Below are 57,525 nucleotides of genomic sequence, written 5' to 3'. Positions count from 1 at the left end.
ATGACCCCAAAGGCGATCATGGCGATAATGAAAAGGCGCGCTATAGAGTAGTCATACTCCGCGACCTCCCCCCTTGCTACCCCAACAGATTTGGCGTAGCCTTGTTGCATGCCAACATCCATGCACACTCCTCAATCTAGTTTAAAAGGCTTGAGTATAGCATAGTTTCTAGCGAAGTCGGCTAATGAAATGGACTAAAATAGCGCGCTTGCTTGGGTGATGAGGGCTTGATCGGCGCTCAAATCTAAATAGCTAAAATGCGCCCCGCTCTGTTGTGTGCCCTGCAATAAATCCCCCGAATCGCGGTATTTGAGATCTAAATTAGCAATCTCAAACCCATCTAGGGTTTTGCTAAATTCCTGTAAACGGGGGTTATCAGTGTTATGCGTGAATAAAAAACAATAGCCTTTACCGCCCAAGCGCGCGACCCTGCCCCTGAGTTGGTGCAGGGTGGCTAACCCCAAGCGTTCCGCTCCCACAATCACGATGCTAGAGAGTTTAGGCAGGCTGATCCCCACTTCTATAAGGGTGGTGGTGAGTAAAATATTGCCCGCTTTGGCAAACTCTTCCAACACTTCCTCTTTATCCGTGTCTTTTCCGCTGGTGATATAGACTTTTTCAAAGTGTTTTTGCCAATAAAGCGCACCCTGTTTGAGGGGCATATAAGTGGCGCGCGTGCTCTCTTCTACAAGGGGATAGATGATGACGACTTGTTTATCTTGGGCGATCTCTTGGTGGATATGGTTTAATAGGGCGTTGAAGTGGGTTTTATCAATCAAGTGAGTGGCGATGTCTTTGTGGTAAGGTTTGTCTTTAATGAGAGTGGTTTTGACAAATTTTGCGCCCATCATCGCTAGGGTTCTGGGGATGGGGGTAGCAGAGAATTGCAGATAATGGGGCTTGTGCACAAAACCATCTGCAAACCCCATACGCGCGCGCTGTTCTAGATCATGGCGTTGTTTAGTCCCAAAGCGGTGTTGTTCATCACTGAGCACTAGAGCGACTTGAGACATGTCCAAGGGCGCGTATAAAAGGGTGGTTGTGCCGATGATAAAGGTCGCTTCTTGCAGGGTTTGCAAGGCTTTCTTGGGGGTATACCCCCCCAAGAGTAATGCCACTTTGATATAGGGAGGTAAGAATTTGCGCGCCTCTTCATAGAGTTGTTTAGCTAAGATGCTAGTGGGTGCCATTAAAAGGCTTTTATAGGGCGCAGCTAAAGCCACACTGGCTAGAATCACCATCGTTTTACCACAACCCACATCACCCATCACTAGACGCTTGCTAGCTAATTCCCCTTGCATGTCCTCTTGGATACTAGCGATCGCGCGTTCTTGATCGCAGGTGAGATCGAAGGGTAGGGTTTGGATAAACTCTTGAAGAGCTTGGGTATTGGCATGCCCGGCAAATTTACTAGGAAACTCCCATTTTTTGCCACTCAAGCGCAACATATAAACCAGCGCCTCGATAAATTTGAGCGCCTCTAGGTATTTGCCAAAAATGCCTTTATGGGCATCAAAGGCGCGCACAAATTCTAAAGTGGGATGGAAGAGTAGACTGATGTCTTGGATCATCTCTTGGGATACGCCCACTAGGGCTAATTTGGCAAGATTGTCTACACTCAAGACTTGGCGCACAAAATTAGAATAATTTTTAATGGCTTTTTGGGCTTTGAAAGCGCGGGTGTATTTGGCTTCTTGTTTGAAGTACAAGGCGATGCTTTGGGGGTTTTGGATCACTTGGGGCTGGGTGATTTGGAGCGCGCCGGTGTAGTTGTTGTGGCTAATCTTGCCATAGACGAAGTAACGCTTTTGGGAGAGGACTTGGGTGTGGTAAGCAGAGTAATTAAAGCAGACTAATTCAATCTCGCGCTGGAAGGCTAGGGCTAGGGCGCGCACTTTGAGCACTTTAGCCGCACTCATGCCCAAATACTGCACTTCTAGGCAACCTTGTTGGTTTGGCTGGAGATTTTCTAAAAGCATGTAAATGCTATACCCCTTGGGGGGGTGCAACACGAGTTCTAAAAAATCTACCAAGCAAAGCCCTACGCCTAAATCCAGTTTGCTATCTAATCTAGCCACCAACACACCTAGTTAGTCTTTTCTTACCTCAAGCATGCTATTATAGCCCAAAAATGAAGGATATGCGATGTTAAACTTGTTGCAATCTTGTGCCCTCATCTTAGGTTGTTTGGGCTTATTGGTGGGGTGCAAGGATACCCCAAGGTCTAGCAAGTCCCACCCCCAAAACGCGCCCCAAACCGGAGTCGCCCAAAAACTCAAGCCCCAAAATGTGGTGAAGCAAGATAGTGCCATAGAGGGCTTAGAACACCGCATTGACGATGCCAAAACCACCCAAAAGGTGGATCGAATTATCAGCGTGGAAGACGCGATTCAAAATGCTGAACAGCCCACAGGTCCTATGTATACCCCGCAGAATAATAATGTTTTGCAAAATTGGAACAACCACGAAGACAATTTGAGCTCACCGCTCAACCACAATTACTAGGAGCGGGTATTTTCGCGCGTCTTCTGTGCTTTATGGGAGTGTGGGGGCTTTTTGCTCTCCATTTGCATGCTGCTAAGAGTCGCACTTTCCTGCTTAGCCAATACCAGGTGGGGCAGATGCACTTTTATACCCTGAGTGCTAATGGCACTTTACAAAGGCATTACCGCACCATTGAGGGGGCGAGTATCCTTTTTGGTTACGAATACAACCCCCTAGATCGTTGGTTTTACACCCGCTATTATGGCTTTTTAGATTATGGTTTTGTGATGTTGGATAAAAATAGCAATATAGAAACCAATATGTTTACTTACGGAGTGGGGGGGGATTTGGTGGTGGAATACCATAAAAACCCCTTGAATGTGTGGGGGCTATTCTATGGCATGATGGTAGGGGGTAACACTTGGACGACTTCGCGTTTTTCGCGCAATTTTTTGATCGAAAACTACCGCTCCTTTACCAGTTTGCGCTTTAGGCATACCTTTTTTAGAATCTTCGCCCAAGTGGGTGTGCGTTTCCAAACGGTTATTCTCTACCATGATGTTTCTGTGGAGTTTGGGTTTAAGGTCCCACTTGATGGCGAGATCGGTTCTAAATTTGTGCGCGATTATAGTATCTTTCTCTCCCACACTTGGTATTTTTAGGCTACAATTTCTTCTAAAAAAGGATCACAATGGCAGTGGCGTTATTTGGCGGGCAAGGCGCGCAACAAGTGGGGATGGGCAAGGATTTTTGCGCGCATTTTAGTTTGGCTAGGGAGATGTTTGAAGAAGCTAGCGATGTCTTGCAAACGGACATGCAGGCATTGCTATGGGAGCAAGATGCGCGACTCAACCAAAGCCCCTACACCCAAAGCGCGCTGTTTTTGGTTTCTATGGTGGCTTTTAGAGTCTTTAAAGCAGAGGTGGGAGCGTTGCCAATTAGTGCTGGGTTGGGGCATTCTTTGGGCGAAATTAGCGCTAATGGGGCTAGTGGGGCACTCAGTCTAGCCAAGGGGTTAAAACTCGTGTTTGAGCGGGGGCGTTTGATGGAGCGCGTGTGCGCGCAAAACCCCCAAGAATTAGGCATGTTGGCTGTCTTGGGCGCGTCTAAAGAGCCTCTATTGGATTTTTGTGCCCAAGCTAGATCGCAGGGGCGCGTGCTGTATGCGGCTAATTTTAATGGCTCTCAAATCGTGTTGGCTGGAGCTAAAGAAGTGCTATGCGCCCTGCAAGCTAAGGATTTAGGGGCTAAAAAGTTGGTCTTATTGCCCATGAGCGTGGTGAGTCATTGTGAAATTTTAGCCCCCATGCTAGAGGATTTTAGCGCGCTCCTAGCCCAAAGTTTGGAGGATAACTATGACTTTGGCGTGGTTTCTAACGCTAACGCCTTGTTATACCGCTCTAAAGCAGAGGCACTCAAGTGTCTAGGGGTGCAGTTGGTGCAACCCGTGCGCTATGACGCGTGTTTGCAACTCTGTGAGGAACATGCCCGCTATTATTTAGAGTTTGGCACAAGCGTGCTACAGAGTCTCAACAAACGCCTGAGCTCCAAACCTACTTTGAGTATCACCAACCAAGCCAGCCTACAAGAAGCCCTAGAGTTTACACGCGCTCAAGGACTCAAATAGCCCATAAGAGCCCGCCAATTGTTGCTTTATGTAGCATTTGGTCTATTTTTATCGCTGAAAATGCGAAGCATACGCACAAATAAAGGCTATCCTACAATTTTTTAGTTACATTAAGGTAAACCATTTGTAATCAAATGGGTTTTAATGCAATATTTTTTAAATCTCAATTGTAGGAGGCGACATGCCACAGGGATCGCGTTTTTTCAAACAACCCCCCCCTAGGACTTCTCTTCTAGTCCTCTTGGGTTCTTTGGCGTTGGCGACAGGCTCTTTACAGGGCTTTAGCTATAAAATCGGAGGCTTTGCCGATCAATCTGCCACCATTGGTTTTAACAACAACAAAATGGATCGAGCAAAGGGAATCTACCCCACTCCTACCTACGCCACGATCACAGGTTATTTGAATCTCAAGCTGGATTTGACTCCTAAAAATTCCCCCCACCAGACCTTGATCCAAGTAGGGGGGATGGTGGGGGGCGTGCTCTACGATGGCACGAGGTTTCTCCCCGGAGGCTCTGTGGTGCATGACTACTTTGGGTATTACAATGGTTTTATGGGGGGCTATGTCAATATCTTGGATGATGATGATCTGCCCACCAAGAACGCCAAATTTGCTAAAGCCGTGCGCAACTATGTCTTTAGCGAGGCTTTCATCGAGTATAAATACAAAGATTACTTTGGGTTCAAGGGGGGGCGTTATAAATCCCGCATGTCCTATCGTAGCGCACAAACTCAGGGTTTTGAGGTCTATGGAGGGACTAAGGATTTCCGCTTAATGTGGTTTAGCTCTTTTGGGCGGGCGTTTGCGTACGGCTCTTTTATCATGGACTGGTATGCCGCGCGCCCTACCTACACGGGCAATTACACCAAAAACGCCCAAGGGGGCTGGGATAAACATGGCGCGCCCGTGCTCTTAGGGACGCATGCCGTGCAGGTCAACTACCAATGGAATAAACTCTTAATGGAGGGTTTCTTTTACTTTTCGCCTAAGATCTTCAACGCTCCGGGGGTGAAGCTAACTTGGGACACTAACCCCAACTTCTCTAGAAGAGGTTTTCGCTCCCAAACCGAATTGCTCTTATTCTTCCCCACCTACTACCCTTGGGTGGTGTTCAATAGCAAGGGCGCGCGCAACTACTCCTATGACACCCCAGCCACCCAATCCGGGCAAAGTCTAGCCATCAAACAACGCTTTGATTTCAACGAATTTTTCATCGCGGGCACTTTCTACAAGAACTTCCAAAACCCCAATTTCAAAGTGGGCAACATGGGTAACCCTGTTGGGGTGTTACTGGGGGGCAATAGCTTGTATGCGGGCGGATCGGGCACGGCGATGAAGGCGGATGCGGTTACGGGCAACTTTGGGTATGGGGGCAGGCATTTTAAAGACACTTTCAGCTGGGAGATGCAATGGCAATGGAGTAGCGCGCCGGTGTCCTATGAGGGGCGCGTTACCCTGCGCTTGGGTTACACCTTTAATAAAATCCTCAGTGGGGCGATCACCCTTGCCTACTATGGAATCCACACCAACAAGGGTTATCAAGCGGGCTTGAATGGACTTTGCACCACCGGCTGTCAGGGTGGGTATCAAGATCGCAGCGACTTGACCACCAACTTGATTGCCACTTTCTAGGGCTTTTAGGGGTGTCTTTTCTTGAAAAACGCAAACTAAGAGAAAATTCACGCCTAGCATGTTAAAATCAATGTAAGGTAAGCGCACTTAAAGCGCGCGCCCAAACATTCCCTACATCATACAAGGGGCAAGCATTGAAGAAGATCGCTTTGCTATCCAAGAGTTTGGTAGCCGCATTGGGGTTATTGGGCGAAGTGGACGCGCTGGATTGGCGCAATTTAGAGTCTTTTGCCAAGTTTAAGGCAGGGGCGGAATCCTTTTCCAAAGTGGGTTTCAATAACAAACCTATCAACACTAACAAAGGGCTTTATCCTACAGAAACCTTTGTAACCGTGGTGGCGTATTTACAACTAGATTTCCCAGAATTGCTCTCTAAAAGCGCGACTGCGGCCGGGCATCACCTCTCGGGGAGTTTGGGGGGTATGGGAGGGGGGTTGATCTATGATGGCACGCGCGGGCTCATCAACCAAGCCACCGGTAAACCCTATGGGGATATGGCTTGGAACTACTTTGGCTACTGGGGTGGGCTGGTGGGGCAAAAGCCTTGGGCACAGTGCAGTTTGAGCAATGGGGTGAGTAGTTATGCCCAAGGGCAGAGCATGACCCAAGCCCAGCTCACCGCCCTTTCCGATCAAACCCATGAGAGTTGCGCGCAGGGTTATGCCGACAACTCTAGACATTATGTCATCTACAACGCTTATCTCGACTACTCCTATAAGGACATTTTCCGCTTTAGGGGGGGACGCTATGAATCCCCGGCAGACTACATGAGTGGTTACACCCAAGGGCTTGATATGACCCTTAAGGTTAAGAATTTTAAATTTTGGTGGTTTAGCTCCTTTGGGCGGGGCTTTGCCTATAATGAGTGGCTTTATAATTTCTACTCACCTAAAACCTACACTTTGGCTAATGGCAAGCAGATCAACCCGGGGGTGCATGCCTTCTATATCACTTGGCAGTATAAGGGGCTTAGTATTGTGCCCTTTGTCTACTTCTCACCCAATAATGAATACGACCCTAACTTCACAATCCTCTATGATAGCAAGCCAGACTTCAAAGGCTTGGGCTGGCGATCCCAAACCGACATCACGGTTTTAAACCCCTTTTATGCCAAGCGTTTTTGGGACACTTACCAGTTTGGCATGCTCTCTAAAAAGAACGCGCATAGCTTGATGATCAAACAACGCTTTGACTACAATAACTACAACTTTGGGGGCGGGATTTACAAGAGTTTTGGGAACGCCAACTGGATGATTGGCTACCACGGGAGCCGTTTGGGTTTTGACTTTTGGACCAATAGCGTATATGCCAACACCATTAACTCCCTCTCTTACATGATGGACGCGGACGCTTTTACCGCCTTTCTCTTTGGGGGGGGTGTGCATGGGCGTTTCTTATGGGGTTGTTTGGGGCGACTCACCTATGGACCCAGAGCTGACGAACAGGTGTTTTCTTTCAACTTGGGTTATGAGTTTTCTAAACACTTCTACGCGGACATCAAAGTAGAGTATTACAATGTGGGGATGCACCAAGGCTATAAAATGGGTTGGAATGGTCCCCGCTTGGATAGCCAGCCAGCCACCGATCAAGACAGAAGCCATATCTTTACAGAAATTAAGGTAAGTCTGTAGTGCGATGCGCCAGCTTGCCCGCGCGCTAGTTTTGGTGTCCATGCTAAAGGGGGGATTCTTATGGGGGTTTGATTATAAATTGAGTGGGATGATGGAGTCTTTTTCCAAAGTGGGTTTTAACCACTCTGCTATCAACTCCCAAAAAGGAATCTACCCCACAGAAACCTTTGTGGCTATGACTTTAAAAACCCAAGTGGACGCGACCTTGTTTAACAAAAGCATGCACAAAATTAGTAGCGGTTTGGGGGGGGCTTTGGGGGGGGTGGCTTACGATAGCACGCGCTATTTGGTGGATCAAAGCACCGGGCAGGTTTATGGCTCTAAGGTGTTTTATTACATAGGCAGGTGGTGGGGGTATTTGGGCGATGCCCCATGGAAGAGTTCCAATGTGGAGTCAGATCGGCGTGTGCGCCCCTATGTGCTCTATAGCGCGTATTTGCGCTACGACTATGGCAAAACCCTCACAATTCTAGCGGGCAGGTATTTAGCCAAAGCAACCTTTATGAGTGGTTATACAGAGGGTTTTGAAATCTCTTACCAGCTTTTGAAACACCTGCGGACTAGGTGGTTTAGCTCCTTTGGGCGTTCTTTGGCGGTGGGGGAATTTGTGCGCGATTGGTATGCCCCAGTAACCACCACCACTAAAGAGGGCAAACCCATTAACCTAGGCATCCACGCCTTTGGGCTGACTTATGAGAACCCCTATGTGTTCTTTGATCCCTTTGTGTATTTCTCCCCTAACACCTATGTAACTCCCGGTTTTAAATTCCACTACAATAGCAACCCCAAATTCGAGGGGGTGGGGTTTAAATCCTTGAGCGAATTTGTGGCGATCTTTCCGGTTTATAGTCCCCATCTTTACAACGACTACTTTAGGGGTTCTGCTTTGGGGTCTTGGGGGGCGAGTTTGTATTTCCAACAACGCTTTGACTACAACCAGTTCAACTTTGGAGTGGGTTATTTCCAAAATATCGGCAACGCGAACGCTAAAATTAACTGGTATGGAAGCCCCATTGCCATAGATTACCGGGATAATAGCGTCTATGGGGGGTTAATGGACAATATGCTTGCACCCAATGCGATCACCATTTACGCCTTTGGGGGAGGGGTGTATAGGCGACTCTCTTGGGGGATGTTGGGTAAGCTCACCTATTCCCCTAGAGCCAACGAACAAACTCTATCCTTTAATATTGGGATCAAATGGAGTCGTTACTTCACCAGCGATATACGCTTGGTTTACCATGAAGTGAGCACGCATAGGGGCTATAAGGTGGGCTACAATGGGGCTTATAACCCAAATAACCCCAACTTTGCTCCTAACACTCAAGATCGCAGTTATATCATGACCTCTTTAAAAGCACAATTCTAAGTATTTTGGTAACACAATGGAGTGGCATGCCTGTAAAATTTTTGACTAAAAAAACCTTCTATGGTAACAAGATATTAAAGGAGTTACTATGATAAACCAACTAACCAAGGGAACACAAATGGCGTTGATGCGCCTTTTTAGTCTATGGGGGCTGTTATGTGTGTATTTTTTACACGCATTTGATTATAGTTTTAGCGGGCACCTAGACACTTTCTCTAAGATCGGCTTTAACCACTCCCGCCTCAATTCAGCTAAGGGCATTTACCCCACAGAGAGCTTTGTAGATGTAGCCGGGATCGCCCAAGTGCGCGTAGGTCTACTGCCCAAGCACACGGCTAACCACAAACTCAATTTTTACTTAGGTGGGGAGATGGCTGGAGTGCCCTATAACTCAACTAAGTATCTCATAGACGAGTCTAATGGCAAACTCTTTGGCTCTGATGTCTACAACTTCATTGGGGGCTGGCATGGCTACTTCTTCAATAAGTATTTTGGACCGGATTATGAAGGACCTAGCAAATCCGGGGCTTACAACGCGCGCCCCTATGTGCTAGACACGGCGTATTTAGATTACGAGTATAAAAACATCTTTGGGGTGAAGTTGGGGCGTTACGCAGCCAATATTGACCTGATGAGCGGGTCTAACCAAGGCTGGGAGCTTTACTACAGACCCATGAAGAATCTCAAATTGTGGTGGTGGAGCTCTTTTGGGCGGGGTTTGGCGTTTAACTCTTGGATTTACCAATTCTATGCCGTTGTGCCTTATTTGCAAAAAAATGGCAAATTCATCAACTACGGCTGGCATGGGATTAGCGCAACCTACGATCATGGAGGCTTGAGCGCGGAAGTTTACTACTACTTTGCGCCCAAAACCTACAACGCACCGGGTTTTAAGCTCGTTTATGACACCAATAGGAATTTCCAGCAAGTGGGGTTTCGCTCCCAAACCTTGCTGATGGTAACAATCCCGGTTTATAACTCGGGCTGGTATGATCCCCAAACCGGGCTCTATAGCATTTGGGACAGCGCGCACTTTGGATCACGCATGGGCAAATACGGGGTAACTTTGAATATCCGCCAAATTTTTCGCTGGAACAAATTCACCTACATTTTAGGATTCTATAACACCTTTGGCAACTCAGATGCGATCATCGGTTACCATACCATGCCCATGGGGAATAACACCTCTTATGTCAATGATATTTATGGGATCGTGGCTTATGATTTCTGGGATAATACCGGGTTTGACGGGTTGGCTGACGCGATGATTAACGCCAACACCACAACCATTTATGGCTCTGTGGGGAGTGTGTATAAAAAATTCGCTTGGCATATCTTTGGGCGCGTGAGCAATGCCAATAAAGATGCCCAAGGGCACCGCGGGCGGGCTAATGAATACTCCGCCGCCCTGAGTTTAGACTACGCCTTTAGCCCCTCTGTGTTTTTGCACTTTAAAATTGAGTATTATGGGGTGCAAATCCATCAAGGCTACCGCGTGGGTTACTTTGGTCTGCCCCATTTCAACGACCCCGCCTACCAAGCCAACTACCAAGATCGAAGCCACCTGATGACTAACATCACTTTGAAGTTCTAGGTGGGGCAATGGGTGAAAAAGATCACATAATGTTCTCAAGCAGGGAGAAAAAGGTAGAAACTAGGGTATCTTTAAGAAAAAAAATATTACAATGCGCGCACAAGGACGCGTGTTTTAAACAGGTCTTTTAAACAAGGCAATCTTTATTAAGCTATTTGAAAGGGAGTGTAACATGGAAGTAACAATCAATCATCAACAAAAGGGGCAGAGGGACGGGTGGCTCCGCGCTTTGGGGCTGAGTAGAGTTGTCCCGGCTCTTGTCGCGTCCTCGTCCTTAGGGGTGTGCGCTTTAGACGCTTTGAGCTACGAGGTGCATGGGGATCTCATCAACTTCTCTAAAGTGGGCTTTAACACTTCTCCCATCAATCCTATCAAGGGAATCTACCCCACGGGCACTTTTGTGGAGCTCACCGGTAAGCTAGAGGGCACCTTGCACTTGGGCAAGGGTTGGAGTGCCACTGTGGGAGGCGCGCTAGGGGGTATGCCCTACGATGGCACGCGCTACGATCGTTATGCGACAGATGTCAAGTCTTCCGATCCAGCGTTGTGGAAGCAATGGGAACAATACGCAAACCAATGTAGCACTGCAGGCGGTCAATTCTGTTCGTCCATCGTTACGGGCGGTCCTTATGCCAACCAATACCAGCCCGGGGGCATCGCCGATCCTAGGGGGATTGGCTATATGTTTATGGGCGAGTGGAATGGCTTGTTCCCCAACTACTACCCAGCTAGCGCTTATACCCCGGGGCAGTCGCGCCGCTATGAAATCTACAAGGCTAATATCCAGTATAAAAGCGATAGGGTGTGGATGATCTTTGGGCGTTATGACACCACCCAAATACAAATGGTCGACTGGTTCTACCAACTCACACAGGGCTTTTATGGGATGTTCAAGCTGACCAACAAACTGACTTTCCAAGTGTTTAGCTCCTGGGGCCGTGGTATCGCTGATGGGCAATGGATGTTCCCTATCTACCGCGAAAAGCCTTGGGGTCAGCACAAGATCGGGTTTATCTACCAAGTGAACAAACATTTCTATGTCCACCCCCATGTGTGGTTCTCCCCGCAGGTGTTCACCGCACCCGAAGTGAAGATCTATTATGACACCAACCCGGATTTTGATGGGCGGGGCTTTAGATCGCAAACCACTTTCTATGGCATGTATGTCTACCAATGGGATAACGCTAGTTTTGGGCGTTATGCTCCCGCGCGTTATAACACTTGGGACCCTTTCTTAGATCAAGGGCAATGGCGCGGGTTGCAAGGACCCGGTGGGGCGGTCTTGCTCTTCAAACAACGCTTTGACTTCAATAACCACAACGCCTCCTTTGGTGTCTACTACGCCCTAGGTAACCCCAACCCAAATATCGGGACCTATGGTAACCCCGTTGCCATCGATGGTGTGGAACAATGGACGGGTGGTATCTACTCGCTAGGGTTTGCCAGCATCAACAACATCACCGCTGCGGACGCTCTAACGCTTTACGCAAAAGTCGGGGGTGTTTATGGAAAATTTGACTGGGAGCTAGCGGAGCGTTACACCACATCTCCGCGCGCAGATGGTCAAGCCCTAGCCTTGTATCTAGACTACCAATTTGGCAAACACATCAAAGCGGGGATCAAACTCGAATGGTTCTTGCAAGTCATCCGCGCGGGCTATAACCCGGGCGTGGGCTACTTGAGTAAATACGGTCAGCCCCTAGACATCAACACCGGGCTTTTCTCCTCTAGCGCGTTCGCACAAGGACCTGCCAATGTGGGCTATATCAGAAACACCGTTGCTCAAGATCGCAGCCACTTGATGACCCATATCAGCTACAGCTTCTAAGGGATGTCTGCCTGCGCTTTTTAAGCGGGGCGGAATCTGCTATAATCGCCTTTTGATCGCAAAAACAGCTTAAAGGCGGATTGTCGTGCACAAAACACTCTTTCTTTTGGGGTTTTTATTCGCATTTCTAGGGCGTTTATCCGCCTTTGACATGAGTTTGACGGGCAAGTTAAGCACCTACACCAAATTTGGTTTCAATAACCAAAAATACAACCCTGCGCGTTTGATCTACCCCACCGGAAGTTACACCTCTCTTTTAGCCGAGATGAATTTGAGTTTAGACCTTTACAAGGGTTTGCGCGCCGAAGTGGGAGCCATGGCTTCAGCCCTGCCTTACGACTCCACAGCTTATCAAGGCAATAATATCCCCCCGGGTCAACCCGGAGGACCCGGGCAGTATTACCAGCATGACGGGGGGATATTTTGGGAATACATCGGTTGGTTTGCCGGGCACAGTGGCTTGCATGTGCAAAAACCGCGTTATTTTATGGTGCATAACGCTTATTTGAGTTATGACTACAAGGGTATTTTTGGGATCAAGGGAGGGCGTTATGAACTCTCTGACTACGATTGGTTCACTTCTTTTAGTCAGGGCGTGGAGGGCTATGTCAAATACAAGGACACCAAATTACGCGTGCTTTACTCCGATGCGCGCGCCTCTGCCTCTAGCGACTGGTTTTGGCCCTTTGGGCGTTACTACACCAGCGGCAAACCCTTGATGATCGCTGAAGTGCGCTACCAAAAGAAGGGCTGGAAAGTCAACCCCTATTTTTACTCCATCTTTGGGCGCATGAACGCCCCCGGGATCAATATCACCTACGACACTAATCCCAATTTCAAGGACAAGGGTTTTAGATGGGTGGGCACTTTCGTGGGCTTTTTCCCCTTCTTCCCCCCCTCAGGGCGTGGACCTGACATCATTCTCTTCCAGCAAGAAAACATGGGTAAGGACGGGCAAACTCTATTCTTCCGCTCACGCTTTTATTACAATAAATGGAGTTTTGGGGGCAGTATCTATAAGAATATTGGCAACGCCAATGGGGACATTGGGATTTATGGCGACCCTCTGGGTTACAACATCTGGACTAATAGCATTTATGACGCTGAGATTAATAACATCGTAGGCAAGGACGCGCTCAATGGCTTTTTGTATTTTGGATCGCACTACCGGGGATTCACTTGGAAGATCTTAGGGCGTTTGACAGGTTCTCCGCGCGCCAACGAACAAAGCCTAGCCCTATTCCTCAACTACTTTTGGAGCAAATACAATTTAGAATTCGATCTCAAAATAGAGTATTACAACAACATCACCAAAAAGGGCTACTGCATTGGCTATTGTAGCTCATGGGGAGCCTTCCCCCTGCCCCGCAATGTGGACTCGGATCGTAGCCATTTGATGTTCACCCTCACTTATGGGTTTCAAATCTTATAAAGTGAAGCACCGCGCCTTTATCCGGGAGTAGGGTTTCAGCCCCCCACGATCTGCCCAAACACCCCCCTTTCCAAATCATAAATAGCCTGCTTGATCTCTGCTTGGCTATTCATCACAAAGGGACCATACCCGATCACACTCTCATTTAAAGGTTCGCCACTTAAAATCAACAATTTAGCTTCACTCCTAGCCTTTATCTCTACCCCAGATCCCCCTCTTTGAAAACTCACCAAATGCCCCTGTGAAACCTCCTGCTCCCCTATAAGCACGCTCCCCTCCAATACCAAGATCACCAAATTATAGGTTTCTGGCACGCCAAAGACATAGCTCTTGTTGGCATGCATACACACATCCCACATACCAATAGGGCTAAAGGTGCGCGCGATCCCTTCTACCCCCTCTAATTCCCCAGCGATCACGCGCGCGCGCCCACTCTGCTTGAGCTTTACCACCGGAATATCCTTAGCTTGGATGGCTTGGTATTTGGGGGGAATCATCTTATGGACTTTGGGTAAATTCACCCAAATTTGCACCGCCTCAAACACCCCGCCCCTTTTGGCAAACGCCTCTGAGTGGAATTCTTGGTGCATCACCCCTAACCCCGCGCTCATCCATTGCACATCGCCAGCCCCAATCACGCCCCCGCCTCCATGCGAATCTCGATGCGCCACCTCCCCTTGGTAGACAAGCGTAACCGTTTCAAAACCCCTATGGGGTGCTCGCCCACCCCATGCACTCCCCCTGCTTGAAAGTAATAAGGCTGGTTGTAGTCTAAAAGCAAAAAGGGATCGTGAAGATCGTGCTGGTGGTTATAACTGAGCATGGTGCTGACATAAAAACCATCGCCCACCCAATGTTTACGCGAAGCACCGCGCACGCTAGCTATTTGTTTCATTCCAATCCTTTTGCCCATTATAAAACACGATGGCTAATCGATCCCAAAGGGGTTTTAACCCGAATTTTGCTATACTACGCCTATCTACTTTGATTAAATCCCCACATTTTAAGGACATAGATGGAAAAAATCTTGGACATCGTAGAATTGATCGCCTATGAAAAGGGCTTGGGTTTAGAGATGGTAAAAGAAGTTGTCAAAAATAGCATTTTGAAAGTGGCAAAAAACACCATCGACACACAGGCTAATTTTATCATTGATGATAACAATAAGGACTTTACCCTATTGCATGCCGTAGAAGTGTGCGCCGATGACGATCCCAAGCTAGAATCAGACCCCACAAACACGCTACCCTTGAGCAAAGCCCTGCAAGATGACCCCTCTTTGAAGCCTAGCGATCTAGTGTATTATGAGATCAGTTTAAAGGACATGAAACGCGGTGCGGTGAACGCGCTTTTTAAGGACTTGGAATACAATATCCAAAGAAGCCTAGAAGACCAATATTTCCAAAAATACAAGGGCATGCTTAACACCATTGTGCGTGGCGTGGTTTTAGATGTGGATAAGCACCAAAACACCTTTGTGGAGATCGAGGGCGTGCAGGCGGTATTAGCTCTGCGCAACCGTATCAAGGGAGAGAGTTTCAAGGCGGGCGACACCTTGCGCGCGATTTTAAAGAGTGTGCGCTTTAGCAAGCAAGGCTTGATCTTAGAACTCTCTAGGACCACGCCCAAGTTTTTAGAAGCTCTCTTGCATTTAGAAGTGCCTGAGATCGCCGATAAAGAGATTGAAATTATGGGGATCGCGCGCATCCCGGGCGATCGCGCTAAACTTGCCTTGCGCTCACACAATGCCCAGATTGACCCCATTGGCGCGACTGTGGGGGTTAAAGGGACGCGCATTAACGCCATCAGCAAAGAACTCTGTAATGAGAGCATCGACTGCGTGCACTACCACGAAGTGCCAGAAATTTACATCGCCAACGCCCTATCCCCCGCCCAAATCATCAAGATCGAACTGAGCCAAACCCCCTTAGAAGACAAGGTGCAAAAAAACGCTTTGGTAACTTTGCATGGGGATCAAAAGAGTAAAGCCATTGGCAAAAGCGGAGTCAATGTGCGCCTAGCGTGCATGCTCACAGGTTACGATATTGATTTTGATGTCCTAGCCACCACCCCCACCACCCCCACCAAAAGCGGTTTAAGCATGCTCGAATCGCTCTTTAAACCCTCCCCTAAACCCTCTTTAAATGAGTAAAGGGGCTAGCCCAAAGCCCAACCCCACAGACAAACTCACCACACATAAACCGGGCAAAAAGAACGGGTGATCAAAGATGTATTTACCAATGCGCGTGCTCCCCGTGTCATCCATCTGCACAGCCCCTAGCAAGGTAGGGTAAGTGGGCAAAACAAAGAGCGCAGAAACAGCTACAAAGGAAGCCACCACGATATAGACATGCTGGGTGTGCTCAGGGGTGATCCCCAAAGCTATGATCACGCTAGGGATAATGGCTTTGGTGGTGGCAGCTTGGGAATACAGCAACATGCTAGTCAAAAACAAGCCTACGGCGAGTAAAAAGGGGTAGTGGGTGAGCCAAGTAGAGGCGATGGCTTTGATGGGTTCAATATAACCCCTCACAAAGGTATCCCCCAGCCACGCCACGCCCAGCACGCACACGCACGCGCTCAAGCCCGCCTTAAAGGTGCTGGTATGCACTAACTCATTGGCATCAATTTTGCACGCTAACACAATGCTAGCCGCTATGGTGAGCATGAAGGCGATGATCGCATCGTTGCGCGGCAAAATTACGGGCTTGATCCAGCCCACATTTTTAGAGATCGCGCTGGCGTAAAACACCACCGCCACAATCCCCAAAGCAAAGATCAGCACAGAGAGTTTTGCACCCCTGCGCATCTCTTTGGGCGCGCGCTCGGGCATGTTTGTAATTGGAAGAGGGTTTTCTAGCTGGTTGGGCAAAAACGCGCTCACCAAAAAGGCGGTGATCAAACACGCGCACAGAGTTGTGGGGATACAAATGGCTAACAAGGTGGGGTAAGACACCCCCAAGGGTTCTAAAAACCCACTCATCGCCACCACAGCCGCCGACACCGGGCTAGCTGTGATCGCCACTTGGGAAGCCACTGCGGCTAGGGATAGGGGGCGACAGGGGCGGATACCTTGTCCCTTAGCCACCTCTACAATCACGGGGAAGACACAAAAAGCGGTGTGCCCCGTGCCGGCTAATAAAGTCAGGGTGTAGGTAACTAGGGGGGCTAGGTAGTTGATGTATTTGGGCTTGCCCCGCAAGATTTTTTCAGCCAAACCCACTAAATAATCTAACCCGCCAGCAAGTTGCATGCTAGAGATCGCCCCGATGACAGCCATGATGATGAGAATCACATCCCAAGGGATATGACCCGGGCGCATGCCTAAAAACAAGCTCAACACCACCACCCCCAAGCCCCCCGCAAAGCCAATCCCCATACCCCCCAAGCGCACGCCTAGATAAATCGCCCCCAATAAGCCCAAAATCTGTAAAGTGAGTAGCATTCCTAAGCCCCTTGTGTGAGAAGTTTGGCGCGCCAATCACGCGGGTGGGCGCGCATGAGTTGTTCTAAATGCTGGGCATGGGTGGCATTGGAGCTAAAGATTTGCAAATGGGGACCTAGTGCTTTAAGACTAATATCCACGATATTAGAACTCCCATCGCCCATGTTTTTGATGAGCACTTGGTGGGCGTGGGTGGGGGTGTTTTCTAGGAAATGCGCTTCCATGTGGCTTAGTTGGATGCCTAGCTGGGTGCTGAGTAAAGCGCTATCCATGTGCTTTTGGGGGTAGAAAATCAAAGTGCCCATGTTGTTGATAAAGCTCTTGGCATGCTTTAAGTCGTAGAGTTGGTGGACATCCTGCAAGGCTAGCACCACCACCCCATTAGCCTTACGCCCCTGGGTAATAAGGGTATTGATGTGATCGTTGAGCACGCTATTTTGGGCGTAACTCTTAAACTCATCGACAAAGAGTAAAAAGCCCTGCTTGGTTTTGAGCGCGCGCGATAAGACCTTGTAAAAGATGTAGTAGGCTAGTAAGCCCAAATCTTTAGTGTTGAGGGTGATCGCGTCCATGTTGATGGTTGTCCACGGGGTTTTAAACTCTAAGCTATCTTGCATGGCGTTAAAAAGGGGGTGGTTGCAATAGGGTTCTAGGGCAAGAGAAAGTCTTGGGTTGTGCACAAGCGCGTCCTTGAAGTCTTGCAAGCAAAAGGCTTGGGGGTAGAGGGTAGCATACAAGCTCTCTAGGGCTTTGTGGATCGCATTGCGTTCTATTATGTCCTGTGTGCCCACCTCCAGCATCGCCGCGTAAAAAGAGTGCAAAAAATCGTGGTTTTCTTGGGTGCGCTCTAAGGATAGGGGGTTGATTTGGAAATGCGCCCCGCTATTATACACCCCCCCAAAGTAATGCGTGCAAGAAAAAAGCCCATAGGCGCGATCCAAGGCGAGAATATTGAGGTGGTCGTATTTGAGCGCGCTCATCATCAAAAAGCCCATTAAAGTCGTCTTGCCCGCCCCTGTCGCCCCGATGATCATCGTGTGCCCATTGACTTTAGCGACACTATGGGCGGCTACCCCCTTATGGCGCACTTCTTGGTTGTGGAAATTGAAAAGATAGGGGGAGTGATCCAAATTTTTGAAGACACTCAAGGGCATATCCCCCCAAGAATTGCTTTTAAAGCCCCGGTTAGCCCGCTCAAAAACCACCAAACACGCCAACGCCTGCGCGCTCAACAGACGCAAACGGGGATTAAGCTGGATACGCCCCGGAAAAAGCGAAAAATAAGCGGGTTTGAGCCCCAGAGTTTCTACCACGCCCACCAAGTGCTGGTTAGAAAGCAGGCTTAAGACCTCTTGGGTGTGCTGGTTAAGCGCGTCTAAACTAGGGCTTTTAAGAATGATATTCAAAGCGCATTGTTGCAAAACAAGCTGTTTGGATTTGAGGAGTTCATAGTAATGTTCTAATTGGGCGCGCACCAATTTGCTTAAACTCAAACGAATCTTCTCTTGGATAAAGGCTAGGGCTTCTTGCAAACCCAAGGGCTTGATAGAAAAGACAATGTCTAATTCTTTGGGCTGGTGGAGCAAAGAAGACAGGGCTATGGAGGTGATGCTCTGACTCTCATAGGCTTTGATCCCTAAAATGCGCTTATAAACGCGCATGCCATAGCGTTCTTGCAGAAAATAATCCTTGTGGAAGAACACATTAGTGGCGATGTAACTATCGCTTAAAAAACCCCAATGGGGTTGCAAGGGCAATTCTATGCCATTGATGATCGCGGCGTAAAACTCTAGGACTTCGTGCGCGTTGAGGATTTGGGGGTGGAAATCTTGCAGGGCATGGGTGATTTTTGCGATGGCATCGTTGAGCAAAGAGAGTTTGTGCGCGTAGGGGTCTTTGGCATCAGAGGCGATCAAGGCGCGCTTTTTGGTTTCAAAAAAGCCCTTAAGCGGGGTGGTGGTGGTTTCTAAAATGAGGTAATAGCTATTCTCATAAATGGATTTGCTCTCAAAATTGTAGATGATCTCTTGGGCGTGCGGGTTTTGCACGCGGGGATTTTGCTTGAGGGTGATTTCTTGGCGTTTGGTGTAAATGCGCAAGACAATGCCACAGAGTTGGCTCAAGGCGTTGTGTTTGCACTCAAAGTAATTTTCTAAATCCTGTTGGGCTAGGGCACTCAGACTCAAGCCCTCAATTTGCACCGCTCCCACGAGCTGTTCTTGTTTGGTGAGTAAAAAACGCGTGTCATAAAGCCCCAAAATATTATTTTCTTCTACCATAGAATAGACTTTAGGACTCACTCCCACGAGCAAATCCCAAGCCTTAGCGCGCAAAAAACTCCCAAACTTCTCCCACATGGGGCTATTATAGTGGTCTTTGCGTTAAGTTAGGATTAACTATAATGGTCCCAATGGATAAAGACCCCTTACAAGAAGCCTTGTTTGCAGAATTGCTAGAACGACTCACGCGCCAACAACAAGCCTTTGAAACCGAGATGCGCCGGCAAATGGAGAGTTTGGCAAGCCAGAAACTGGACTTGAACAGCGTTTTTAGATTGGAACGCCAACGCGTGGCTATCGCCTATAAACTTGTGGGCGTGTTGAGTGTGGTGAGTTTAGCCCTAGCCATCGCCTTGGTGGTGCTCTTGCCCCTCAAGCGCACAGAACACCATTTTGTGGACTTCGCCAATCAAGACAAGCATTACGCCATTATCCAGCGTGCTGATGAGAGTATCTCCAGCAATGAGGCGTTGGTGCGATCGCTCATAGGCACTTATATCCTCAATCGCGAGAGCGTTAACCACATTGACGATCAAGAACGCTACGAGGTGGTGCGCCTGCAAAGCGATCACAAGGTGTGGGCGATCTTTGAGAGTTTAGTCGCCTCTAAAAACAGCATTTACACCGACACACACATGGAACGCGACATCAAGGTCATCAATGTCGCCATTTTACAAAGGGCTAAGGGGGCTAATCTTGCCAACGCCCAGATCAGCGCAAAACTCTTCCGCGCGGGCAAATTGCTTTATGAGAAACGCTACAATGTAACTCTTAGCTACACCTTTCTACCCCAACCCCAATTTGACTACGCCCCCATGCCCAAAAACCCAACCGGCTTTCAGGTTACCCGTTACAGTGTTACAGAAATTTCGCACCTCAAAGACTAACTGACAAACTCTGTGAGTTTTTCTAACACCACCTCAGGCACGGCATCTTGGTGGATTTCGGTGAAAAAAACGCGATTCACACACGCCCCCCCCGCGCATGCCCCCCCCTGACTTTGATCGATCCAAAAATCGCTGTCTAAAACCGGGATACTCTTGGACTCGCTTAAAAATTCTAGGGATTGTTCTTTTCTAAAGCCCACCAGCCATGCGTAATTCTGTGCGGTGTTGGTGATGGGTTGGTATAAGCTTGTGTTGAGATCGTGGGGGCGCGCATCAAAGAGCAAGCCACGCACCTTAGAATCCTTGTAAGATCGCAACCAATCGGCGTAATACACCCCCGCGTTTTCTATATGTTCGTCCTCAAAATCTTGGCTAGCCCCCACAGCCTTAGCTGTCATTTGTAAAAGTGTGAGTGGAGAGGGGAGCTGGGTTAGGATATGCACATGCAAAATTTGGGTGGCGGTGTTGATGAGCGAAGTTGTGATAGCACGCAATGTCTCATCGCCTAAAAACACCTTGAGGGCGTATCCGCTACGCTTTTTCTCCCCCATCTTAGCCACCAGCGCGCTATTGTTTTGCAATTCTTCTTCTAAGAGTTTATCAAAACGCAACACCAACGCGTCCGCCTTTAGTAAAGAGGCGACTTGTTTCATGTAATTGCTATAGAGCGTGGGATCATGCCATGGGTAGGGTTTGTGTTGCATTAACACTCTATGCGCGTAGGCGCGCGCGTCTAAGATCAAACGCTTTTGGGAGTCATGGAGGATCGCCTGCAGAGGATTCATGGTAAACCTTTGATCAAAATTTGCCAAGCATTATACTTTAGGATCGTCTTAATTTGGGCTTTATTTGCCAAATGAGATTAAAAGGTTGTTATGGCGCATTTGGTGTTGATCTGTCTTATTGCTATGGTGTTGGAGGCGGACACCTCTTTGCAACACCTACAAGAAAATTTTAAGCGTTATTTGCTAGAGCCTAGCCAAAGCGCTCTTTATCTCAAAAGGGGGCGCAGGGCTTTAGAGCAGTGGGACTTGTCCTCTAGTCATGTCTTTAGCTCCTATCTTGATCTAAGCTCAGGCAAGCCATTACAAGCCACACTAGCAGGCATTGAAGATTTGCTCAAATTAGAACAAACCCCTAAGAATCCCTATTACCACAGCCCAACACTCCAACTACAAATCGTGCAAGCCCTAGAGGTGGTTGCGCGTTACTATGTCGTGGGGGGGCTTGAAAGAGGTAATTGGTGGCATTATGAAATTGGGATTCCCAAACTTCTCAATGAGATCTTGGTGCTGGGGGCGACTTTTATCCCCACAGCCTTGCGCGCTAAACTCTTGAGTGCCCAAACATACTACCAACCCGATGCGCGCTATTCAGGCTTAAGCGCAGGGGCGCGTGTGAGTAGCAACCCCAAGCCAAGACTAAGTCAGGGGGCTAACCGGGTGGATAGCGCGTTCATCAGCTTGATAAGGGGCGCGCTTGAAAATGACACTGCCCAAATCCAACAAGCCCTTGATGCCCTGCGCCCGGTGTCCCAAATCGTAGATCATGGCGATGGCTTTTATGCGGACGGATCGTTTATCCAGCACCAACATGTCCCCTCTAATGGGTCTTATGGGCTGGTGTTGCTGAGGGGTTTAGCCCTGTTCATGTGGGTGTTAGATCACACGCGCTTTATGCAAGCAGACTTGATTAGCCCTAGTTTGTATGCGAGTGTGCTCAAATCCTACCCGTATTTTTTGATCCAAGGGGGGTTGAACGCTTCAATATGTGGGCGATCGATCAGCCGTGATCGCGAAGATGACTTTAGCCGCGCCTCGAGTCTCATCTTTGCTTTGGCGATCTTAGCCCAGCACGCACCGCCCCCCTATAAAATCCCCCTCCAACAACTCATCAAGGACAATTTGAAATTCCACCCCACCATCAAGCACACCTTCATAAAGCAAGCCCTAGAACAAATCGCCAAGAGCGATCTGGCTCCCTTGCGCCTAGATTCTGTGCGTATTTTTGGGGCGATGGATCGCGTGGTGGGGGGTAATATTGTGCTAGCCATGCACTCCAAGCGGATTTTGAACTACGAGAGAATGAACGGAGAAAATCTCAAGGGGTTTGACACCAGCGATGGGATGACTTATATTTATGGCAGAGATGCTAGGGCGTTTATAGATTATTGGCCCCTTGTGGATCCCTTTAAATTGCCCGGAACCACTGAGAACACCACCCAAGAACCCCCTAGTAAGGGGAAATTAAGTAGCCAAACTTGGGTGGGGGGCGTGTCTAATGGACACTATGGCTTTGTGGGGATGGATTTTCGCTCAGGGGATTTGCGCGCCAAAAAATCCTACTTGTTCCTAGATGGGGCGCTATTAGCCCTAGGCAATGTGCATAGCCCCAAGCAAGCCATCACCACCATAGACAATAGAAAGATCAACCCCACAGACCATATTAGCGTTGAAGCCAATGGTAAACCCCTTAGTGCTTTAGCCACTCTGTCCAAAAGAGGGGATTTTTTCAACTTCACCAACCCCACCAAGCGTTTTAACATCGGCTATATTCTCATGCAAGACTTACGCGTGTCCGTTCAAGAAGTGCTAAGAAGTGGGAGTTACGCCCAAATTGGGGGCAAATCCCCCCTTGTGTTGCGCGCGCCCTTTTTGCAAGCCCTCATCACGCACACCACCCCCCAAGCCACTTACGCCTATTTGGTGCTCCCCAACTTTTCTAAAGCGCAGGTGGAAACCTACCCCATTGACGACATAGTGATCTTAGCCCAAAAGGATTCATACCATGCCGTGCGCGTCAAGTCTAAACACCTCTTAGCCGTCAATAAATACCAGCACGGGGGGCTCAAAATCGCCAATCTCTATTTGACAGACGCGCTTTCTCTTTTAGAGATCACCACTCCCAAGGGCTTACAACTCAGTGTCGCCGATCCTAGCCAGCGCGCCCAACCTACCACCATTATCATTGATGGCAAATACGCCCTAGCCCAGCCCAGCCCAAGCGTCCAAGTTGCCCACAAGGGCGATCGCACATTACTAAGCTTGCAACCCCCCGCCTTAGGAGCTTCTTTGGTGTTGGATTTGCTAAAGCTCTAGACTTGCGCGTAATCTAAGATGGCTTGCTTATAAGCGGGCGCGATCTCTAGGCTGAGTTCTAGCACACTCAAAGGCAGGGGGCAGTCTCTAAGTTTCACCGCGTCTTTAGTGGTAACCAATAAAGAAGTGGCTTGGTGGGCTTGGTAGGCTTGTTCTAAAACGCGCAGATCAAAACGGGCATGATCTCTAAAGTAGAGTTTGTGCACCACTTGCGCGGGCAAAAAGGGGTCTAAACGACTGGGGTTAGCAATTGCGCTCACTAAGATCATTCTGGGTGTAGGATCGCGCACCCAAACTTGGCGCGTGTAATCGCGCCCTTCTTGCAAGAGCATATCCGCTTGGCTGTAATTGCGGGGAAATTCGCGAAACGCCCCGCTGGGCAACACAAAGTTAAAGTAAGGCGCGCGCGCGGGTTGTAACACGATATTGAGTTTCTTAAAATTAAAGCGAAACCCATCATCTAGCAACACCACCTGCGCCCCTAAGGCTTTGGCTTTTAGCACCCCAGCTTTGCGATCCGCGCTCACAATGACACTCGCCTTCAAATTTAGCGCATAAAGATAGGCTTCATCGCCCGCACACTCTTGGGGTACTAGCACTTGAGCGCGCTGGCTCACCACCACCAAACCCCTAGAAGCGCGCTTATAACCCCGACTCACCACCCCCACATGCAAGGGTTCTAGGGCTTTGGCGATCTCTAAAATAAAGGGGGTTTTGCCACTCCCCCCCACCACCAAATTCCCCACGCTAATAATGGGCAAGCCCAAGTCTTCATAGGGGGCTAGGGCGCGTTTGATCGTAGCCACACCCCCATAGACAAGGCTAAAGGGGTAGAGTGTGTAGGCTAAAATCTTTTGGGGGAGGCTGGGCGCATAAAAATAGTTCTCAATCCAAGTCATTTTATTGCTTTTTAGGGGATTATGCACAAGTTAAGCTTAAGGCTTTTAGCGTTTAACTTGTGTGCCGATGTAGCCCCCATGAGATACAAAAAAGCACTTGAAAAACCCGGGGTGTTTGTGCCCTTTGTGATGTTGGGCGATCCCTGCTATGAGGTGAGTTTTAGCGTGGTGAAAACCCTAATAGATTTGGAGGTGGATGCGCTCGAATTGGGGTTTGCTTTCTCGGATCCAATAGCCGATGGGGCGGCGATTCAAGCTAGCCATGTGCGCGCGTTGCGCGCTGGGGTGAGCATGCGCGCCAACTTTGCATGGCTAGCAAAAATCCGCGCCTATAACGCCCACATCCCCATTGGTTTATTGGTGTATGCGAATTTGGTGCACCGCTTTGGCATTGAGGATTTTTATCGTGCCTGTTTGGAAAACGGGGTGGATAGTGTGCTGGTAGCCGATGTGCCCCTATTTGAGAGCGCGCCCTTTTTGCAAAGCGCGCAAAAACACCGCATCGCCCCTATTTTCATCGCTGCCCCCCACACTTCTCCTACCCACTTAGAGCAAATTGCTAGACTCAGCCACGCCTATATTTATGTGCTAGCCCGCGCGGGGGTTACAGGGACCCAGGAGTGTTTGCAAAGAGGGGCAAAAGAGGTCATTGCCCAGTTGCGCACGCATGGTAACACCCCTTGTTTGCTAGGTTTTGGTATTTCTAAACCTGAACATGCCCAAGTAGCCCTGCAAATGGGCGCGCAAGGGGTGATCGTGGGTTCGGCGTTGGTGCAAATCCTGCAAGCGCATTTAGACGATGTGGAAACCATGCTAGCGCGTTTGCGTATTTTCGTGCAACATATGCGCGCGGGCTTATGCTATAATTAGGCTTTAACGCGTAAGGGGCTGGAGTGCGAGGAAGTGTTTTTGGAGTTATGGGTAAGGGCGCGCGCTGGGGCTTGGGCTTGTGCCTGATCGCCTTATTTTTGAGTGGGTGTTTTTTGGTGCGTTTTTTTAGCAAGGATTTTGCCTATAACTCCTACCGCATTGTGCGCGTGGTGATGGACGGACAGAGCTTTAACACCGCCGATCTCATTTTAGAGGCGATCAACCCCCAACCCCCCGCCCCTAAGGACAAATTGGATTTACTCAAAGCGCAACTAGAAACCAAGATCAAAAATCTCAACGCGCAGGGCTTGCCCCCCGATACTTCCTTGATTAAAAGCGACATCCAACGCCTCCAAGAGGACATCGCGCGCAACCGCCAAAACGCCCAAGACCCCAAATACGCCAACGCGATCGCCAGTAGCCCCATAGGGCGTGTGGAATTCGATCAAAAACAATTACGCGCCTATGGGACGGCTTATTGCAATAAGTATTTCATCAGTTACGCGTTTCGCGATGACGATCATCTCCACATTGAAGACAAGGGCATTTCGCGCCGGGTGTGCAAGAATGAGAAATTAATGGCTTTTGAATTAGCCTTTTATGGGCATTTACAAGGGCTTTTTACCATCACGCGCGATAAAAAGACTTTGGTGCTAGATAACCAAAAAATGCAAATCTACTTGCAACATTGAAGCCATGTATACGCTCAACACCTCTATACAATCCAAGCACAAAGTTAAGGGTTCACTATTCTTGGGCTTTTTAATGCCTAGCGCGCGCTTTGAAAACACTCTAGCCCAAATCCAGCAAGAACACCACAAGGCGCGCCATATCTTGTATGCCTACCGCCGTGTGCAAAAAGGGCAAGTCCAAGAAGCCTTGCATGAGGGCAAAGAACCCAAAAACAGCGCGCGCGCGCTTTTGGACATCTTGCGCCATGAAGATTTATGCCAAAGCGCGGTGATCGTGGTGCGCTACTTTGGGGGGGTGCTCTTGGGGGTGGGGGGGTTGATGAAAGCCTATGCGACCAGTGTGCAACTTTGTATCCAAGAAATGCACGCCACAAACGCCCTAGAGGTTTTTGAAGAACCCCTATTGCGCTTTGTGCCCTATGCCAAGCTAGACACCCTGAGCGCGCGGGCTAAAAAGTGTGGCGTGGTCTTAGAAAAACAGGGTTTGGAATTAGAGGGCGTGTGGGTGCGCTTAAAAGGCGCGCAAGCCTTGAATATTTTAGGAGAAGTGTGTGGATAATTTATATGTGTGGCTTAAGATCGTGCATGTGATTTCGATCATCTCTTGGATGGCGGCGTTGTTGTATCTGCCTCGCTTGTTAGTCTACCACCGTGAAAACATAGACAAACAGGAGTTTGTGCGCATCGTGCAGGTGCAAGAGGACAAACTCTATGGCTACATCGCCATGCCTGCTATGGTGCTCTCTGTGCTCAGCGGAGTGCTCTTGCTCTATATCTTAGGCACAGAAGTCTTCCACCATGGGTGGTTGCACTTGAAATTGCTCTGCGTGCTGATCTTATTGCACTACCACTTCATGTGCAAAAAGTTCATGCGCGCATTGCGCCACGATAGCGCGTATAAAAGCCCGTCTTTCTTTAGGTGGATCAACGAAGTGCCCACAATCTGCATGATCGTGATCGTCTTTTGCGTGGTGGGGAAATTCTTTTGAGCTCAGGGCGCGAGCACAAACAAGATCAGATCATTGGCATGTTTGATGCCATTGCGCCCACTTATGACAGCACGAATCGCCTATTGAGTTTCAAACAAGATGAGAGATGGCGCAAGGATTCGATCGCGCGCGCTTTGCACTGGGTCTACGCCTTTAGGGGGAATTTGCGCGGTTTGCGCGTAGCCGATGTGGCTTGTGGCACAGCTGACATGCTCTTGCACATTTTAAGCGCGCTGGAGATGTCTGGGGGAAGTGTGGCGCATATTTATGGGATCGATCCTTCTAAAGAGATGTTGCACCTCGCCCAAGCTAAGATCGCCACGCGCGCTAAAGATCACCCCTGTATTTCTTTAGAGTGCTTGCAGGCTAAGGATCTCTCCATATTGCCTAACCAAAGTTTGGATTTAATTGCTATCGCCTATGGTTTACGCAATGTTCTAGAGAGGCAACAAGCCCTGAGCGAATTTAGCCGCACACTTAAAAAGGACGGAGTGTTGCTAGTGCTAGAGTTTATGCGTTGCGATCAACGCGGGATTTTAGGCACTTTGGCGCATTTTTACACGGCTAAGATTTTGCCCATCTTTGGCATGTTACTTAGCCGCAACTACAAGGCTTATGCCTATTTGCCCGCTTCTATTGAGGGTTTTATTAGTGTGGACGAATTAGAAGACGAGCTCAATGCGGTGGGCTTGGAGGTGGTGGAGAAAAAGCACTACCTATGTAAGAGCGTGTCTTGCATTGTAGCGCTCAAAAACGCACAAGGGTAAGCATGCACCTAGCGATCTTCCAAATAGCGCGCCTAGATTTAGAGTTCTTGCAAAGGAATTTAGCCCAAATCCCTGAGGGCGCGCTGTGCCTTTTTCCCGAGTATGTGTTAAGCCCGTTCTTTTTGGATCTACTCAAAAGCGATCCGCAACACTGCGCCAGCCAAGCCCAAGCCCGCCAAGCCCAGCTAGAAACCCTAGCGCGCCAAAGGGGGGTGCATTTAGCCCTGCCCACTTTGTCATTGCAAGATCACAAGCTCTACAAACAAATGGCGTGGATTAGCCCTAAGCACACGCGCTACTGCCTCCAACAACGCTTGATCGCCTTTGATCATTGGAATGAGCGCGCCTTTTTTGCTAACCCGCACCAGGAATTACAAATGCCCTTAAATTTCGTGTTAGAGGGCATTAAGATCGCCTTGCTCTTTGGCTATGAATTGCACTTTGACAAGCTATGGGTGATGTTGCAGGAAGCCAGCGTGGATATGGTGCTGTTGAGCACAGCTAGCACCTTTGAGTCCTTTGATCGCTGGCGTGCCGTGTGTAGCGCGCGCGCTTTTTGTAATTCTATGTTAGTGGCGCGCGCTAATCGAGTGGGCATGGTGCGCCAAGAGTATTACCAAGAACACAAATGCAATCTTGCTTGGCGTTTTTATGGGGATAGCTTTGTGGCTCTGCCCAATGGACAGATTGAAGACAGCTTGCAGGGGCAAGAGGGGGTTTTGCACCTAGAGGTGCAAAAGGCTTATTTGGACGCATGGGCGCGCGAATGGGGCTTTAGAACCCCTAAAACTCATCTAGGAGAGTTCCATGATTGATAAAAAATTATTGCTGAAAGATTTTGAGGGTGTGGTAGAAAACCTGCAAAAACGCTTTGTAAATCCCCAAGTTTTACTGGAGTTAAAGGGGGTGTTGCTGGAGTTTAAAGCCCAAAAGCTCCAACTTGAAGAAGCACAAGCCTTCCAAAACAAGATCTCTAAAGACTTCTACACCGCACAACGCCAAAATGACCCACAGGCTGATAAGATCAAAATTTCTCTAGAGCAAAACAAGAGCAAGATCGCCCACCTGCAAGCCCAAGCCAACACCTTAGAAGACAAGCTAGACACCCTTTTGGCGGGTATCCCCAATTTGTTAGATTTGGCTACCCCCTTTGGCAAAGATGAAGAGGATAATGTGGAGATCAAGAGGGTGTTAACCCCTAAGAGTTTTGACTTCCCCCCCCAAGAACACCACACACTTGCCCAAAAAAATGGCTGGATCGACTTTGAGAGGGCGGTGAAGATCTCTAAGAGTCGCTTCAATGTCTTGCGCGCCCAAGGGGCGTTACTGCACCGCGCGTTGGCTAATTTTATGCTCGACTCCAATGCCGCGCGTGGCTTTGAGATTGTCAGCCCGCCGGTGGTTGTCAATAGCGCAAGTCTGTTTGGCACGGGGCAACTCCCTAAATTCCAAGAAGACCTTTTTAAGATTGAGGACGAATCGCTGTATTTGATCCCCACTTCTGAGGTGAGCTTGACCAATCTTTACGCCGATGAGATTTTGCCCCTAGAGGATTTGCCTATTATGATGACCGCTTGCACGCCATGTTTTCGCAAAGAGGCCGGGAGCGCTTCTAAGGACACACATGGCATGATTCGCCAACACCAATTTGACAAGGTGGAGTTAGTCGCGCTCACCCACCCTGATGAAAGTGATCGCATGCAAGAAAAGATGTTAGAGGCAGCCAGCGCGATCTTGTGCGCCCTAGAGCTCCCCCATCGCTTTGTGCAACTTTGCAGTGGCGATCTAGGTTTTAGCGCAAGTAACACGGTGGATATTGAGGTGTGGTTGCCCGGGCAGGGGTGTTATCGCGAGATTAGCTCGGTGTCTAACACGCGCGATTTCCAAGCCCGGCGGGCTAAAATCCGCTACAAAGAAGGCAAGAAAAACGCGCTAGTGCATACTCTCAATGGCTCCTCTTTGGCTGTAGGGCGCACTTTGGTTGCCCTCATGGAAAACCACCAAGATCGCCATGGGGAGATTCACATCCCCAAAGTCTTAGAACCCTATTTGAAAAGCTGGGTGTAGCATGGTTGATGACAATAATAATAACGCCAATAAATCCAAATTCGGCGTGTCATTGCAATCTCTCAAGCAGGTCTTCAGCCACACCGCTTTTGAGAAGATCACCAATAGCCTAGCTGGGATCAAAGAACACCCCAAATTAGCCATAGGCGTGGGTGGGGGGGTTTTAGTCCTTGTGTTGTTGATCTTGGGTATCTCAGTGGCAATCCACCACAAGCACCGTAGCGAGCGCAAAGAGCTTTTAGAAGCGGAGGGGCAACTCCAAAAAGAGCGCGAGAGAAGTAATGCCAGTCAAGATGAGGATTTTGCCCGCTTGCCCACCTTGCAGGAAGGCAGTGCGATTCGCTTGAGCAATGAAGAACAGATCAATGCCCTGATCGCCAAAGCCGATATTCTCTACCAGCGAGGTCAACAGCAAGAAGCCCTCAATATCTTCAATGATATTTCGCGCCTCTCTTCTAGTATCGCTAACCACAATTTGGGCGTGATTAAAATGCGCGAACACGACTACACCGGCGCGCTTGTGGCCTTCAATAACGCCATTAAATCCGGGCAAAACACCAGTGTGAACGCGATCAACGCGATGGTCGCCGCTTTTTATCTCAATAACATGGATTTATACACCCGCTATTTGAAACTCACCATGCAACATCTCCCTGAGATCGCCAACCAGCCCGTTTATGCCTACACTTACGCGCTAGGGCTTTACTACGGGGGGCATTATTTTGAAACCCTATCCACCTTAAACCACTCTAATTTTACGCTGTTTAAAAGCGCGCGCCAAAGGTTGGCTAGCAAAATTTATCTTCTCTTTGGGGATGCGCAAAACGCGCTCGACAATTTGGACGCGGTCTCTACACCCAAAGATCAAAAAGCCCTAGGTTTGCTAGCCGCGCGCTTGGGAGATTACGATGGCGCGTTAGGACACCTCAAACGCTACAGCGATCAATACCCTGAGGACATGAGCGCGTTCATGGCTATGGAGATCATCTATTTAAAAATGGGCAATCTCATTGAAGCGAGCCGTATGCTGGATTTTCTCAACCAGCACAGCGCCAATGACACGCATAAACTCAAAATCCTAAGCGACACCTACCCCATCGCCCCCATCCTCAACGCCCGCTTTTTTGACATCAACACCGTGAGGCGCGACTTTTGGAAGAACAATTTTAAAGAGAGCATTGGCTTGCCTATTTACCGTATCTTTTTCTATTATGCGCCCTTCAATCTCATAGATGTCAAAGGCGGGTTGACAGCGGTGCAAGAGGGGGTTTCTTTTGTGGACACCAATGGGGCTATGGATTTGCAAAGCGCGCTAAAAGCTCTAGACACGGGCAAGGACATGAGCACTTCGGATCAATACACCTTGATCGCCCTTAAAGATGTGGGAAAATCCCACTTGAGGAGCGCGTTGCGCCAGCTCAAATTAGCCCTGCAAGCCAACCCCAATAACGCGGTGAGCCACTATAACGCCGCGCTCATCTACGCCCAACTAGAAGATTTCGACCACGCGAGCTTCCATTTTAAGAAATCTTACTACCTAGATAGCCGTAATGTTTTAGCGGGTATCTTTGCCGTGTTGGCTGGGCGACTCAACTACGAAGACACACAGATGTTTTTAAAAAGGCTCACCACAGAGTTTCAGGCGATGAATTTCACCAGCAAGACTCAGCGCGCCTTCTTGCACTCCTTCATCGCCTATCTCAACGACGCGAGCAATGATGACTTGAGTTGGTTAAGCCATGTGCGCAAACCCCTTAAAATTTACTACGCGCTCAATATCGCTTACGCGCACAAAGCCCATGATAAACAACGCCTTGTGGAGAGCTTTAAGGCTTTGCAAGCCATGCAACCAGATAACATGCTCACCAATCTGTTTTATGAGATGATGCTCAAATACCGCGCGGACATCAAACAGATGTTAGGGGCTTACGCCTTTTTGACTAATAAGCATATGAACTGGGAAGAGCTTGTGCATGGTCCCTTGTTGGCGCGTAAAATGTATATTTACTTGGGCTTTATCACAGGGCTATTAAACCAGCAAGAAAGAGAACTCAGCTTGCGCCTAAGCGCGACTCAAGATCCGGATTTGAGCACGGATTTAGTGCGCATGCTAGCTCTCATTAGCATTTTTCAAAAGAAATACGAAAAGGCGGTTAGTTTGTTTAATTTTCTCATTGATGAGCGCAAGGAAACAGACGCTGAACCCCTAATGTTAGGGGCTTTGGCAAATATCGCCCTGAAACGCTACAGCGATGCGGCTTTGATCTTAGAATTTGCCAAAACCAAGTTGCCCAATAATTACGATGTGCGCTATGGTTTGGGATTACTCTACCAGCACAATGGGAATTTAGAGGCGAGTTTAAACCACTTTGGGGCGATTAAGGATAGGGATTTCCAATCCACCTATTTAGACTTCATTATCGAACCCCCCACCAACCAAGAAGACTTCCGATGAAAAACAAACTCTTAGCGGGCTTGAGCACCCCCCAAGCGCAAGCCTGTATGCACACCAGAGGTCCCCTACTCATTTTAGCCGGGGCGGGCAGTGGCAAAACCAAAACCCTTACCACGCGTCTAGCCTATTTGTTAGCCTGTGAAAGGGTGCGTCCTGAAAACACGCTCACCCTTACCTTCACTAATAAAGCCGCTTGTGAGATGAGAGAGCGCGCTAACGCCCTCTTGCGCGCGTGCGGGTATGTTGATCCAAACCCCCCCCTACTTACCACCTTCCATAAGTTTGGACTCTTTTTTCTCAAACAGCATGCCCATTTGTTCGATATGCAAGATTTCAAGCTCCTATCTCCCCAAGAAGCCAAAACCCTAAGCAGAGAGGCGATTTTAAAGCACAAACCCCCACACATAGAAGAAAAGGCTTATTTGGGCAATGCCCTCAAATACATTTCTATGGTGAAAAACCACCAAATCGCCCTGCGCGATTGTTATGCCGACACCCAAAGGGCTTATCAAGCCTACCAAGATATTTTGCTAGAACACAATGGGATAGATTTAGACGACTTGCTCACACTGCCCTACGCCCTGCTAGAAGCCTACCATGAACTCGCCATGGACACCAGCCAACGCTATGAATTTATCATGGTAGATGAATACCAAGACACCAACCCCCTCCAATTCAAGCTATTGCAAAAACTCTGCAGCGCCCACCAAAATTTATGCGTGGTGGGCGATGACGATCAAAGCATCTATGGTTTTAGGGGGGCTGACATCAACAATATCCTAGAGTTTAGCGATCATTTCCCCCAAGCTAAGGTGGTGAAGTTAGAGCAAAATTACCGATCCTCTAAAGACATCGTGGCATGCGCGAACACCCTAATCCAGCACAACACGCGCCGCCACCAAAAGGTCCTCTTTAGCCACAACCCCATCCCCACCCACCAGCACCTAGTCTTCAAGCATTTCTTAGACGACCAAGCCGAAAACGCTTTTTTAATCAAGACGATTTTAGAATGTGCCAAGCGGGGCATCCCCTATAACCAAATGGCGATCTTATACCGCTTTAACATGCTAGTTAAGGGGATTGAAGAGGGCTTGCGCCGGGCGGATATTCCTTATAGGGTTGTGGGGGCTACCGGGTTTTTTGAGCGCGCCATCATCAAGGACCTACTCGCCTATGTGCGCGTGGTTAGCAACCCCAATGATGATGCCAGCTTGCTTAGGGTGATAAACACCCCCCCTAGGGGCATAGGGAGTCATAGCCTTAAAAAACTCCAAGAACTTAGCCAAGCGCGCCGATGTAGCCTTTATCAACTCTGCCAACAAGATCAGCTCCAAGGCGTGCTAGCCAAAAGATCGCTCAAAGCCCTAAAGGAGTTTTGCGCTCTCTTAGATGCGCTTGCACAAACCCCCCCCAAGCAGGTGTTTTCTGCCCTCTTGAAAGCCGTGCCCTTGCAGATACACTATGAGGAGGAGGAATTAGAATACTTACACGCCTTTGAATCCATGTTAGACGAGCACCTGCAAGAGCCCCAAGCCAATCTAGGCAGTTTTTTAGAGCAGAGTGTCTTAGAGGAACCCACCCCCAAAGCCCAGCACGCGCTCTCTTGCATGAGTGTGCACGCCGCTAAGGGGCTAGAATTTAGAGTCGTGTTTGTGGTGGGTTTTGAAGAGGGGTTTTTTCCCTATTACAAGGCGGATTTAGAAGAGGAGCGGCGTTTGTGCTATGTGGCTATCACGCGGGCTAAGGAGGAACTTTACTTGTGTAGCGCGCAACAAAGAGTCTACTTTAACACTTTGCAACACGGCTTGCGCCCCTCAGCCTTCCTCAAAGAGATCATCAAGGGGTGTTAGTGCGCGCGCTTTTCTTGAGCTTATTGTGCTGGCAATGCCTATTTGGCGACTCGATCGCCCTGCTCGCCCAGCAAATCCAAGAAGCCTACCAGAATTTTTACCATGCCTATCACTTCCATATCACCTCTGTGCAAGTGCAATTAGTCAGCGGGGATCAAGCGCGCCTAGATGCCTTTTTAGCCCAAGCTAAGCCTCCTTTAAACCTGCGTCCCCCCCAGTTTTTGAAAAACGAGGGTTTGGTGCGCGTGGGACAGGCTTTACTCAAATACCAAGTGATCGCCCAAATTGAAGTCTTTAAAACCAAGAACATGCTCAAAAAAGATGTCAATTTGGACTCTAGCAACACCTACTCCCAAAGCGTGCCCTTTGAGCGATTCAACACCATGCCCCTAGATGCCTCTTACATCAATAATAGTAGCACCAAGAGTTTTTTAGCCCCCAACACCCTTTTGAGCATAGACAAGATTGCGCCCAAGATTCTGGTTTACAAAAACGAAATGTTTAGTGCCACCTTGCAAAGCGGACCCATTTCTTTAGAAACCTCTTTGCAAGCCCTGCAAAATGGGAGTTTAAACCAAGTGATCGAAGCCTTGAATATAGAGAGCAAAAGACGCGTGCAGGTGCGTATCACCGGATTGCTTAAGGGCGAAGTGCTATGAAATTGGTCTTGGGCATTAGTGGGGCTAGCGGGACTCAATTGGCTTTAAAATTTCTAGAACATGTGCCCCAAGAACACACCCTATTTGTCATCATCAGCCAAAGTGCCAAGCGCGTGGCGCGTTGTGAACAACAAATTTGCCTTAAAAGCGCATTAAAAGCCATGCAACGCCCCTTAAACATCTTTGAGGAACGCCAAATTGACGCGCCCATCGCCTCGGGGAGCTTTGGGGCGCAAGCGATGGCGATCATCCCAGCTAGTCTCAATATCATCGCCAAGATCGCGCATGGGATTTGCGATGATTTGATGAGTCGTTGCGCGGCTGTGATGTTAAAGGAGCAAAAAAAGCTCTTGATCGCCCCTAGGGAGTTGCCCTTGCATGCTATCGCCTTAGAAAATTTGCGCATCTTGGCGCGCGCACAGGTCTGTATTGCCCCTCCCATGCTCACTTATTACACCCAACCCAAAACCCTAGAGAGCATGGAACTCTTTTTAGTGGGGAAGTGGTTGGACGCTTTGGGGATTGAAAATCATCTTTACAAGCGTTGGGGACAACCATGCTAGAGCATTGCGCCATTTACCCGGGCACCTTTGATCCCATCACCAATGGGCATTTGGACATTATCCAGCGCGCGCATGCCTTGTTTGGCAAACTTGTGGTGGCTATCGCGCGCTCTAAAACCAAAACCCCTCTTTTTAGCCTAGAGGAACGCCTAGAGATGATGCGCTTGAGTGTTAGCTCTTTGGGGGTGGAGTGCGTGGGCTTTGAGGGACTCTTGGTGGACTTAGCTAGGGAGCGCAACGCGCGTTATATTATTAGAGGGCTTAGAGCATTGAGCGATTTTGAATTTGAATTCCAAATGGGTTATGCCAACAAGTCTTTAAACCCGCAATTAGAAACAATTTACTTCATGCCCGCCCTGCAAAACGCTTTCATTAGTGCCTCTGTGGTGCGTAGCATTTTAGCCCATAAGGGGCAAATCGCCCATCTCGTGCCTTCTAGTGTAGTGGATTTCATCCAAAGGAGAGGCGATGTGGATCGCCTTTGAGGGGGTGGACACAAGCGGGAAGAGCACCCAAATTAACTTACTCAAACCCCTCTTCCCTGAAGCGATCTTTAGCTGTGAGCCCGGAGGCACGCCCTTAGGGGAGCGCTTGCGCCATGCTGCCCTGCATAACGCTTTTTCTCCCCCTACCCAATTTCTCTTATTCTTAGCCGATCGAGCTGTGCATGTAGAACAAGTCATCAAGCCTAATTTAGACAAACTCCTCTTTAGCGATCGATGCCTTGTCTCTGGACTGGCTTATTCTGGCTATGATTTAGAACGCGCTTGGGAATTACACTGCGCGCACAACTTAGATGTATTGCCCCATTTTGTCTTGTTTTTAAAACTAGATAAACCCACTTTAAAGGCGCGTTTGCGCGCCAAACACCCCGATGGGATCGAAATTCAAGGGGTGGATTTTCTCATGGGCGTGCAGGAACGCTTGGAGCAAGCCACCACCCTATTGGGCGTGCCAACGCATAGCATAGACGCGTCCAAGAGTGTAGAACAGGTGCACGAAATCGTGTTAAAAATCGTGTTGGCGCATGCGCTGTGTGCTGTGTGAAACATGGGTGCGCCCCTTTAGCCTGGTATGCGCGCCTTGTGATAGCCTGTTAACCCCCACGATCTTAAAGCGCGCGCTAGGGGGGATAAGTGTCTATGGCTTCTATCTCTATGATGAGGTAAAAGTGTTGTTAAAGAGCAAATACCACGACATCGGAAGCCGCCTTTTAGCCCTTTTAGCCCGCAAGGCGCGCTCAAGCTTTTTGCAACAAGTCTACCCCACTCTTAATTTACCCCACCCCCTACATGGGGTTTGCATCGATGACACACTCAAGCGCGCTTACGCGCCCACAGCCGTGATCTTGAGGCAATTTTGCCAATACAGTCCCTTTAGCCCACTCTATTACCAACTCAGAGCCACGCAAGAGATCACCTATGCCGGGCAAAGCCTAGCTTTCCGCCAAAGCCATAGCAAGGGCTTTATCTACAAAGGGCAAGAGGGATTAGATTGTTTTTTACTAGATGATATTCTCACCACTGGAACTACTATGCAACAAGCCTTGCAAACTCTAGCGCACGCTGGGGTGCGGGTGCACTTTGGGGTGGTGTTGGCACTAGGGACTAATTAGGCTTGCGGGGTAAATTGTAACGCCGGCGCTTCTCCCAAAGAGATTTACGGCTAATGCCTAGATGTCTGGCTAATTGGGTGTCCGTGTAAAAGGGACCAAAGTGCACGATCGCGTATTTTTCGTAATCTTGGATGGAGAGTAATTCTAAAGGGGTGCTTTGGGGTTGCTTGGTGTCTAGGGTGATCACCCTTTCAAATTCTATGGGTCCTGCGCCCACATAGGAGATGATGGCTTGTTGCTTGCTTAAGACCTTTAAGCATTTGTCGCGCTCTGCGCTTTTGAGGGTTTCTAAATGGGTAACATAGAACACCCCACGCATGGATTCTGGAGGGGTGTCCTTGAGAGAGAAAAATTCTAGATCCAGGTGGTTGGCGCGCGCGTAGTGCAGGGCAAAGAGATCCGCACTGCTTTGGGCGTGGGCACGCACAATGAAGGGGGGGTTGTGATCTAAAAGGGGCTTGAAATCCTTAGGGGCATGCATGAACTCCAAATATTTGTCATACAGACGGGCGCGTTGCAGGGTTTCTTGATAGGACTTATGGTAAGTGATCTTGCGGATCAAATCGTCCATTTTAAAGGGCTTGAGAATATAGTCCCTAGCGCCCGCTTGGATGGGGCGATTCACGCTATCTTCACTAATGAAGGAAGCCATCATGATGGTGATCGCCTTGGAGTTCTTGCGCACAAAGTGTTCGCAACGATCCACGCAAACCTTAGAAGACACCAGCACCACATCGTAGTCTTCTTTGAAATTGTGGAAAATACTAGACACGCTTTGGCATTTATAACCCAACCCAGCTAGGGCGTTGGCGATACTCTGGGCTAAATGCACCTCATCCTCAATAATCAAGACTTTTTCAACTCTTTTCATTGTATTTGGGGGGGTAGGTTTTGGTTTGCACGACAGCCTGTGCCCCCATGCCTTCCTTTCTTCCAATAAATCCTAAATGTTCTGTTGTGCTGGCTTTCAAATTGACAAGATAGGGGGGAATGCGCAATAAGCGCGCGATATTCTCACAAATGCGCTGCCTATAGGGGGCGATCTTGGGGATTTGGGCTAGTAAACTCAAATCCACCCCGCTGATCTCATGCCCCATATTTTGGGCTAGAGCGTGAATCGCCTCTAAAATCACGCTAGAATCCAAATTGGCAAACGCGCTATCTTGATCACTAAAATACATACCAATATCCCCCCCCTTGATCGCCCCTAAGAGCGCGTCAGAAAGCGCGTGCAAGAGCACATCGCCATCGCTATGGGCTTTTAGCCCCAAATTTTGGCAATCGCTAGGATTGATCAACACCCCCCCCAATTTCAAGGGCTTATTAGACTCAAAGGCATGCACATCAAAGCCCATACCCACATGCTGGGCTGGGGGGTCTAGCAAGGGGGCTAGCATGGCTAAATCCCCTGCGGTGGTGAGTTTGTGTAAATGCGCGCTTCCTGGGATAAAATCCACGCGCGCCCCGCTGGCTAACAACGCGCTACTTTCATCGCTAAAACGCCCCAAACTATACGCCTTTTTGAGCGCGTTAGTCCGGCACACTTGGGGGGTTTGCACGCAAAGGGCGTGATCGCGATCTAGGGGGCGATCTTGATAAATGAGCGTGTCTGTGGGGGGTAGAGCGGGGGCTATGGCTTGCAAACTGGGATCACGCATGCGATCCAAGAGATTATGAAGCACCCCCAAATCCAGCCCAAAGCGCGCCACATCGCTCACCACCACCAAAGGACTCTGCACTTGTTTTAAGGCGTTTTGCACGCTCTCTTGGCGACTCTCCCCCCCTACCACCACGCACGCGTCAGGCAAACGCGCTTGCATGAACACCTGTTCTATGCGATCACCAGCCACCACCACCACGCGCTCAAAACACCCCAAGCGCATGAATTGTTCACAAACCCGTTGCCACAAAGGCGTGGAGCGCACCAGCAACCATTGCTTTTTGATCTTGATAGGGTGTTTCAAACTCTCTAAAAAGCGCGTGCCCTTCCCTGCAGCAGCCAGCACGAGGCTAAGACCCATGGGCTTAAACACCTGAAAATTCCCGTCCAAAAAAGCCCCTTCTTAAGATTTACGCAGAAAAAGTAAAACTTTCAATTCTAGCGTTTTTAAACTTAATAGGAATTAAGATAAGAGTTTTTATGTTAAAATTTTGCGCTTAATGCCACTAAAAGGAAAGTTTATGGCTTTACCCCTCATAATTCTAGGCATCCCTGCCGCGCTGAATTTAGCCGAATCTTTTGTGGATAATGTGATCTTTGACAAAGTTACCCCCAAGCTAGGGAGCATTCTGTATTGCCGTCTGTATGGTCCCACCACCCACACGGGTATTTATGTGGGAGAAAACCAAATTGTGGAATTACTAGGCTCAGGTCAAGTGCGCCTCTCCACCCCCAAGCAATTTATCAGTGGCACCCAAGCGTTGAGCATTTATGTCGCTTGCAAGGGCACACAGGCGGTGGGTTTCCCTGAGGCAGCCAAGCGCGCACGCGCGATGGTGGGGCAGACACTGCGTTATGGAAGTATCCCCACAGAAGATTATGAGCGCAATTGCCATTGTTTTGTCTATGAGTGCTTGAGTGGTGTGCATGACAGCGACAAATGGACACTACTAGACATTGAAATGCAATTTAGGGGGAAATATTTTGATAATTGGCGGGTATGGGATTTGGACAGCAACGCGCTTTTTTAGCGCAGAGCAGATAAAAATGTGCTAGTCTTAGACACTTTCAAATAAAGGAGTCTTATGAGTCGTGAATACTGCGCCAAGCGCACCAACGATCCCATTAAAACCCAGTTGCACTACGCTAAAAAGGGTGTGATCACTGAAGAAATGGCTTATATTGCCAATGTGGAGGAAGTCAGTCCCGATCTAGTGCGCGCGGAGGTGGCGCGCGGGCGTTTGATCATCCCTGCTAATGTTGCGCACACCCATTTAGAACCTATGGGCATTGGAGTTGCGCTCAAAACCAAAATCAACGCCAATATTGGCTCTTCTGCCATCATCCACTCCACACAGGAGGAGGTGGAGAAATTGCAAACCGCCATCAAATACGGGGCGGACACGGTGATGGATTTATCCACCGGTGGGGATTTAGACGCGATCCGTGCGCAGATCATTAAAGCCTCAAGCGTGCCCATTGGCACGGTGCCCATGTATCAGATTCTGCATGATGTGAACAATGATGTGATGAAACTAGACATCGACACGATGTTAGGGGTGCTAGAAAAACAAGCCAAACAAGGGGTGAGTTACTTCACTATCCACTGTGGATTTTTGCTCGAACACATGCCCTTTGTAAGTAAGCGCAAAATGGGGATTGTGAGCCGTGGAGGCAGTTTGATGGCAGCTTGGATGATGCACTACCACAAACAAAACCCTTTTTATGAAGCCTTTGATGACATCTTAGCCATTTGCCAGCAATACGATGTGAGCTTGAGCTTGGGCGATTCGCTGCGTCCCGGGTGTTTAGCCGATGCGAGCGACACCGCGCAATTTGCCGAATTGAAAGTGCTAGGCGAGCTAGCCCAACGCGCCTATGAAAAAGATGTGCAGGTGATGATCGAGGGTCCCGGGCATGTGCCTTTAAACCAAATCGAGCGCAATGTCAAACTCCAACAAGAGTTTTGCAACCAAGCTCCTTTCTATGTGCTAGGACCTCTAGTAACCGACATTGCGGCTGGCTACGATCACATTGCTAGTGCCATTGGGGCATGTGTAGCCGCCTGGAAGGGCGTAGCGATGTTGTGCTATGTAACGCCCAAAGAACATTTAGGCTTGCCCAATGCCAAAGATGTGAGAGAGGGCATTTTAGCCTATAAAATTGCTGCCCATGCCGCTGACATTGCTAGGGGGCGTATCAATGCGCGCGTGCGCGATGATTTGATGAGCGATGCGAGGTATGCCTTTGAGTGGAACAAGCAATTTGAGCTTGCCTTAGATCCCGACAGGGCTAGAGAGTATCACGATGAAGCCTTGCCCCAAGAGGTCTTTAAAGACGCGGAGTTTTGCTCCATGTGCGGACCCAAGTTTTGCAGTTACAAGGTAAGCCAAGAGGTGTTTAAACGCTACAACCAAGGGGCTTAGTGCTTGTGCGTGGAGGTGATGTAGTAATAGATCGCCTTGATCTCTTCGGGGGTGAGATTGTATTTAGGCATGATGGATCGCCCCCGCTCTAGGGCGTTTTTGAATCGCTCAAAACTCAAATTATAAATGGGAGGGGCTTTAAAAACGCGTGGCTTGTGGTGCTGGATAAAGCGCGTGATCACCTTTTCTTCGCCTAGCAAGCCATGGCATTTCACACAGCTAATATCTCTAGGGTTTTTATACAATTCCTTGCCATATTCTAAAATGGTGATGAAGCTATTTTCTTTGTTTTTGGGCGCATTGGGCGCGCCCCCCGCTAAAGCGCTTAAGCACAACCACAGCGCGAACGCTCGACGCATACCAGCCCTTTTCAAAGATTTTTGATTATAATAGCGCAAAAAGTTCTTAGGACGCATATGGTCTTATTAGATGGGTGGGCGTTAGCAAAGCACAAAGAACGCCTCTTGCAGGAGGAAGTGGCGCGGTTAAAAAAACCGCCTGTTTTGGCGGTGATCTTGGTGGGCGCTAATCCGGCTAGTCAGGTGTATGTCAGCATGAAGATGAAAGCCTGTGCGCGCGTAGGACTTACCTGCCAACTCCAGCATTTAGAAGACTCCACTTCTCAAGACAAACTCTTGGAAATATTGCATGCCCTCAATGCGGACTCAAGCGTGCATGGGATTTTGGTGCAATTACCCCTGCCCGCACACATGGACACGCGCGAGATTTTAGAAGCCATTGCACCCCATAAAGATGTGGATGGATTCCACCCACTCAATGTAGGGCGGGTTTATTCTAATAGTTTACTGAGGGGATTTTTGCCCGCCACCGCGATGGGGGTGATGCAACTCTTGCAACATTATAACATTGAAGTCAAGGGTCAGGATGTGGTGGTTGTGGGGGCGAGTAATATCATTGGCAAACCCTTAGCGTCCTTGATGTTGAACGCGGGGGCAAGCGTGAGTTTATGCCACATTCTCACTAAGGATTTAAAAGCCTATAGCGCGCGCGCAGACATTTTATGCGTGGGAGTGGGGCGTGCAAAACTCATAGGAGCGGACATGGTTAAAGAGGGTGCTGTGGTGGTGGATATTGGAATCAATAAGCAGGGAGATAGGATTGTGGGCGATGTGGATTTTGAGGCGGTGCGCCATAAGGTGAGCCATATCACCCCTGTGCCTAAGGGCGTGGGACCTATGACCATTAGCGCGCTATTGCAAAACACTCTTTTAGCGGCTAAAACTTCTTGGGAGTGCCCATGTTAAAAAAGATTAACCGCTTTGCTTCTAGTTGGGTAGGGACAATCATCTTAGTGCTCTTGGCGATCTTCTTTGTCGCCCAAGCTTTCATCATCCCCTCGCGCTCGATGGTAGGCACTCTTTATGAAGGCGATATGCTCTTTGTAAAAAAATTTAGCTATGGCATCCCCTTACCTAGACTCCCATGGCTGGATTTTTCCCTACTTCCTGATTTTAGAGGGAATGGGCATTTATTTGAGGGCAAAAGACCTCAAAGGGGTGAAATTGTGGTCTTTATCCCCTACACCAATAAGGGCTACTGGGTCAAAAGACTTTTTGCTACAGGGGGCGATGAGGTGATCTTCAATGCCGAGGGCTTTTATCTGCGCCCCTTTCAAGCCCAAAGCGATTCTAGTTACATTCCCAAACACTTCCCCCAACACAAGATCAAACGCTTTATGGGGAAGGACTTTGTCTTTGCTCCCTACCAAGCTGATCACAAGGGGATTTTCTATGCCCAGCACAACCAAACCTTTCATGTGATGCGCGCGATCTACCACCACCAACTCCCAGATCATCCAGACCTCAAGGTGAGTATGCAAGAATTAGATATGGGCGATGAGGTGGTGTTTTACACCAAGGTGCAACCCGATCACTTCTTTATGATCGGGGATAACCGCGATGACAGTAGCGATTCGCGTTTTTGGGGGAGTGTGCCCTATAGCCACATCGTGGGCACACCGTGGTTTACATATTTTAGTCTCAATCTAACCAATAGCGAAGGCACAAGCAATCCTAGGAATGTGTTTAAGGTGCGTTGGAAACGCATGTTTAAGAGTCTAAGCGGGCTTGAAGCGATCGCTGGAGAGCGCAAATGAGGGAGATTGTGCTAGGTTGCGATCATGCCGGGTTGGATTTAGCAGAGTTTTTGCAAGGGGTGTTGCAGGCGCGTGGGGCGCGCCTGCGCGTGTTTAAGCCCCCAAGGGGGATCAAGGTGGATTACCCCGACATCGCCAAACAAGTTGCCCAAGAGATCAAACAGGGGGTGGTGGGGGTGGTGGTGTGTGGGAGTGGGATTGGCATGAGCATGGCGTGCAATAGAGTGCCTCATGTGCGCGCGGCTTTGTGCACAGACGCGTATATGGCGACCATGGCGCGTTTGCACAATGACGCGAATGTCTTGTGCTTGGGGCAAAATGTGGTGGGCTTTGGGGTAGCTCAAAGCATTTTAGAAGCCTTTTTGCAAGGCGCGTTCGAGGGGGGTAGGCATGCTAGACGCATCGCCAAGTTGGAGGGTATGCCATGTTAGCCCAGTGGATGATTGTTACTCTCATTGTCTTGTTCGTGGTTTACATGGCGATTCGCGCCTTTTTTTACCGCTCTGTAGCCAAACGCCAAGAAAAATACGCCGCATCCATGAAACTCACCTTACAGGAAGCAGAAGTGCTGATCCAAAAGCACCAGTTGCAATTACAGCGATCTCTGGGCAATATTGATATTCTCACCCATGAGATGAACATGTTAAAAGATGAAGTGAAGGTCTTAAAGCAGCGCAACGCCCAATACCGCTTGGAAACCGATCAATATAAAGCCCGTATCCGTGAATTGGAGCAAAAAATAGAAGCGTTGCTATAAGGAAGTGCATGTTTAACCAGAAATTTAAAACCCAACTTCATGAGTGTGTTAGAGAGATAGAGGATTACCCCAAAGCGGGCATTTTGTTTAGGGACATCACCCCGCTTATCAACCACCCTACTCTATTTGCCAAGCTCATAGACAATTTGAAATTGCGCTACCAACACCATAGCATTGATTTTGTGGTGGGGATTGAAGCGCGCGGATTCATTTTGGGGGCGGCTTTGGCTTACGCCTTAGGGGCAGGCTTTGTGCCCGTGCGCAAAAAGGGGAAATTGCCTTTTAAGACAATACGGGTGGACTACCAGTTAGAATACGGCGTAGATAGCCTAGAAATACACACAGATGCGCTAAGAGAGATCAAGGACGCGCGTGTTTTGCTGGTTGATGATCTGATCGCCACGGGGGGCACAGCCTTAGCCAGCTTGGAACTTTTAGACAGGTTGCAGGCTAAGTGCCTAGAAGCTTGCTTTTTAATTGGCTTAAGAGAACTGGGGGGCTTAGAGAAGGTGGGGGAAAAGGTCAATGTCTTTAGTGTTTTGGAGTATCCATGTTAAATGTTCAAAGTCGGCATTGATGGAAGCCTATATCATAGAATTATGGAACAATTACGCGGCCACTTGGGGCTATGTGATTTTATTTTTCTGGAGTATCTTAGAGGGCGAAATAGGTCTAATCTTAGCGGGCATGGCTTGTTATGCCGGGCATATGCACTTGCTATGGGCGATTGTGGTGGCGGCTTTGGGGGGCTTTAGCGGGGATCAAATCTACTTTTACATCGGGCGCACCAGCAAGGCTTACATCAATAAAAAACTAGAGAAACAACGGCGTAAACTCGCCCTAGCGCATTTGCTCTTGCAAAAATACGGCTGGTTTGTGATCTTTATCCAGCGCTACATGTATGGCATGCGCACCATTATCCCTATTAGTATTGGGCTCACCCGCTACAGCGCGCTCAAATTCGCCTTGATCAATTTGTTAAGCGCTTTTGTGTGGGCTTCTATCACGATCGTGCTGGCGTGGTTTTTTGGAGAACAAATTTTCCAAGTGTTGGGCGTGCTTAAGCATTATCCTTACCTTGTTATACTACTATTGGTCTGTGTCTTGGGACTTGTGTTTTGGTATTTCCAAACCCACACCAAGAAGATTGACAAAAAGATCCAACAAGTCCAGCAAGGCTTAAAACTCAAGAAAGGATAGCGATGTTGCAAGTTAAGTTAGACCATGCCCCCTTTGAGCAGGTCAAAGCTGATGTGTCTATTGTCTTTGTGGTGGAGAAAAATTGCAACCACCCATGGGTGCACCATAAAGAGGTGCTAGACACTTTCCACTACGAAGGGGAGGGCGTGTTTTTGGACCAAGCCCATAAACGGCTGTATGTGGGGGTGGCGCACAATGATGCGCATCTCTTTAGAGAGGCGGCGTGTTTAGCGGTGCGCACACTCAAAAAATACCATTTCAAAAGCGCAAAAGTGGGGTTGTATGCCGCCCAACACACCAGCGAGGGCGAATGTCCTTTAGGGCAAACCATGTTGGCGATCTTGACGGGTTTGCAATTTGGGCTTTACAGTTATGAGGCTTATAAGAGTCAAAAAGAGCCCGTGCATTTAAAAGAGGTTGTCCTAGCCTTAGGGGAAGCCCACGAGTTTAAACACGAGGTTAAAACCCTAGAGCACAATCTAGAAAAATTGATCCACAAAGCCCGTGTGCTAGTCGAACATGTCAATTTAGCCCGCGATTTAGTCAACACCCCCCCCAATGTCGCCAGCGCGCCCTATATCGCCAAAAAAGCCCAAGATTTGGCTGAAAAAAATGCCCTGGAGTGTTTTGTACACGGGGAGGACTATCTCAAAGAAAAGGGTATGAACGCTTATTTAGCGGTCAATCGCGCTTCAGCTAATCCCCCCCAACTCGTGCATGTGATCTACAAACCCAAAAACGCCAAGAAAAAAGTTGTGTTAGTGGGCAAGGGCTTGACTTATGACTGTGGAGGGTTGAGCATTAAAACCCCTGAATACATGATCACCATGAAGGCGGACAAGGGCGGAGCGTGCGCGGTGTTAGCGGTGGTCAATGCGCTCGCACACCTGAAGGTAGAAGCAGAGGTGCACGCCGTGTTAGGCTTGGCAGAAAACATGATTGCCGGGGATGCTTACCGCCCCGATGATATTCTCATCTCCAAAGAGGGCAAGACTATAGAAGTGCGCAACACCGATGCAGAGGGGCGTTTGGTGCTGGCAGATTGCTTGAGTTTTGCTCAAGATTTAGAGCCCGATCTGATTGTGGATTTTGCTACCTTGACGGGGGCATGCGTGGTGGGTCTTGGCTCTTACACTAGCGGAATCATGGGTAATAATGAGGAACTCAAAAGCCAATTTGAGCACGCCGCGCTCAAGAGTGGGGAATTGATGGCTAAATTGCCCTTTAACCGCCACTTGCGCAAACTCTTGGACTCTAAAATGGCTGATATTGCCAATATCACCCCCGTGCGCTATGGGGGCGCGATCACAGCAGGGCTATTCTTAAATGAGTTTATCCGCGAGGAATACAAGGACAAATGGTTGCACATTGACATCGCCGGTCCAGCTTATGTGGAAAAGGATTGGGATGTCAACACCCCCGGGGCTAGCGGGGCGGGCGTGCGCGCGTGTGTGGAGTTTGTGCTAGAAAGTTTGAAGTAGTGGGACTCTCTATTGGGATTGTGGGTCTGCCCAATGTGGGCAAATCCAGCACCTTTAACGCGCTCACACGCACCGCGCAAGCCCAGAGCGCTAACTACCCCTTTTGCACCATTGATCCTAATAAAGCCTTAGTGGATGTGCCCGATGCGCGTTTAGAGGCTCTAGCCCGAATTGTCAAGCCCCAGAGAATCCAACACTCCAGTGTGGAGTTTATAGACATCGCTGGGCTCATCAAGGGGGCATCTAGTGGCGAGGGCTTAGGCAACCAATTCTTGGCGCATATTCGAGAGTGTGAGGTGATCTTGCACTTGGTGCGCTGTTTTGAGGATAGTAGCGTGGTGCATGTCAACTCCAAAATCGATCCCATAGGCGATATAGAGACCATTGAACTAGAGCTCATCTTGGCAGATATACAGAGTTTGCAAAAACGCCTAGAACGCCTAGCCAAGAACGCCAAAAGCCACAAACAAGCCCAAGAGCAATTAGAATGTGCGCGCGCCCTGCTAGCGCATTTAGAGCGCATGCAACCAGTAAGCACCTTTAGCCACCCCCACCCCTATTTAGACACTCTCAAACAGGAGTTGCGTTTTTTGAGCGCCAAGAAGGTGATCTACGCAGCCAATGTCAGTGAGGAACATACTAGCGCGCCCAATGGCTACGCCTTGGAGGTGCAGGCTTTGGCTAAAAAACGCGGGGCACGCTTTGTAAGTCTGTGTGCCAAATTAGAAGAAGAGATCGCGCAAATGCCCCCCCAAGAAGCCCAAGAGTTTTTGCAGAGTCTAGGGATCGCACAAAGCGCGTTGGAACGCGTTATCCAAATGGGTTTTACGCAATTAGGACTCATTAGTTATTTCACCGCTGGAGTCAAAGAGGTGCGCGCTTGGACGATTGCTAAGGGTTCTAGCGCGCCTGTGGCTGCTGGGGTGATTCACAAGGACTTTGAAAAGGGTTTCATTAAAGCAGAAACAATCGCCTATGAAGACTTCATCGCCTATGGGGGAGAACAAGGCGCAAAGGAAAAGGGCGCGTTACGCATTGAGGGCAAGGATTACATCGTGCAAGATGGCGATGTGATGCACTTTAGGTTCAATGTCTAGTGTGCTATAATAGGGTTTTATCTCACCCTTAAGGACATGCATGGCCAATAATCTTGCCCACATCGATCAAGTTACCAATCTGCACCGCAACAATGAATTGCAACTTCTATGCTTTAGATTAGGCAAGAACAAAGACCTCTACGCGGTGAATGTGTTTAAAATCCGCGAAGTGGTGAAATACGATGGGACTCTCACCATGATTAGCCATGAGCCCAACTCTTTGGTGGAGGGCTTGATCATTATCAGGGAGCTCACCATCCCCCTCATTGACATGAAAAAGTGGTTTTACTACGATAGCAATAACAAGCTCAAGGATTTGCGCCCCTTTAGGATTGAAAAAGAGCCTAATGAGGACGACATTATCATGATCTGCGAGTTTTCGCGCTGGACCATTGGGGTGCGTATTTACGAAGCCGATCGCATTTTAAATAAGAAATGGACGGAGATCGAACAGAGCGCAGGCGTGGGGGGCAATAGTGGCAATTCCAAGTTGGTAAGCCGGACGCGTTATTTTGATGGGCGCTTGGTGCAGGTGGTGGATATTGAAAAAATGCTCACCGATGTCTTCCCATGGATCGAACAAGAAAGCCATGAAGAACTTAGTCGACTCTCCAAGCTTTACAGCGATAAAATGGTGTTGTTAGCCGATGATTCGCCCAGCGTGCTAAAGACCATGCAGGTGATCTTAGACAAACTAGGCATCAAGCACCTAGATTTCATCAACGGGCAACAACTCTTGAACTATCTCTTTGACAAAGAAACCGTTATAGAGGACATCGGGCTCATCATCACGGACTTAGAAATGCCAGAGGCTAGCGGGTTTGAGGTGATTAGACGCGTGAAGTTAGATTCGACCATGGCTAAAATCCCCATTGTGGTGAATTCCTCAATGAGCGGGAGCTCCAATGAAGAGATGGCGCGTTCCTTGCACGCCGATGATTTTATCTCCAAATCCAACCCCCTAGATGTAGAGCGCATCATTAAGAATTTCTTGCCCGTCAAGAGCGCGTGATGTTAGATTACCACGCCATCCCTTCGCCCTGTTATGTGCTGGAGTTAGCCAAGCTCCAGCATAATCTTGCCCTCTTAGAGAGAGCCCAGAAGGAGGCGGGCATTAAGATCGTGTTAGCCTTGAAGGGTTTTGCCTTTTGGCGGGCTTTTGAATGGGTGCGCACGAGTTTGCATGGGTGTTGCGCAAGTGGGGTGCATGAGGCGTTGTTGGCTTATGAAGAATTTGGCTCACGAGAGAGCGCTAAAGAGATCTGCGTCTTTAGCCCCGCTTTTAAGCCCAATGACATCGCCCAGCTTCTCCCCATCGCCACGCACATTGTCTTTAACTCATTTGCGCAATACCATGCCTACAAGGGCTTGGTGCTAGAAAAAAACCAAAAACTGCACAAATTAGGGCTTTCTCCCATTAAAATAGGTTTGCGTGTTAACCCGCTTTTTAGCCGTGTGCGCCCCTTGATTTATAACCCCTGTGCGCCCCATAGCCGTTTGGGGATCACCCCTAAGGCGTTTAAAGAGGGTCTAGAACGCTATGGTTTGGAGGGAGTGAGCGGGTTGCATTTCCACACCCATTGCGAACAAGACGCGCCAGCCTTGCAAGAAACCCTAGAGCATGTCAGCGCGCATTTTGGCGACACCCTAGCCCAAATGCAATGGCTCAATATAGGCGGAGGGCAACACATCAGCAAGGAGGGCTATGCCCTAAATGTCTTGGTGCAAGCCATGCAGGGTTTAAGACAAGCGTTCCCCAATCTGCAAGAAATCTTTTGTGAGCCCGGGGAGGCGGTGGGTTGGCAAGCGGGGTTTTTACTCTCCAGTGTGTTAGACATTGTAGAAAACCAAGCGCAGATCGCGATTTTAGATGTGAGTATCACCAACCACATGCCAGATTGCCTAGAAATGCCCTACCAACCAGAGATTTTCAAGGTGGCTAGCGATGGGAGCATAGCAGAGGGCAAACCAACCGGAGAGTTTAGCTACTTTTTAGGGGGGGTGAGCTGTTTGGCTGGGGACTTCATTGGACCTTATTGTTTTGAAACCCCCTTGGCTGTAGGCGATAGAATTGTCTTCAAGGACATGCTACATTACAGCATTGTGAAAAACAACACCTTTAATGGAATCGCTCTGCCCGCTCTAGGCTTGCTAGCCCATGACAAATTCAGCCTACTTAAGAGTTTTGACTACACACATTATAAAGAACGCAATTAATTCCTGAGCGTGGCGACAAAACCGCGATCTAATTTGGCGTAATCGGTGTAAAACACCCCACGATACCCCTTTAATTCTAAATGCTCGCTCAAAGAAGCCCTTTGATCAGAGCCCATTTCACAGATAAGGTATTTCACGCGCTTTTCAGAGGCTTCATCAATCAACACCTTGATGATCTCATCGCCCTGTTCGCCCCCATAAAGCGCGATCTCAGGTTCATAACGCACCGAATCATCGAGGGGATAATCCAGGGGGATATAAGGGGGATTACTCACCACCAAAGTGCGCGCGGGGATTTCCACGCCCTGTATCAAAGAAGTGTGCATTAAAGAAACACGGGCTTGCAGGCTAAAGGTGGTGATATTAATGCTAGCCACTTCCAGCGCGTCCATAGAAATATCGGTGCCCATGACATGAATCTTGGGGTGCTGCAGGGCTAAACTCACACCCACCACCCCACTCCCTATCCCCACATCGATCACATTTTTAATCCCATACTCTTGAATGATCTCAGAAGCTTGGTGCACTAAAATCTCGGTTTCAGGTCTGGGGATCAACACGCGTTCGTCCACAAAGAACAGACGGCTGTAAAAACTCACCTCGTGGGTGATGTATTCGATGGGCTTGCCCTTAGCGCGTGCCTTCACCATGCGCATGAAGCGATCCACGGCAAAGTCGTCTAATTCTTCTTGGGCATGCATGTGCAAATACACCCGATCCACACCCAGCAGATGGGCTAGAAGCACTTCGGATTCTAGCGCGGTGCGCACACCCTTATCCTTGAGAAATTTTTTAGCTTCATAAAGCGCTTTGGAGATATTGGTCGGCATTTCATAACTTAAAATGGGGTTTGCAAAAGGGCATTCTATCCTAAAAAACCTTTAAAATGCTAGCGCGCTTGCAGGCAATCTTTAAAGGGTTTTAGCTATAATGCGCCATTGTTTCTAGGTAAATAAAGGATGAGAGTGGTCTATGGGGTCTTATTTGGGGGGAGGAGCTACGAACACGAAATTAGCATTGTGAGCGCGATCGCTCTAAAAGAAGTCTTGGGCGCGCAGATCGGGCATTTTATTTTTTTAGATGGCGCGCGCCGCTTTTATCTCATTCCCACAAAGGACATGCGTTCTAATTTCTTTGCTAGCCACCAGTATAAAAAGTGCCCTGAGCTTGTTTTAAAACCCCATGGTTTTTACACGCAAGGGCTTTTAGGGGGGGGTAAACAAGTGGGCTTTTCTACCCTCATTAATTTGGTGCATGGGGGTGATGGAGAAGATGGCTTACTGGCTTCACTGCTGGATTTTTTTGAAGTGCCCTTTATTGGTCCTAGGGTGGAGGCGTGCGTGGTAAGTTATAGCAAGTATTTAACCAAGAGTTTTGCTCTAGAGCGCGCTATCAAAGTCCTGCCCTATGTGTTTTTAACCAAGCCTCCCAGCACCCCCCTAGAGCTAAACTACCCCCTCATTGTCAAGCCCAACCGCTTGGGGAGCTCCATAGGCATCAAGATCGCCAAAGAATCTAAAGAATTAGATTATGCCCTAGATGAAGCCTTTGAATTTGATAGCCAAGTGGTGCTAGAACCCTTTAAGGCGGGGGTGAAGGAATACAACTTAGCTGGGTGCATGCTAGAAAATGGGGAGTATCTCTTTTCCATTGTAGAAGAGCCCCAAAAAAAAGACCTCTTGGGTTTTGAAGAGAAATATTTGGACTTTGGGCGCACCCAAAAAATCGCTAGGGCGCAAATTAGCGCGGGGTTAGAAGAACAGATGCGCGCGCTTTTCAAGCGCATTTATGAGCCTTTTTTCATCGGGGCACTCATCCGTTGCGATTTCTTTGTGCTAGAGGATCAACTCTTTTTAAATGAGATCAACCCCATTCCCGGGAGTCTAGCGCACTATCTCTTTGGGGATTTTACCCATGCGCTTGAGAATATCTTATTGCCTAAAAATCCCCCTATTCCTATCACCTACCGCTATATCAACCAGATTCAAAAACACAAGTGATGGCTAAACGCAGGGTGGTGTACCAAGGGCGCGCATTTGAAATCGCTTATGATCGACTCAACGCGCACGCGCCCAAGAGTGTGGCGTTCTTACATGGTTGGGGGAGTTGTAAGGAATTGATGCAACACGCTTTCAAGGCGTGTTTTACGCGTTCCCAACATTTCTATTTAGATTTGCCTGGTTTTGGCAAAAGCCCCAATGACATCTTTTTAACCCCCCAAGACTACGCCCAAGTCATAGACGCGTTTTTTAGCTCCCTAGAGATGACCCCAGATTTGCTAATCGGGCATAGTTTTGGGGGCAAGATCGCCACGCTGTGTCAAGGCGCGCGCCTAGTGCTCCTAAGCAGCGCGGGGGTTGTCCTGCCCAAGTCTTTTAAAACGCGCTTGAAAATCCAGCTGGCTAAGGGGTTGAGGGCGTTGGGTTTGAGCAATAAAGCCTTGAGAAGTGCGGACGCGCAAGGCTTAAACCCAGCGATGTATGAGATTTTCAAATACACAGTCCAAGAGGACTTCAGCGCGTATTTTCGTGCATGCGCTAAAGACACTTTGATCTTATGGGGAGCGCAAGACACCACCACCCCCCTGTGTGCAGGGCAAAGAATTGCCGCGCTCGTTCCCAAGAATCGCTTTATTGTCCTGCCTGGGGATCACTATTTCTTTTTAAAACAGGGCGCGTTGGTGCAACAGCATTGCTTGGAACACTTTGGTCCTAGTTGGCAGGGATAAACATGGGGATTTTGGAATTTGGCGCGGTGTGGGTTTTTATTTTAGGCTTGAATTACTACTTGATGACCTTGTTGCAATGGTATCATTACAGCTTTGCGCGCGTGCTCACCAAGCACCACAAAAAACGCTGGCATGTCTACCATGTGATCTTGCCCCTAGGGGTTTTTATCCTCACCCATGCCAAGCACCTAGAGATCGCCTTTTATGTCTTTGTGGGCGGGGTGCAAATCCCTTGGCTGGTGCTTTGGGCTAACCATTTGGATAAAAAATTGGTTTTCACCCCACGCGTGGTGCGTTTCTTTTTACTTCTGTGGCTATTTTTGCTCGTGGACGCATGGCTGGTGCGCGCTCTAGGGGAGATTAGCTATTGGCGTTATGGGCTTCTTATGATTCTAACACATGGCGCGTCCTTGGGCTTTGAAAAGAGTTGCGCGCGGGGCTATGTGCGTTTGGCTAAACACAAATTAGCGCGCATGCCCCATTTGAAGATCATCGCCATCACAGGGAGTTTTGGTAAAACCAGTGTGAAAAACTATCTTTATCAAATCTTGCAGGGCAAACACATCGCCTATAGCGCCTCGGGGAGTGTGAACACTCTGCTAGGTTTAAGCCATGACATCAACCAAAACTTAGGCGAAAACGCCACCCTTTACATCGCAGAGGCTGGCGCGCGCGCGCCCGGGGACATCAAGGCGATCAGCGCGCTTTTGCAACCCCACTATGCTATCATCACCGAAGTGGGCAAACAGCATATAGAATACTTCAAAACCCTAGACAATGTCGCCAAGACCAAGGCGGAGTTATTGCAATCTACGCGTTTAGAACACGCCTTTTGCCATAAAAGTGAGGTGTTGGAGCCCTTTTGTGTGCCCTTAGAAAAAATGAGTTTTTACCCGGGTAAAATAAGGGGTGTGGAGGCTAATCTAGAGGGCACGCGCTTTGAGCTCTGGCTGGATAACCAATGGGTGCGTTTTGAAACTAAAATTCTAGGGGCGTTCAATGTAGAAAACCTCAGCCTAGCGATCATGGTAGGCTTTTACTTTGGGCTCTCTAGCGCGCAATTACAACGCCTAGTGGCTAAACTCAATCCCGTCCCCCACCGCTTGCATGTCCTGCACCTGAACGATAAAATCATCATTGATGATGGCTTTAATGGGAATTTAAAGGGCATGTTGGAGGGGGTGCGTCTGTGTAGCCTTTATGCTGGGCGCAAGATCATTGTAACCCCGGGTTTAGTGGAGAGCGATGTAGAATCTAACACCACCTTAGCCCGGGCGATAGATAGAGTCTTTGACATTGTCATCATCACGGGCGAACTCAACGCAACCACTCTAGCCCAAAGTATCCACAGACCCCAAAAGATTTTTCTCAAAGACAAGAGTCAGTTAGAAGCGGTGTTGCAAAGCACCACTTTAGCCAAAGACTTGATCTTGTTTGCCAATGACGCGCCCAATTACATTTAAAGGAGTGCCATGTACCGTCTGTATGCGCCATGGAGAAATCCTTATTTGCAAGGAGAGGATTTACAAGGCTGTGTGTTTTGCGCCATCGCCCAAGCCCCCCATTTAGATGGGAGTAACCATGTGCTCTATCGTGATGCGCGCGCCATTGTGGTGATGAATCGCTACCCTTATAATCCCGGGCACTTCATGGTGATCCCCTGCCAACATGCCAATAGTCCCGAATTATTGGGTTTAGAGGATTGGCAACACCTACAAAAGCGCATTTATGAGGGCGTGCAACTCTTATACGCCTTTGGAGCCGATGGGATCAATGTGGGGTTTAATCTCAAGGACGCTTCTGGGGCGGGGATCAGCGCGCATTTGCATGGGCACTTAGTGCCCCGTTTCCATAAGGACACGAATTTCATCAGCGTGATTGGCAACACCCGCGTTTATGGGGCGGATTTTGAAGCCATTTACCAACAACTCAAAGAACAGGGTAAATCCTTTTTTGCCCCATGATAAGGAATGGCATGAAAACACGCAGTTTCAAACTTTTTAGCGGTAGCGCGCACCCTAGCTTTGGCAAGGAGGTCGCCAAACACTTAGGGGTGGGGCTCTCTAAGGTGGTCTTAGGGCGTTTTAGCGATGGGGAGATCAATGTGCAAATTAGCGAATCGGTGCGCGGGAGAGATGTCTACATCGTGCAACCCACCTGCGCGCCGGTCAATGACAATCTTATGGAACTCTTGGTGATGGTGGACGCGCTCAGGCGATCTTCAGCCAATTCTATCACGGCGGTTGTGCCCTACTTTGGCTACGCTAGACAGGATCGCAAGGCAGCCCCTAGAGTGCCCATTAGCGCAAAATTAGTCGCCGATTTGATGCAAACCGCGCGTATCGATCGCTTGATCACAATGGACTTACATGCCGGGCAAATCCAAGGTTTTTTTAATATCCCAGTGGACAATCTTTACGGATCGATCGTTTTTAGAGATTATATTTGTTCCAAGGATTTTAAAAACCCGGTGGTGGCTAGTCCAGACATCGGGGGGGTGGCGCGCGCGCGCTATTTTGCTAGCCAAATTGGCATGGATCTAGTTATTGTAGACAAAAGGCGCGAACGGGCTAATGAATCCGAGGTGATGAATATCATCGGGGAGGTGCATGGGCGTGATGTGATCTTGGTGGACGACATGGTGGATACAGCCGGAACTATCTGCAAGGCGGCTGGCATGTTAAAAGCCAAGGGGGCGCGCTCAGTGATGGCACTGGGCACGCACCCGGTGTTAAGCGGGAATGCGATCAAGCGCATTAAGGAGAGTGAGTTAGATGAGGTGGTGGTGAGCAATTCTATCCCGCTCAAAGCTCCCCACCCCAAGATCACAATCTTAAGTGTCGCGCCCTTATTTGCGGAGGTGATCCGCCGGGTGTATCATAATGAAAGCGTGCAATCGCTTTTTGTGTAAAGGGAGTTTATGGCAGATGTGGTTGTGGGGGTGCAATGGGGCGATGAGGGGAAGGGAAAGATCGTAGATCGCTTGGCACGAGATTACGATTTTGTGGTGCGCTTCCAAGGCGGGCATAATGCCGGGCACACCATTGTCGCCCAAGATCGCACTTATGCTCTGCACTTGATCCCCTCAGGGGTGCTATACCCCCAGTGCAAGAACATTATTGGCAATGGGGTGGTGGTGGCTTTGGACGCGCTAGCCCAAGAGATCGCCCCCTTTGAGAATTTACGCGGGCGACTTTTTGTGAGCGAGCGCGCGCATTTGATCCTGCCCTACCACCAAATGTTAGAAAATCGCCAAGAAGCCCAAAGCGCGATTGGGACTACCCGCAAGGGGATTGGACCCGCTTACCAAGATAAGATCGCCCGGGTGGGCTTGCGCGTGGGGGATTTGCGCCGTCCTAAAATCCTCAAGGACAAGATCGCGCACAACTTAGCCCATCTGCATGTTTGTTTAGACACCAAGGCAATTCAACACTACCTAGACACCTACACCCCCCTGATTTTGCCCTATATTGCCGACACCACTAGCATGCTTTGGGAGAGCGCTCAAGAGGGCAAACGCATTTTACTGGAGGGCGCGCAGGGGAGTATGTTAGATGTAGACTTTGGGACTTATCCCTTTGTTACCAGCTCGACTACAATCGCCTCTGGAGCGTGTAATGGGAGTGGGCTAAGTGTCAAAGACATTCAAGAGGTGATCGGGGTGGCTAAGGCTTACTGCACGCGGGTGGGTAATGGACCTTTTCCTAGCGAAGATGTGGGGGATTTGGGCGCGTGGTTACGCAAACAAGGGCATGAATTTGGCACGACCACCCAACGCGCGCGCCGGTGCGGGTATTTTGACGCAGTGGCAGTGCGCTATGCCTGCCGTCTAAATGGGTGCACGCAATTAGCCTTGATGAAATTAGATGTGCTAGATGGCTTGGGGGAAGTTTTGGTGTGCGTGGGCTACCAAAGGGAGGGGGAAGCCCTAGAGCGCATGCCAGACTCTTTAGAGGGCATCAAGCCCATTTACCACAGTTTTGAGGGTTGGGAGTGTAGCGCGCGTGCGCGCACCTTTGAGGAACTCCCCAAAGCCGCCCAAGACTATGTGGAGGCGCTAGAAACCCTAGTGGGGGTAAGAATCAACGCCATTTCTACCAGCCCTAAACGCGAGGAGATGATTTTACGATGACTCCCTTTGATGCCTTATTGAAGATCAAACGCCAATTACTCCAACGCGCCCAGATCGCCCTAGCCAACAACCACGCCCAGATCGCCCGCACGCAACAAGAGATCAGCGCGTTGCGCGCAGAGTTAGAACAGTTGGGCGTGGGCGCGCAGGGGAGTATGGACGCTTTTTTGCAACTCAATGCCTTAAAGCACAATTACCGCTACGCCCTAGCCCAGCTCCACACACAGGTAGACAGGTTGCAAGAAGATCAAGCGCGCCTGCAAGAACAACACAGACAAGCCAACCTAGAATGCGAAAAGATCGCCTATTTGCAAACCCTGCAAACCCAGGCGCGTTTAGCGCGCCTGCAACGCCTAGAACACAAGGAGATGGACGCGATTAGCACGGGCATGTTCGCCTATAAGCAAAGAAGCTCCCATGCCTAGATTTTACGCGTGGGTGGCGTGCGCTTTGGTTTTACAAGCCACCCAAACCCCCTCTGAGCAATTCTTGCAATGCAACGCCATTTTTGAATCGCGCAAGGCTGAAATTGAAACGCAATTACAAGCCTTGCAAGCGCGCGCCTTGAGCTTACAAACCTTGCAAAAAGAAACCCAAAGTCTTCTAGATCAACGCCGCGCCAAAGTGCTAGAGCGTGAAAAAGCCCTAGGGGTGAAACTCAAAGAATTAGAGGACAAAGAGACAGCTTTTAAACAAACCCAAGCCGAGAATGAGAAAAAGCTCAAAGCCTTGATCGCCAAGAATGAGGAACTTTTAAAAGAGATCAAGAGCGCTAGCCAGAGCAAACTCTCTAGCACTTATGCCAAAATGAAAGACTCCAAAGCCGCCCCGATCTTACAAGACTTGCCTCCCAGCCAAGCTGCTCAAATCCTCTCCACCCTAGAAGCCAAGGACATGGGCAAAATCCTAGCTAAAATGGACCCCGCTAAGGCAGCCACTCTCCACAACAAATGCCTCCAAAAGGTCCCCCCTTTAAAG

57 protein-coding genes and 1 pseudogene (1 of these 58 only partly in view) are annotated in these 57,525 nt (G+C 49.0%); 46 read left to right on the top strand and 12 right to left on the bottom strand.

The annotated features are described in order from the left end of the window. Positions 1-110: pseudogene (gene ccoN / locus EAO33_RS03280) on the bottom strand (cytochrome-c oxidase, cbb3-type subunit I); it reaches 1,389 nt to the left of the window's first position. A gap of 84 nt (positions 111-194) precedes the next feature. Beyond that, complete coding sequence (recG, locus tag EAO33_RS03275; protein WP_120944987.1) at positions 195-2,057, bottom strand: ATP-dependent DNA helicase RecG; 1,863 nt, start codon at positions 2,055-2,057, stop codon at positions 195-197. Positions 2,058-2,145: 88 nt separating this feature from the next. Here recG and EAO33_RS03270 point away from each other — a divergent pair, with 88 nt between their 5' ends. From EAO33_RS03270 to EAO33_RS03230, 9 genes are all read left to right on the top strand, one after another. Continuing rightward, positions 2,146-2,505 (top strand): hypothetical protein, encoded by a 360-nt coding sequence (locus tag EAO33_RS03270; protein WP_120944957.1) that lies wholly within the window; start codon positions 2,146-2,148, stop codon positions 2,503-2,505. Positions 2,506-2,621: 116 nt separating this feature from the next. After that, the gene (locus EAO33_RS03265; protein ID WP_235853023.1) at positions 2,622-3,146 is read left to right on the top strand and encodes an outer membrane protein; all 525 of its coding nucleotides are present in this window, start codon (positions 2,622-2,624) and stop codon (positions 3,144-3,146) included. 29 nt (positions 3,147-3,175) lie between these two features. Beyond that, on the top strand, positions 3,176-4,111 hold the full coding sequence (locus tag EAO33_RS03260) for an ACP S-malonyltransferase (protein WP_120944953.1): 936 nt from the start codon (positions 3,176-3,178) through the stop codon (positions 4,109-4,111). A gap of 181 nt (positions 4,112-4,292) precedes the next feature. Further along, the gene (locus EAO33_RS03255) at positions 4,293-5,744 is read left to right on the top strand and encodes an outer membrane family protein (protein WP_120944950.1); all 1,452 of its coding nucleotides are present in this window, start codon (positions 4,293-4,295) and stop codon (positions 5,742-5,744) included. Positions 5,745-5,908: 164 nt separating this feature from the next. Next, positions 5,909-7,375 carry an outer membrane family protein gene (locus tag EAO33_RS03250; RefSeq protein WP_407920461.1) on the top strand — a complete coding sequence of 489 codons (1,467 nt, stop codon included), beginning with the start codon at positions 5,909-5,911 and terminating at the stop codon, positions 7,373-7,375. Positions 7,376-7,379: 4 nt separating this feature from the next. After that, positions 7,380-8,744 carry an outer membrane family protein gene (locus EAO33_RS03245; protein ID WP_120944947.1) on the top strand — a complete coding sequence of 455 codons (1,365 nt, stop codon included), beginning with the start codon at positions 7,380-7,382 and terminating at the stop codon, positions 8,742-8,744. A 118-nt stretch (positions 8,745-8,862) separates the two neighbouring features. Next, positions 8,863-10,338: an outer membrane family protein gene (locus EAO33_RS03240; RefSeq protein ID WP_120944984.1), complete on the top strand. Its 1,476-nt coding sequence runs from the start codon at positions 8,863-8,865 to the stop codon at positions 10,336-10,338. Positions 10,339-10,510: 172 nt separating this feature from the next. Continuing rightward, complete coding sequence (locus EAO33_RS03235) at positions 10,511-12,166, top strand: outer membrane family protein (RefSeq protein WP_120944945.1); 1,656 nt, start codon at positions 10,511-10,513, stop codon at positions 12,164-12,166. Positions 12,167-12,251: 85 nt separating this feature from the next. Next, the gene (locus EAO33_RS03230) at positions 12,252-13,598 is read left to right on the top strand and encodes an outer membrane family protein (RefSeq protein WP_268877453.1); all 1,347 of its coding nucleotides are present in this window, start codon (positions 12,252-12,254) and stop codon (positions 13,596-13,598) included. Positions 13,599-13,633: 35 nt separating this feature from the next. On the opposite strand, the gene EAO33_RS03225 is transcribed toward EAO33_RS03230, so the two are convergent. Continuing rightward, complete coding sequence (locus EAO33_RS03225; RefSeq protein WP_235853022.1) at positions 13,634-14,269, bottom strand: pirin family protein; 636 nt, start codon at positions 14,267-14,269, stop codon at positions 13,634-13,636. Continuing rightward, a complete protein-coding gene (locus EAO33_RS09410; protein WP_235853021.1) occupies positions 14,233-14,493 on the bottom strand; it encodes a pirin family protein in 261 nt (86 codons plus the stop codon). The genes EAO33_RS03225 and EAO33_RS09410 overlap by 37 nt, the downstream gene beginning before the upstream one ends. A 120-nt stretch (positions 14,494-14,613) precedes the next feature. On the opposite strand from EAO33_RS09410, the gene nusA reads away from it, so the two are divergent. Next, the gene (gene nusA, locus EAO33_RS03220) at positions 14,614-15,750 is read left to right on the top strand and encodes a transcription termination factor NusA (RefSeq protein WP_120944942.1); all 1,137 of its coding nucleotides are present in this window, start codon (positions 14,614-14,616) and stop codon (positions 15,748-15,750) included. On the opposite strand, the gene EAO33_RS03215 is transcribed toward nusA, so the two are convergent. After that, on the bottom strand, positions 15,739-17,043 hold the full coding sequence (locus tag EAO33_RS03215) for an anaerobic C4-dicarboxylate transporter (RefSeq protein WP_120944940.1): 1,305 nt from the start codon (positions 17,041-17,043) through the stop codon (positions 15,739-15,741). The two genes, nusA and EAO33_RS03215, sit on opposite strands and share 12 nt — an antisense overlap. 2 nt (positions 17,044-17,045) lie before the next feature. Continuing rightward, the gene (locus tag EAO33_RS03210) at positions 17,046-19,400 is read right to left on the bottom strand and encodes a VirB4 family type IV secretion/conjugal transfer ATPase (RefSeq protein ID WP_120944938.1); all 2,355 of its coding nucleotides are present in this window, start codon (positions 19,398-19,400) and stop codon (positions 17,046-17,048) included. 53 nt (positions 19,401-19,453) lie between these two features. Here EAO33_RS03210 and EAO33_RS03205 point away from each other — a divergent pair, with 53 nt between their 5' ends. After that, complete coding sequence (locus tag EAO33_RS03205) at positions 19,454-20,209, top strand: type IV secretion system protein (RefSeq protein WP_120944936.1); 756 nt, start codon at positions 19,454-19,456, stop codon at positions 20,207-20,209. On the opposite strand, the gene EAO33_RS03200 is transcribed toward EAO33_RS03205, so the two are convergent. Then, positions 20,206-20,994: a hypothetical protein gene (locus EAO33_RS03200; RefSeq protein WP_120944934.1), complete on the bottom strand. Its 789-nt coding sequence runs from the start codon at positions 20,992-20,994 to the stop codon at positions 20,206-20,208. The genes EAO33_RS03205 and EAO33_RS03200 overlap by 4 nt on opposite strands. 90 nt (positions 20,995-21,084) lie before the next feature. On the opposite strand from EAO33_RS03200, the gene EAO33_RS03195 reads away from it, so the two are divergent. Then, positions 21,085-23,307, top strand: a complete 2,223-nt coding sequence (locus EAO33_RS03195; RefSeq protein WP_120944932.1) for a polysaccharide lyase family 8 super-sandwich domain-containing protein — start codon at positions 21,085-21,087, stop codon at positions 23,305-23,307. On the opposite strand, the gene EAO33_RS03190 is transcribed toward EAO33_RS03195, so the two are convergent. Then, positions 23,304-24,206: a tetraacyldisaccharide 4'-kinase gene (locus tag EAO33_RS03190; RefSeq protein WP_120944930.1), complete on the bottom strand. Its 903-nt coding sequence runs from the start codon at positions 24,204-24,206 to the stop codon at positions 23,304-23,306. The two genes, EAO33_RS03195 and EAO33_RS03190, sit on opposite strands and share 4 nt — an antisense overlap. 78 nt (positions 24,207-24,284) lie before the next feature. On the opposite strand from EAO33_RS03190, the gene trpA reads away from it, so the two are divergent. From trpA to EAO33_RS03120, 14 genes are read left to right on the top strand one after another with little or no spacing between them, the layout of a single operon-like run. Beyond that, entirely contained in the window at positions 24,285-25,076 is a 792-nt protein-coding gene (gene trpA / locus EAO33_RS03185; protein ID WP_120944980.1) for a tryptophan synthase subunit alpha, read from the top strand. 47 nt (positions 25,077-25,123) lie between these two features. After that, positions 25,124-25,768, top strand: coding sequence for an META domain-containing protein (locus tag EAO33_RS03180; protein WP_120944928.1), 645 nt, complete (start codon positions 25,124-25,126; stop codon positions 25,766-25,768). A 4-nt stretch (positions 25,769-25,772) separates the two neighbouring features. Then, on the top strand, positions 25,773-26,327 hold the full coding sequence (locus tag EAO33_RS03175) for a YigZ family protein (protein WP_120944926.1): 555 nt from the start codon (positions 25,773-25,775) through the stop codon (positions 26,325-26,327). A 49-nt stretch (positions 26,328-26,376) separates the two neighbouring features. Continuing rightward, positions 26,377-26,757 (top strand): protoporphyrinogen oxidase HemJ, encoded by a 381-nt coding sequence (gene hemJ, locus EAO33_RS03170; protein WP_235853027.1) that lies wholly within the window; start codon positions 26,377-26,379, stop codon positions 26,755-26,757. Continuing rightward, positions 26,754-27,524: a bifunctional demethylmenaquinone methyltransferase/2-methoxy-6-polyprenyl-1,4-benzoquinol methylase UbiE gene (gene ubiE, locus EAO33_RS03165; RefSeq protein ID WP_235853018.1), complete on the top strand. Its 771-nt coding sequence runs from the start codon at positions 26,754-26,756 to the stop codon at positions 27,522-27,524. Before hemJ ends, ubiE begins: the two co-directional genes overlap by 4 nt. Positions 27,525-27,526: 2 nt before the next feature. Then, positions 27,527-28,339 (top strand): carbon-nitrogen hydrolase family protein, encoded by an 813-nt coding sequence (locus EAO33_RS03160; RefSeq protein WP_120944922.1) that lies wholly within the window; start codon positions 27,527-27,529, stop codon positions 28,337-28,339. Then, positions 28,332-29,591, top strand: a complete 1,260-nt coding sequence (gene serS, locus EAO33_RS03155) for a serine--tRNA ligase (RefSeq protein WP_120944920.1) — start codon at positions 28,332-28,334, stop codon at positions 29,589-29,591. The genes EAO33_RS03160 and serS overlap by 8 nt, the downstream gene beginning before the upstream one ends. A gap of 1 nt (position 29,592) precedes the next feature. Then, entirely contained in the window at positions 29,593-32,046 is a 2,454-nt protein-coding gene (locus EAO33_RS03150; RefSeq protein ID WP_120944918.1) for a tetratricopeptide repeat protein, read from the top strand. Next, complete coding sequence (locus EAO33_RS03145) at positions 32,043-33,896, top strand: ATP-dependent helicase (RefSeq protein ID WP_120944916.1); 1,854 nt, start codon at positions 32,043-32,045, stop codon at positions 33,894-33,896. The genes EAO33_RS03150 and EAO33_RS03145 overlap by 4 nt, the downstream gene beginning before the upstream one ends. Next, positions 33,896-34,555: a flagellar basal body P-ring formation chaperone FlgA gene (gene flgA, locus EAO33_RS03140; protein WP_120944914.1), complete on the top strand. Its 660-nt coding sequence runs from the start codon at positions 33,896-33,898 to the stop codon at positions 34,553-34,555. The genes EAO33_RS03145 and flgA overlap by 1 nt, the downstream gene beginning before the upstream one ends. Beyond that, entirely contained in the window at positions 34,552-35,118 is a 567-nt protein-coding gene (locus tag EAO33_RS03135) for a UbiX family flavin prenyltransferase (protein ID WP_120944912.1), read from the top strand. Before flgA ends, EAO33_RS03135 begins: the two co-directional genes overlap by 4 nt. Further along, positions 35,112-35,603 carry a pantetheine-phosphate adenylyltransferase gene (gene coaD / locus EAO33_RS03130; protein WP_120944910.1) on the top strand — a complete coding sequence of 164 codons (492 nt, stop codon included), beginning with the start codon at positions 35,112-35,114 and terminating at the stop codon, positions 35,601-35,603. The genes EAO33_RS03135 and coaD overlap by 7 nt, the downstream gene beginning before the upstream one ends. Continuing rightward, positions 35,587-36,165 (top strand): dTMP kinase, encoded by a 579-nt coding sequence (tmk, locus tag EAO33_RS03125; protein WP_120944908.1) that lies wholly within the window; start codon positions 35,587-35,589, stop codon positions 36,163-36,165. The genes coaD and tmk overlap by 17 nt, the downstream gene beginning before the upstream one ends. After that, on the top strand, positions 36,146-36,733 hold the full coding sequence (locus EAO33_RS03120; protein ID WP_120944906.1) for a ComF family protein: 588 nt from the start codon (positions 36,146-36,148) through the stop codon (positions 36,731-36,733). Before tmk ends, EAO33_RS03120 begins: the two co-directional genes overlap by 20 nt. Here the strand turns inward: EAO33_RS03120 and EAO33_RS03115 are convergent. Continuing rightward, positions 36,726-37,604: a response regulator gene (locus EAO33_RS03115; RefSeq protein ID WP_120944904.1), complete on the bottom strand. Its 879-nt coding sequence runs from the start codon at positions 37,602-37,604 to the stop codon at positions 36,726-36,728. The two genes, EAO33_RS03120 and EAO33_RS03115, sit on opposite strands and share 8 nt — an antisense overlap. Continuing rightward, positions 37,591-38,784, bottom strand: coding sequence for a 2-C-methyl-D-erythritol 2,4-cyclodiphosphate synthase (gene ispF, locus EAO33_RS03110; protein WP_235853017.1), 1,194 nt, complete (start codon positions 38,782-38,784; stop codon positions 37,591-37,593). The genes EAO33_RS03115 and ispF overlap by 14 nt, the downstream gene beginning before the upstream one ends. A gap of 130 nt (positions 38,785-38,914) precedes the next feature. Between ispF and EAO33_RS03105 the strand changes: the two genes are divergently transcribed. Both EAO33_RS03105 and thiC read left to right on the top strand, forming a co-directional pair. Then, positions 38,915-39,424, top strand: a complete 510-nt coding sequence (locus tag EAO33_RS03105) for a C40 family peptidase (protein ID WP_120944901.1) — start codon at positions 38,915-38,917, stop codon at positions 39,422-39,424. Between the two features lie 54 nt (positions 39,425-39,478). Continuing rightward, positions 39,479-40,819, top strand: coding sequence for a phosphomethylpyrimidine synthase ThiC (thiC, locus tag EAO33_RS03100; RefSeq protein WP_120944899.1), 1,341 nt, complete (start codon positions 39,479-39,481; stop codon positions 40,817-40,819). On the opposite strand, the gene EAO33_RS03095 is transcribed toward thiC, so the two are convergent. Then, positions 40,816-41,178 carry a c-type cytochrome gene (locus tag EAO33_RS03095; RefSeq protein ID WP_120944974.1) on the bottom strand — a complete coding sequence of 121 codons (363 nt, stop codon included), beginning with the start codon at positions 41,176-41,178 and terminating at the stop codon, positions 40,816-40,818. The genes thiC and EAO33_RS03095 overlap by 4 nt on opposite strands. A 57-nt stretch (positions 41,179-41,235) precedes the next feature. On the opposite strand from EAO33_RS03095, the gene EAO33_RS03090 reads away from it, so the two are divergent. The 10 genes from EAO33_RS03090 to nspC are packed head-to-tail and all read left to right on the top strand — an operon-like array spanning position 41,236 to position 49,687. Further along, positions 41,236-42,084 carry a bifunctional 5,10-methylenetetrahydrofolate dehydrogenase/5,10-methenyltetrahydrofolate cyclohydrolase gene (locus EAO33_RS03090; protein WP_120944897.1) on the top strand — a complete coding sequence of 283 codons (849 nt, stop codon included), beginning with the start codon at positions 41,236-41,238 and terminating at the stop codon, positions 42,082-42,084. Then, positions 42,072-42,935 (top strand): signal peptidase I, encoded by an 864-nt coding sequence (gene lepB, locus EAO33_RS03085; protein ID WP_407920460.1) that lies wholly within the window; start codon positions 42,072-42,074, stop codon positions 42,933-42,935. The genes EAO33_RS03090 and lepB overlap by 13 nt, the downstream gene beginning before the upstream one ends. Further along, positions 42,932-43,366 (top strand): ribose 5-phosphate isomerase B, encoded by a 435-nt coding sequence (gene rpiB / locus EAO33_RS03080; RefSeq protein WP_120944893.1) that lies wholly within the window; start codon positions 42,932-42,934, stop codon positions 43,364-43,366. The genes lepB and rpiB overlap by 4 nt, the downstream gene beginning before the upstream one ends. Further along, positions 43,360-43,692 carry a hypothetical protein gene (locus EAO33_RS03075; protein ID WP_120944891.1) on the top strand — a complete coding sequence of 111 codons (333 nt, stop codon included), beginning with the start codon at positions 43,360-43,362 and terminating at the stop codon, positions 43,690-43,692. The genes rpiB and EAO33_RS03075 overlap by 7 nt, the downstream gene beginning before the upstream one ends. An 8-nt stretch (positions 43,693-43,700) precedes the next feature. Further along, on the top strand, positions 43,701-44,249 hold the full coding sequence (apt, locus tag EAO33_RS03070) for an adenine phosphoribosyltransferase (RefSeq protein WP_120944889.1): 549 nt from the start codon (positions 43,701-43,703) through the stop codon (positions 44,247-44,249). Positions 44,250-44,268: 19 nt separating this feature from the next. Further along, a complete protein-coding gene (locus tag EAO33_RS03065) occupies positions 44,269-44,892 on the top strand; it encodes a DedA family protein (RefSeq protein WP_120944887.1) in 624 nt (207 codons plus the stop codon). Positions 44,893-44,894: 2 nt separating this feature from the next. Further along, on the top strand, positions 44,895-46,373 hold the full coding sequence (locus EAO33_RS03060; protein WP_120944885.1) for a leucyl aminopeptidase: 1,479 nt from the start codon (positions 44,895-44,897) through the stop codon (positions 46,371-46,373). After that, positions 46,373-47,470 carry a redox-regulated ATPase YchF gene (gene ychF / locus EAO33_RS03055; RefSeq protein ID WP_120944883.1) on the top strand — a complete coding sequence of 366 codons (1,098 nt, stop codon included), beginning with the start codon at positions 46,373-46,375 and terminating at the stop codon, positions 47,468-47,470. Before EAO33_RS03060 ends, ychF begins: the two co-directional genes overlap by 1 nt. A gap of 40 nt (positions 47,471-47,510) precedes the next feature. After that, entirely contained in the window at positions 47,511-48,482 is a 972-nt protein-coding gene (locus EAO33_RS03050; protein WP_120944881.1) for a chemotaxis protein, read from the top strand. Continuing rightward, positions 48,482-49,687 carry a carboxynorspermidine decarboxylase gene (gene nspC / locus EAO33_RS03045; protein ID WP_120944879.1) on the top strand — a complete coding sequence of 402 codons (1,206 nt, stop codon included), beginning with the start codon at positions 48,482-48,484 and terminating at the stop codon, positions 49,685-49,687. Before EAO33_RS03050 ends, nspC begins: the two co-directional genes overlap by 1 nt. On the opposite strand, the gene prmC is transcribed toward nspC, so the two are convergent. Next, positions 49,684-50,517: a peptide chain release factor N(5)-glutamine methyltransferase gene (gene prmC, locus EAO33_RS03040; protein ID WP_120944877.1), complete on the bottom strand. Its 834-nt coding sequence runs from the start codon at positions 50,515-50,517 to the stop codon at positions 49,684-49,686. The two genes, nspC and prmC, sit on opposite strands and share 4 nt — an antisense overlap. 135 nt (positions 50,518-50,652) lie before the next feature. Here prmC and EAO33_RS03035 point away from each other — a divergent pair, with 135 nt between their 5' ends. The 8 genes from EAO33_RS03035 to EAO33_RS03000 form a co-directional block, all read left to right on the top strand. Continuing rightward, positions 50,653-51,687: a D-alanine--D-alanine ligase gene (locus tag EAO33_RS03035; RefSeq protein WP_120944875.1), complete on the top strand. Its 1,035-nt coding sequence runs from the start codon at positions 50,653-50,655 to the stop codon at positions 51,685-51,687. After that, positions 51,687-52,415, top strand: coding sequence for an alpha/beta fold hydrolase (locus EAO33_RS03030; RefSeq protein WP_120944874.1), 729 nt, complete (start codon positions 51,687-51,689; stop codon positions 52,413-52,415). The genes EAO33_RS03035 and EAO33_RS03030 overlap by 1 nt, the downstream gene beginning before the upstream one ends. 2 nt (positions 52,416-52,417) lie before the next feature. Next, positions 52,418-53,878 (top strand): Mur ligase family protein, encoded by a 1,461-nt coding sequence (locus EAO33_RS03025; RefSeq protein ID WP_120944872.1) that lies wholly within the window; start codon positions 52,418-52,420, stop codon positions 53,876-53,878. A gap of 9 nt (positions 53,879-53,887) precedes the next feature. After that, positions 53,888-54,379 (top strand): HIT family protein, encoded by a 492-nt coding sequence (locus EAO33_RS03020; protein WP_120944870.1) that lies wholly within the window; start codon positions 53,888-53,890, stop codon positions 54,377-54,379. Beyond that, a complete protein-coding gene (locus EAO33_RS03015) occupies positions 54,376-55,326 on the top strand; it encodes a ribose-phosphate pyrophosphokinase (RefSeq protein WP_205589487.1) in 951 nt (316 codons plus the stop codon). Before EAO33_RS03020 ends, EAO33_RS03015 begins: the two co-directional genes overlap by 4 nt. Before the next feature lie 9 nt (positions 55,327-55,335). Then, complete coding sequence (locus EAO33_RS03010; protein ID WP_120944866.1) at positions 55,336-56,547, top strand: adenylosuccinate synthase; 1,212 nt, start codon at positions 55,336-55,338, stop codon at positions 56,545-56,547. After that, positions 56,544-56,972, top strand: a complete 429-nt coding sequence (locus tag EAO33_RS03005; protein ID WP_120944864.1) for a flagellar FliJ family protein — start codon at positions 56,544-56,546, stop codon at positions 56,970-56,972. Before EAO33_RS03010 ends, EAO33_RS03005 begins: the two co-directional genes overlap by 4 nt. Further along, on the top strand, positions 56,965-57,525 hold a 561-nt coding region (locus tag EAO33_RS03000; protein WP_120944862.1), incomplete at its 3' end, for a MotE family protein. The genes EAO33_RS03005 and EAO33_RS03000, both read left to right, overlap by 8 nt.

This window comes from Helicobacter labacensis (assembly GCF_003660285.1).
GTDB classification, from domain to species: domain Bacteria; phylum Campylobacterota; class Campylobacteria; order Campylobacterales; family Helicobacteraceae; genus Helicobacter; species Helicobacter labacensis.
This window is presented reverse-complemented; position numbering and strand designations above follow the sequence as displayed.

Excerpts from the sequence above, each read along its gene's own strand:
- EAO33_RS03095 (WP_120944974.1), bottom strand. The coding sequence starts at position 41,178 with ATGCGTCGAGCGTTCGCGCTGTGGTTGTGCTTAAGCGCTTTAGCGGGG.
- EAO33_RS03260 (WP_120944953.1), top strand. The coding sequence starts at position 3,176 with ATGGCAGTGGCGTTATTTGGCGGGCAAGGCGCGCAACAAGTGGGGATG.
- EAO33_RS03255 (WP_120944950.1), top strand. The coding sequence starts at position 4,293 with ATGCCACAGGGATCGCGTTTTTTCAAACAACCCCCCCCTAGGACTTCT.
- trpA (WP_120944980.1), top strand. The coding sequence starts at position 24,285 with ATGAGATACAAAAAAGCACTTGAAAAACCCGGGGTGTTTGTGCCCTTT.
- nusA (WP_120944942.1), top strand. The coding sequence starts at position 14,614 with ATGGAAAAAATCTTGGACATCGTAGAATTGATCGCCTATGAAAAGGGC.
- EAO33_RS03175 (WP_120944926.1), top strand. The coding sequence starts at position 25,773 with ATGTATACGCTCAACACCTCTATACAATCCAAGCACAAAGTTAAGGGT.
- EAO33_RS03235 (WP_120944945.1), top strand. The coding sequence starts at position 10,511 with ATGGAAGTAACAATCAATCATCAACAAAAGGGGCAGAGGGACGGGTGG.
- EAO33_RS03020 (WP_120944870.1), top strand. The coding sequence starts at position 53,888 with ATGTACCGTCTGTATGCGCCATGGAGAAATCCTTATTTGCAAGGAGAG.
- thiC (WP_120944899.1), top strand. The coding sequence starts at position 39,479 with ATGAGTCGTGAATACTGCGCCAAGCGCACCAACGATCCCATTAAAACC.
- serS (WP_120944920.1), top strand. The coding sequence starts at position 28,332 with ATGATTGATAAAAAATTATTGCTGAAAGATTTTGAGGGTGTGGTAGAA.
- EAO33_RS03190 (WP_120944930.1), bottom strand. The coding sequence starts at position 24,206 with ATGACTTGGATTGAGAACTATTTTTATGCGCCCAGCCTCCCCCAAAAG.
- EAO33_RS03215 (WP_120944940.1), bottom strand. The coding sequence starts at position 17,043 with ATGCTACTCACTTTACAGATTTTGGGCTTATTGGGGGCGATTTATCTA.
- hemJ (WP_235853027.1), top strand. The coding sequence starts at position 26,377 with ATGGCGGCGTTGTTGTATCTGCCTCGCTTGTTAGTCTACCACCGTGAA.
- coaD (WP_120944910.1), top strand. The coding sequence starts at position 35,112 with ATGCTAGAGCATTGCGCCATTTACCCGGGCACCTTTGATCCCATCACC.
- EAO33_RS03030 (WP_120944874.1), top strand. The coding sequence starts at position 51,687 with ATGGCTAAACGCAGGGTGGTGTACCAAGGGCGCGCATTTGAAATCGCT.
- EAO33_RS03240 (WP_120944984.1), top strand. The coding sequence starts at position 8,863 with ATGGCGTTGATGCGCCTTTTTAGTCTATGGGGGCTGTTATGTGTGTAT.
- prmC (WP_120944877.1), bottom strand. The coding sequence starts at position 50,517 with ATGCCGACCAATATCTCCAAAGCGCTTTATGAAGCTAAAAAATTTCTC.
- EAO33_RS03120 (WP_120944906.1), top strand. The coding sequence starts at position 36,146 with ATGCGCTGTGTGCTGTGTGAAACATGGGTGCGCCCCTTTAGCCTGGTA.
- EAO33_RS03145 (WP_120944916.1), top strand. The coding sequence starts at position 32,043 with ATGAAAAACAAACTCTTAGCGGGCTTGAGCACCCCCCAAGCGCAAGCC.
- EAO33_RS03135 (WP_120944912.1), top strand. The coding sequence starts at position 34,552 with ATGAAATTGGTCTTGGGCATTAGTGGGGCTAGCGGGACTCAATTGGCT.
- EAO33_RS03025 (WP_120944872.1), top strand. The coding sequence starts at position 52,418 with ATGGGGATTTTGGAATTTGGCGCGGTGTGGGTTTTTATTTTAGGCTTG.
- EAO33_RS03200 (WP_120944934.1), bottom strand. The coding sequence starts at position 20,994 with ATGAATCCTCTGCAGGCGATCCTCCATGACTCCCAAAAGCGTTTGATC.
- apt (WP_120944889.1), top strand. The coding sequence starts at position 43,701 with ATGTTTAACCAGAAATTTAAAACCCAACTTCATGAGTGTGTTAGAGAG.
- EAO33_RS03060 (WP_120944885.1), top strand. The coding sequence starts at position 44,895 with ATGTTGCAAGTTAAGTTAGACCATGCCCCCTTTGAGCAGGTCAAAGCT.
- EAO33_RS03195 (WP_120944932.1), top strand. The coding sequence starts at position 21,085 with ATGGCGCATTTGGTGTTGATCTGTCTTATTGCTATGGTGTTGGAGGCG.
- EAO33_RS03245 (WP_120944947.1), top strand. The coding sequence starts at position 7,380 with ATGCGCCAGCTTGCCCGCGCGCTAGTTTTGGTGTCCATGCTAAAGGGG.
- EAO33_RS03015 (WP_205589487.1), top strand. The coding sequence starts at position 54,376 with ATGATAAGGAATGGCATGAAAACACGCAGTTTCAAACTTTTTAGCGGT.
- EAO33_RS03180 (WP_120944928.1), top strand. The coding sequence starts at position 25,124 with ATGGGTAAGGGCGCGCGCTGGGGCTTGGGCTTGTGCCTGATCGCCTTA.
- EAO33_RS03050 (WP_120944881.1), top strand. The coding sequence starts at position 47,511 with ATGGCCAATAATCTTGCCCACATCGATCAAGTTACCAATCTGCACCGC.
- EAO33_RS03075 (WP_120944891.1), top strand. The coding sequence starts at position 43,360 with ATGTTAGCCCAGTGGATGATTGTTACTCTCATTGTCTTGTTCGTGGTT.
- EAO33_RS03150 (WP_120944918.1), top strand. The coding sequence starts at position 29,593 with ATGGTTGATGACAATAATAATAACGCCAATAAATCCAAATTCGGCGTG.
- EAO33_RS09410 (WP_235853021.1), bottom strand. The coding sequence starts at position 14,493 with ATGAAACAAATAGCTAGCGTGCGCGGTGCTTCGCGTAAACATTGGGTG.
- EAO33_RS03270 (WP_120944957.1), top strand. The coding sequence starts at position 2,146 with ATGTTAAACTTGTTGCAATCTTGTGCCCTCATCTTAGGTTGTTTGGGC.
- EAO33_RS03090 (WP_120944897.1), top strand. The coding sequence starts at position 41,236 with ATGGTCTTATTAGATGGGTGGGCGTTAGCAAAGCACAAAGAACGCCTC.
- EAO33_RS03205 (WP_120944936.1), top strand. The coding sequence starts at position 19,454 with ATGGATAAAGACCCCTTACAAGAAGCCTTGTTTGCAGAATTGCTAGAA.
- EAO33_RS03115 (WP_120944904.1), bottom strand. The coding sequence starts at position 37,604 with ATGAAAAGAGTTGAAAAAGTCTTGATTATTGAGGATGAGGTGCATTTA.
- EAO33_RS03065 (WP_120944887.1), top strand. The coding sequence starts at position 44,269 with ATGGAAGCCTATATCATAGAATTATGGAACAATTACGCGGCCACTTGG.
- tmk (WP_120944908.1), top strand. The coding sequence starts at position 35,587 with ATGTGGATCGCCTTTGAGGGGGTGGACACAAGCGGGAAGAGCACCCAA.
- EAO33_RS03210 (WP_120944938.1), bottom strand. The coding sequence starts at position 19,400 with ATGTGGGAGAAGTTTGGGAGTTTTTTGCGCGCTAAGGCTTGGGATTTG.
- rpiB (WP_120944893.1), top strand. The coding sequence starts at position 42,932 with ATGAGGGAGATTGTGCTAGGTTGCGATCATGCCGGGTTGGATTTAGCA.
- EAO33_RS03265 (WP_235853023.1), top strand. The coding sequence starts at position 2,622 with ATGCACTTTTATACCCTGAGTGCTAATGGCACTTTACAAAGGCATTAC.
- EAO33_RS03160 (WP_120944922.1), top strand. The coding sequence starts at position 27,527 with ATGCACCTAGCGATCTTCCAAATAGCGCGCCTAGATTTAGAGTTCTTG.
- EAO33_RS03005 (WP_120944864.1), top strand. The coding sequence starts at position 56,544 with ATGACTCCCTTTGATGCCTTATTGAAGATCAAACGCCAATTACTCCAA.
- EAO33_RS03010 (WP_120944866.1), top strand. The coding sequence starts at position 55,336 with ATGGCAGATGTGGTTGTGGGGGTGCAATGGGGCGATGAGGGGAAGGGA.
- nspC (WP_120944879.1), top strand. The coding sequence starts at position 48,482 with ATGTTAGATTACCACGCCATCCCTTCGCCCTGTTATGTGCTGGAGTTA.
- EAO33_RS03105 (WP_120944901.1), top strand. The coding sequence starts at position 38,915 with ATGGCTTTACCCCTCATAATTCTAGGCATCCCTGCCGCGCTGAATTTA.